The sequence below is a fragment of the Propionibacterium sp. genome, assembly GCF_047719395.1.
Taxonomy (GTDB): domain Bacteria; phylum Actinomycetota; class Actinomycetes; order Propionibacteriales; family Propionibacteriaceae; genus Propionibacterium.
In genome coordinates this window covers 1-57671 of the sequence record NZ_JBDNTB010000007.1, presented here as the reverse complement: position 1 = coordinate 57671, position 57671 = coordinate 1, and the positions used below count along the sequence as shown (strand labels likewise).

Below are 57671 nucleotides of genomic sequence, written 5' to 3'. Positions count from 1 at the left end.
CACACCCAGCAATGCACCCACCCTGCGGATCGGTACCCGTGGTTCTGCCCTGGCCCTGGCACAGACCCGGATGGTCGCCGCGATGATCGAACGCACCACCGGCATGAGCTGCGAGCTGGTCACCGTACGCACCGAGGGCGACGACCTGAGCATTCCGCTGTCCGCCCCGCCGCGTCCCGGGGCCTTCGCCGCCAGGCTGCGAGATGTGCTCGCCGAGGGGGCTGTCGACCTGGCCGTGCACTCCTTCAAGGATCTGCCCTTCGCACCGGCCGAGGGGCTGCGCATCGTGGCCGTCCCGCCACGCGCGGCTGCCCGGGACGCCCTGGTGAGTGCCTCAGGGCAAGGTCTGGATGCCCTTCCCCGGGGCGCGACGGTGGGAACGTCGAGCCCCAGGCGGGCTGCGGCGCTGACACGGCGCCGCCCCGATCTGCAGATCGTGCCGATCCGCGGGAATGTCGACACGAGACTGAGGAAGGTGCGCACCGGAGTGGTGGACGCCGCGGTGATCGCCGCAGCCGGCCTCGACCGGCTCGGGCTGGGCGAGCAGATCACCGAACTCATCGACCCCAATGTGCTCGTGCCCGCTCCCGCGCAGGGCGCGCTGGCGGTCGAGATGCGCGCCGACCATCCCCATGCCGATGCGGTGGCAGAGCTCGACGACCCCGGCAGCAGGCTGCGCGTCGTCGCCGAACGCCGTGTGCTCGCGGTGGTTCAGGCCACCTGCACCACCGCCATCGGCGCGTACTGCCAGTTCAGCGGCTCCTCCCTCAACCTCATCGCCGACCTCACCGACCATCTCGACGTGGAACACGCCCACGTAGAACTGTGCGGAGCACTGGGGCGCGACCACCTGTTGTCCGCCAGCATGCTCGGCGAGCAGGCGGCGAAGCGCCTGCTGGGACGCGCATGAGTTCTCCCGTTCTTCAGGGCGCTGCTGTGCCGTCGCGCCCGGTGCTGCTCATCAGGCCGGATGCCAATGAGCGTGATGCGGCCGCACTGGCAGAGTTCGGCATCGCCACCACCATCGATCCCTGGCTCGAGATCAGTACCGTGCCCGACAGCATCCCGGCGCACCGTCTCGCCGGGATGCTGTCGGCAAGCGGGCAGGGCGTGGTGCTCGCCATCACCTCGCCGCGCACCTGGCGGCACTGGGCCGGCATCGTCGGACCGGATGCGCTGAAAAATGTGGCCGAGACCGCCCTCGGCAAGGGCGTGGAGATCTGGTGCACCGGAGCCGGAACCCGCGACAGTCTGCCAGGGGCACTCGGCGAGGCGGCGAAGGCCGTTCCACACGCCAAAGCGCTGGCGCACGCCCTCATCGACAGCCGTCCCGTGGTGATGGGAGGTATCGGCGCCGCCGGTCCTCTCGCGCTGCTGCCCGGCAGCGACATCGCCCGCCCGGTGCTGCCCGATCTGCTGAAGGATGCAGGCTGGCGTGTCCAGCAGGCCGCGGTCTACCGCACCCGTCCGCGCGAAGAACGCCCGCCCAGTGCCGGGCCGCTGGCCGATGGGGCATTCTCCGCTGTGCTGCTGCGCTCACCGAGTGCCGTCGATGCCCTCTGCGGGCAGATCGCGCCCGAACAGTTCCCCCCAGGAACGGCCGTCGTCACCGCAGGGCCTACCACCACAGCCGCTGCCCGTGAACGGGGCTTCAGGGTGGTCGAATGCTCCGGCGCGATGCCGCGCCTGGTCGCCGGCACGGTGGCCGGGACGCTGGGCGTCGCCGCGTCGCCCCACTCCGCTTCGGCCTCCCGCGATGCCCGGGACGAGCCGGCCCTCGACAGGGACAGCGAAGAACTGGCGACGCTGCCTGCCGGCCATCCGCTGCGTACCGGGGTGCTGGAGCACAGCCCGTTCCTGGCCGCCTGCCACGGGGTGCGCACCGAGGTGACACCGGTCTGGTTCATGCGCCAGGCCGGCCGCTCACTGCCCGAGTACCGCGCCGCAAGGGTCGGCAAGGCCATGCTCGACTCCTGCCTCGACCCTGCGCTGGCAAGCGAACTCACCCTTCAGCCGGTGCGCCGCTATCATGTCGACGCGGCCATCTTCTACTCCGACATCATGGTGCCGTTGCGCCTGGCCGGGGTGCAGGTGGACATCGAACCCGGCGTCGGACCGGTGCTCGCGAATCGCGTGAGCACCCTCGCCGATGTCCAGGCGCTGCCGGAACTCGGCGAACAAGCCCTGGAGCCGATCCGCGAAGCTGTGCGTCTCACGGTCGCCGAACTCGCCACGATGCAGCCCCACCCGATCCCGCTCATCGGCTTCGCCGGAGCGCCCTACACGGTGGCGTCCTATCTCGTGGAGGGCCGGCCCGATCGTGCCCACCCCCGAACCCGCGCACTCATGCGAGACGATCCGGCGACCCTCGCTGCGCTGCTGAATTGGGTGGCAGACATCGACATCGCCTTCCTGCGCGCCCAGGTTACGGCCGGAGCCAGCGCAGTGCAGCTGTTCGATTCCTGGGCCGGTGAGCTCGACACGAGCGACTATCTCGTGCACGTGCAACCCGCCTCGGCCACGGTGCTCCGTGCTCTCGGAACACTCGGCGTGCCGCGCATCCACTTCGGCACCGGCACCGCACACCTGCTGCCCGCCATGCGCGATGCCGGCGCCGAGGTGATGGGAGTGGCCGCCGACACCACTCTTGACAAGGCGAATCACCAGCTCGGCGGCACGACACCGCTGCAGGGGAATGTCGACCCGAAGCTGCTGAGCGGCGATCCCCAGCGCCTGGACGAGCACGTCCGCGCGGTGCTCAAGGCAGGCAGGGAGGCGCCGGCCCACATACTCAACCTCGCGCACGGCGTCCCCCCGGACACCGATCCGCAGGTACTTGCACACATCGTCGACCTCGCGCACACCGCGGGGCCGGCTTCGCAGAAAGGACGCTGACCATGCCGCATCCGGCTGGAATCGGTTCCGTCAAGCCCGTGAACTGGGCCTATGACCGTGCCCCCATGATCATCTACTGGGAGCTCACCAATGCCTGCGGGCTGGCCTGCCAGCACTGCCGCGCCACCGCACAACCCGACCCCGACCCGCACGAGCTGAGCACCGACGAGGCCTTGGCGCTGCTCGACGACATCACCGGCTTCGGTGACCCGGCCCCGCACGTCATCATGACCGGCGGCGACCCACTGCGCCGTGCCGATCTGGACCAGCTCATCGTGGAAGCCCAGAAACGCGGCCTCGGCGTCTCGCTGGCACCGGCAGTGACGCCGCTGCTCACCGCGGAGCGGATGGCCGAGATCAAGGCCCTGGACATCCAGGCCATCTCGCTGAGCCTGGACGGCTCCTGCGCCGAGCACCACGACGGCATCCGCCAGGTGCCCGGCACCTTCGACGCCACGCTGCAGGCGCTCGCCGATGCCAACAACGTGGGTATGCCGGTGCAGATCAACACCCTCGTCACCGACACCACGGTGCACGATCTCGACGCCATGTACGAGCTGCTCACCCACTATGACGTGATGCAGTGGAGCCTGTTCTTCCTCATCTCGGTGGGACGCGGCACCCAGCTGAAGGAGATGAGCCCCGAGGAGGCCGAGCGCACGCTCACCAAGTGGAGCCAGCGCGGCCGCGAGGCCCCATTCCGGATCAAGACCACCGAGGCAATGCAGTACCGCCGGATCAACGCCGAGCGCCTGATGGCGGCCGGGAAGACCCGCGAGCAGATCGAGAACTCGCCGGCCTCGCGCGGCTTCGGGATCCGCGACGGCAATGGCATCGTCTTCATCTCATATCTGGGTGATGCGACGCCCTCGGGTTTCCTGCCCATTCCGGTCGGCAATGTCCGCGAGCGCTCGATCGTGGATCTGTACCGCAACACCGAACTGATGCGCGCGTTGCGTGAACCCGAGCATTTCAAGGGACGGTGCGGAGCCTGCGAGTACAACCGCTGGTGCGGCGGCTCACGTTCCCGTGCCGCCGCCTGGACCGGCGACCCGCTGGAAACCGATCCGCTGTGCCCCTACGTGCCGCAGTCGATGCGTGAGCCGAGCATGGCCTGATGTCGGGGGAGGCAACACAGGTCAGCACCGGGGAGAACACCGGTGCAGACGCCGAATCCGTTGCATTCGAGGTTTCCGGGAAGCCGCACCTGGTCGTGGTCGGTGGTGGCATCACCGGGCTGGCTGCCGCCTGGCAGGGTGTTCAGCGCGGCGCGCAGGTCACCCTGTACGAGGCCGACGACCACTTCGGTGGCAAGCTCGTCACCGACCACCGTGACGGCTACCTCATCGAGCGGGGTCCCGATTCCTTCGTCACCTATCGTCCGGCCGCACTGGCTCTCATCGACGAACTCGGCCTCAGCACCGAGGTCATCACCCCTGGCAGCGGCCGGCGGGTGAGCCTGCTGTCGCGCGGCAAGCTGCGCCCGATGCCCTCGGGCATGGGCATGGTGCTGCCCACGCAGATGTGGCCATTCGTCACCACCTCCGTGCTGTCCTGGCCGGACAAATTGCGCGCCGCGCTCGACCTGGTCATTCCCCGGCAGCTCGGCGACGACGATGTGGCGATCGGTGCCTTCTTGCGCGCCCGGCTGGGTGACGGCATCGTGCGGCGCTTCGCCGACCCCATGGTCGGCGGCATCTACGGCGCCGGAATCGACGAGCTGAGCCTCGACGCCGTGCTGCCCGTGCTGAGGCAGAACGAGGACCGGTACCGTTCGCTGATGGTCGCCTCGCTGGCAGGTGGCCGCGCGGCCCGCAGACGTCGTGATGCACAGCACGGCAGAGCTCCGTCGATCTTCTGCACCCTGCGCGGCGGGCTCGGTCAGTTGGTCGACGCGCTCACCGAAGGGCTGGTCCAACGCGGAGCTGGGCTGCACAGCTCAACGCAGGTGACGACCCTCGATGATCAGGGTGTGCGGCTTGCCGACGGCACCAGGGTGCCTGCCGATGCGGTGATCCTGGCCGGTGGAGCACAGTGCTCCGCGCAGTTGCTGCGGGAACCCGTGCCGGCGGCGGCCGACGCCCTCGAGGCGATTCCACTCGCGACCACCACCATCGTCTCCCTGGGCTGGCCCACCGCCGACTTCGACGAAACGCCTGACTCCCAGGGCTGGCTGGAGGCCGATCCCGGCCCCTTCAGCGGGCTCACCGCCAGCTCGGTGAAGTTCGAGGGGCGCGCCCCCGAGAGCCATGTGCTGGTGCGGGTCTTCGTGCCTGACAAACGCGGACCACTGGCCGATGCACCCGATGAGGAGCTGATCGCCGCCACATTGGATCATGTGCGTCCGCTGATGGGTGTGCACACCGGGCCCAGCCTCGTCGAGGTGTCGCGCTGGCGCACTGTGATGCCCAAATACACCGTCGGCCACCTCGGCCGCGCTGCGGCGGTGGACGACGCGCTGGCCGCCGAGTGCCCGCGCTGGGCGGTGGCCGGATCGGCACTGCACGGCGTCGGCATCCCCGACTGCATCAAGGACGCCCGGCAACGCACCGATGCCGTGCTCGACGCATGTGCCGGCGGGCGTGGCTCCAGCACCGCACAGGACCACTGATGAGCAACCCTCCGACCACCGGTGTGCTGGCCTACGACGCGCTCGTCGTGCTCGGCTTCGGCGGCCCGGAGTCGATGGCCGAGGTGCCAGGTTTCCTGCGCAGCGTCAGCGGTGGGCGCATCCCCCAGGATCGGTTGGACGAGGTCGCGCACCACTATGCCCACTTCGGCGGGGTGAGCCCGGTCAACGCCCAGCACAAGGCGCTCGCCGCCGCGCTCGCCGAACGGCTTGCAGCAAGGGGTCTCGATCTTCCGGTCGTCACCGCGAACCGGCATGCCCGGCCCCATATCGCCGACACTCTCGCCGCACTCGCCGAAGAGGGTGCCAGCCGGGTGCTCGGCCTGGTCGCCGCGCCCTTCTCGTCGTACTCCGGGTGCCGGGCCTACCGCGAGGAGGCCTTCGCAGGGATTCCCGAGGGCAGCGGCATGCGGGTGGACAAGGTGGGCAGCTATCCCGAGCTGCCCGCCCTGGCGCAGGCCCAGGTCAACCTGCTCGCCGAGGCCTTCGATCGCCAACCGGACGCATATCTGGTGTTCACCACGCATTCCATCCCCACCGCGATGGCTGAGACCTCCGGGCCCGATGGCGGCGCCTATCTGGCCCAGCACCGTCAGCTCATCGAAACCGTGATCGCCGGCCTGGCGGTGCGAGGACACACCCCCCGCTGGGAGCTGGCCTACCAGTCCCGCAGCGGCTCGCCGCGTACCCCGTGGCTGGAGCCCGATATCAACGACGTTCTCGGACGGCTGGCCTCCGAAGGCGTGAGGCAGGTGGTCTGCTCGCCCATCGGATTCCTCACCGACCACATGGAAGTGGTCTGGGATCTCGACACCGAGGCCGCTGCCATGGCAGGTAGCCTCGCCATGGAGTTCACGCGCGTCGCCACCGTCGGTTCTGAACCGGTCTTCCTCGACGGATTGACCGAACTCATCGCGAAGCTGCTCACCGGGCGGGCACATCCCCGTTCCGGGGGATGGTGCGGTCCCGGCTGTTGCCCAAATCCGCGCACCCCCCGTCCTGCTGTTGAAGGAGTCACATCATGACCATCAGTTCCACACTTTCCGGTATCGCTCAAGGGTCTGCCCCGAGCCTGCCCACGCACCGGGTTCCCGACTCGATCGGGCAGCGGCCCCGTCGGCTGCGCAGCACGGCCGCTATCCGCTCGATGGTGGCCGAGACCCGCCTCGACCCGGCTGAATTCATCCTTCCGCTGTTCGCCGTCGAAGGTCTGGACGCACCGCGCGAGATCTCGTCCATGCCCGGTGTGCATCAGCACACCAAGGCTTCTTTGCAGAAGGCTGTGCACGAGGCCGCCGACGCCGAGGTGGGCGCGGTCATGCTCTTCGCCACCCCCGCGCACCGGGACCCCTACGGCTCTGAGGCCTGGAACCCGCACGGCATCCTCGCCGAGGCGGTCCGCTGGTCGGTGGAGGCCGAGCCCGACCTGCCGGTCGTCGCCGACGTCTGCCTCGACGAGTTCACCGACCACGGGCACTGCGGAGTCCTCGCACCCGACGGCACCATCGACAACGACGCCACCCTGCCGCTGTACGCCGAGATGAGCTGCGTGCTCGCCGACGCCGGAGCCGCCATGCTCGGGCCCTCGGGCATGATGGACGGCCAGATCGGCGTCATCCGTGATGCGCTCGACCAGGCAGGTCACACCGACACCGTGCTGATGGCCTACTCGGCCAAGTACGCCTCGGGCTTCTTCGGCCCCTTCCGCGAGGCCGTCGACTGCCAGCTGGTCGGCGACCGCCGCACCTATCAGCAAGACCCCGCCAATGTCATCGAGGGTCTGCGCGAGGTGGAGCTCGACCTGGAGCAGGGTGCCGACATCGTCATGGTGAAGCCCGCGATGGCCTATCTCGACGTGCTCGCCGCCGCCCGTCAGATCTCCAATGTGCCGGTCGCGGCCTACATGGTCTCCGGCGAATACGCCATGATCGAGTTCGCCGCCAAGGCCGGCGCCATCGATCGCAAGCGCTGCATCCTCGAGGCGCTCACCGGCGTGAAGCGCGCCGGGGCGTCCATGATCGTCAACTACTGGTCCACCGAGGTGGCCCACTGGCTGCGCGGCTGAACCAAACCCGGCCGGGCGCCGAACGCCGCAGGAACCCGGTACAAGGAACCCGGTACAAGGCGCGTTCGCCCGGGCCGTCACCATCCGTCGCGCGCCAATCCGCATCACACGTCAACCAGGAGAGGCCTCAATGTCCAGCAGTGAAGAGCTGTTCGCCCGAGCACAGCAGGTGATGCCGGGAGGTGTCTCCTCGCCCGTGCGCGCCTACCGCAGGGTCGGTGGCACGCCGCGTTTCGTGCGCGAGGCGCACGGCTCCCATGTCACCGATGTGGACGGTAGGCAATACGTCGATCTGGTGTGCAGCTGGGGCCCGATGATCGCCGGCCATGCTCACCCCGCCGTCGTCGAAGCCGTGCAGAGGGCGGTGGCCGGATCCACCTCCTTCGGCGCGCCCTGCGAGATCGAGCTGCAACTGGCCGAGGCCGTCGTGGCCCGGATGGCCGGTGCCATCGACAAGGTGCGGTTCACCTGCTCGGGTACCGAGGCCGTCATGACCGCGGCCCGGCTGGCCCGCGGCGCCACCGGACGCCCGCTCATCGTGAAGTTCATCGGCTGCTATCACGGTCATGCCGATTCCTTCCTGGTCTCCGCCGGTTCCGGCGTCGCCTCCCTCGGCCTGCCCGACTCTCCCGGTGTCCCGAGGGAAATCGCCTCCGACACCATCGCGCTGCCCTATGGCCGCCTCGATCTGGTGGAGGAGCTGTTCGCCGCTCGCGGCGAGCAGGTGGCGGCCATCGTCACCGAGGGCACGCCCGCCAACATGGGCGTCATCGTGGCGCCCGAGGGTTTCAACCGCCGACTCGGCGAGATCGCGCACACTCACGGCGCCCTGCTCATCCAGGACGAGGTGCTCACCGGTTTCCGGCTCAGCCGCACCGGAGCCTGGGGTCTCACCGGCCAGCGCGAGGGCTGGGTGCCCGATCTGTTCACCTTCGGCAAGGTCATCGGCGGCGGAATGCCGCTCGCCGCGGTCGGAGGCAAGACCGACCTGATGGACCAGCTCGCCCCCGTCGGGCCGGTGTACCAGGCGGGCACGCTGTCGGGGAATCCCGCAGCCTGCGCCGCGGGGCTTGCCACCCTGGGTCTGATGGATGACCAGGCCTACAACAAGCTGGACGCCACTGCCGACAAGGTGGCCGCCATCGTGCACAGCGCCCTGGACGCGGCAGGAGTGGCCCACCAGCTCAACAAGGTGTCCAACCTCTTCTCGGTCTTCCTCACCGACCAGCCCGTGGTCGACTTCGCGTCCGCCTCCACCCAGGACCACGAGGCCTTCGCCCGGTTCTTCCACGCGGCGCTCGATGCCGGTGCCTGGATCGCTCCCAGCGGCTTCGAGGCCTGGTTCTGCTCCACCGCCATCGACGACGACGATCTGCAGACAATCGAGACCGCCATGACGGAGGCAGCACAGGCTGCTGCCCGCGCCCAGTAGCCCATCCCATCCCACGGGGTCTGCCCTGAGACGCGGGGTGCGGAGACACCCTTGGGATCACGACGCTGCTTCCTCCGGGCACCTCCACACCCTGCTGCGGGGACACCTGCGTCCACCTCGCACCATGGTGGACTGCACCTTTTCGCGCATACGCACCAACTTGCAGTCCGTCATGGTGCGACGAGTCATCCAGGTGCGTGAGGAGGAGCTGTGACAGGCACAGCTGAGAAACTCGCAGGACAGAACACCGTTCAATTCCAGGGGTCTTTTGAGGCGGGCACCCAGAGCGGGTGCGCAGCAGCAGGCGTGGGAGAATGACCTCATGAGTCCGCGAAAAATAGAGGTGTCCGAGCCACGAGAGATCGGTATCACTGAACTCGTGCTCCGTGATGCCCATCAGAGCCTGTTCGCCACACGAATGGCCATGGAAGACATGGTCGATGCCTGCGCCGACATCGATGCCGCCGGCTACTGGTCCGTCGAGTGTTGGGGCGGGGCAACCTACGACGCTTGTATCCGATTCCTCAACGAAGATCCCTGGGAGCGGCTGCGAACCTTCCGCAAGCTGATGCCCAACAGCCGCCTGCAGATGCTGCTGCGCGGCCAGAACCTCCTGGGCTACCGCCACTACAACGATGAAGTGGTTGATCGCTTCGTCGACAAGTCCGCCGAGAACGGCATGGACGTCTTCCGTGTCTTCGACGCCATGAACGATCCCCGCAACATGGAACACGCGATGGCTGCCGTCAAGAAGGCCGGCAAGCACGCGCAGGGCACCATTTGCTACACGATCTCCCCGGCTCACACCACCGAGGGCTATGTGAAGCTGGCCGGTCAGCTGCTCGACATGGGCGCCGACTCGATCGCCTTCAAGGACATGGCCGCTCTGCTGAAGCCGCAGCCCGCCTATGACATCGTCAAGGGCATCAAGGACACCTACGGCAAGGACGTCCAGATCAACGTCCACTGCCACTCCACCACGGGTGTCACCGAGGTCTCGCTGATGAAGGCCATCGAGGCCGGTGCCGATGTCGTCGACACCGCAATCTCCTCGATGTCGCTCGGGCCGGGCCACAACCCCACCGAGTCGGTCGTCGAGATGCTCGAGGGCACCGGCTACACGACCAAGCTCGACCCCGAGCGCCTCATCAAGATCCGCGACCACTTCAAGGCAATTCGCCCGAAGTACAAGCAGTTCGAGTCGAAGACCCTGGTCAACACGAACATCTTCAAGTCCCAGATCCCCGGCGGCATGCTCTCCAACATGGAGTCCCAGCTGCGCGCCCAGGGCGCCGAGGGCCGCACGGACGAGGTCATGGCCGAGGTCCCGATCGTCAAGAAGGACGCCGGCTACCCGCCACTGGTCACTCCCTCCAGCCAGATCGTCGGCACCCAGGCCGTGTTCAACGTGCTGATGGGCCGCTACAAGAGGATGACCGGCGAGTTCGCCGATCTCATGCTCGGCTACTACGGCGCAAGCCCCGCCGAGCGCAACCCCGAGATCATCGCCCTGGCCGAGAAGCAGACCGGCAAGAAGCCGATCACCTGCCGTCCGGCCGACCTGCTGGAGCCCGAGTGGGACAAGCAGGTCTCCGAGGCCTCCAAGCTCACCGGCTTCAACGGCTCCGACGAGGACGTCCTCACCTACGCGCTGTTCCCGGGGGTCGCACCGACCTTCTTCGAGCACCGCGCCGAGGGCCCCAAGAATGTCGGCCTCACCGATGCCCAGCTCAAGGCCGAGGCCGAGGGCGCCAAGTCCTCCGCTCTGGCCGGTCCGATCAGCTACTCCGTGACCGTCGGTGGCACCAGCCACGACGTCACCGTCCAGCCGGCGTGAGGGTGATTGCCAATCATGGCTGACAAGAATGCAATCAAGCTGGCCAACACCATGGAAGACCGGGTGACGCAGCTCGAAGAGCAGCATCACAAGGTCGAACTCGGTGGTGGCGAGGCCCGCCTGGCCAAGCAGCACGACAAGGGCAAGGAAACCGCCCGCGAGCGCATCGACAACCTGCTCGATGACCACTCCTTCGACGAGGTCGGCGCCTTCCGCAAGCACCGCACCACCCTGTTCGGCATGAACAAGGCGGTCGTTCCCGCTGACGGCGTGGTGACCGGCTCGGGCACCATCTTCGGCCGCCCGGTGCATGTCGCCTCCCAGGACTTCTCCGTGATGGGCGGGTCCGCAGGCGAGACGCAGTCCACCAAGGTCGTCGAGACCATGGAGCAGTCGCTGCTCACCGGCACGCCCTTCCTGTTCTTCTACGATTCGGGCGGCGCCCGAATTCAGGAGGGCATCGATTCACTGTCCGGCTACGGCAAGATGTTCTTCGCCAATGTGAAGCTGTCCGGCGTGGTGCCGCAGATCGCCATCATCGCCGGGCCGTGCGCAGGTGGCGCGTCCTACTCGCCCGCCCTGACCGACTTCATCATCATGACCAAGCAGGCCCACATGTTCATCACGGGCCCGCAGGTCATCAAGTCGGTTACCGGTGAGCAGGTGACCGCCGACGAGCTCGGTGGCGCCGACGCCCACATGACCACCTCGGGCAACATCCACTTCGTGGCCGAGGACGACGATGCGGCGATCCTCATCGCGAAGAAGTTGCTCAGCTTCCTCCCGCAGAACAACACCGAGGACGCCCAGTTCATCAATCCGAACAACGATGTCTCGCCCGACTACGACCTGCGCGAGATCGTCCCCCTGGACGGCAAGAAGGGCTACGACATCCGCGATGTCATCGCCAAGATCGTCGACTGGGGTGACTACCTGGAGGTGAAGGCGGGTTACGCGACCAATATCGTCACCGCCTTCGCGAGGGTGAACGGGCGCACGATCGGAATCGTCGCGAACCAGCCGAAGGTGATGTCGGGCTGCCTCGACATCAATGCCTCCGACAAGGCTGCCGAGTTCATCGGCTTCTGCGATGCCTTCAACATCCCGCTGGTGCAGCTGGTCGACGTGCCCGGCTTCCTGCCGGGAGTGCAGCAGGAGTACGGCGGCATCATCCGCCACGGCGCCAAGATGCTCTACGCCTACTCCGAGGCCACCGTGCCGAAGATCACCGTGGTGCTCCGCAAGGCATACGGCGGCTCCTACCTGGCCATGTGCAACAAGGACCTCGGGGCCGACGCGGCATTCGCCTGGCCGAGCGCCGAGATCGCCGTGATGGGTGCCGAGGGCGCGGCCAATGTGATCTTCCGCAGGGAGATCAAGGCCGCCGAGGACCCCGCCGCCATGCGGGCCGAGAAGATCGAGGAATACTCGACCGCCTTCAACACGCCGTACGTGGCCGCCTCCCGCGGCCAGGTCGACGATGTCATCGATCCGGCCGACACCCGTCGCAAGATCGCCGCCGCACTGGAGATGTACGCCACCAAGCGTCAGCCCCGTCCGGCCAAGAAGCATGGGACGATGCCGTGCTGATCGGAGGGAACAAGTAAATGTCTCACAGTGACAAGGACAAGGACGAGCTGATCGCCACCCTTGGCAAGCGTCTGGCGAAGCTGGAGTCCGAGGTGAACTCCCTCAAGTCGTCCAACCCCGGCATCCCGGAGGACGTCCTGGTGGCCATCTCGGCCGCGGTGTCCGCCTACCTCGGCAACGACGGATCGGTCCAGGCCATTCGTTTCGCCGCGAGCCCCAACTGGATCCGTCAGGGTCGCAGGGCTCTCCAGAACCATTCGATCCGTTGAGCCGAGAGAGGCTGACATGAAACTGAAGGTAACCGTCAACGACGTCGAATACGACGTCGACGTCGACGTCGACAAGACCCAGAGCAACCCGCTCGGCACCATCCTGTTCGGTGGTGGCTCCGGTGGCGCTGCGCCGAAGGCTTCTGCCGGTGGCTCCGGTGGCGCCTCCGCAGGGGAGGGCGAGATTCCCGCGCCGCTGGCCGGCACCGTCTCGAAGATCCTGGTGGCCGAGGGCGATGCGGTGAAGGCCGGTCAGGTGGTCCTCACGCTCGAGGCCATGAAGATGGAGACCGAGATCACGGCTCCCTCTGACGGCACCGTCGAGAAGATTCTCGTCGAGCTGCGCCAGCCCGTCCAGGGCGGTCAGGGCCTGGTCAAGATCGCATGATCTGATCCGGAACGGCATACGGAATCCGGGCGGTCATCCCAGTGGGTGGCCGCCCGGATTCTGCATTTCTGGTTCTGTTCGACCGCTCAGCCGCGATACACCTTGTCGTTGCTCACCTGGGCGCGTGGACGCACGATCATCCGATCGATGTTCACATGCGTGGGGCGGGTCACAGCCCATGAGATGCAGTCCGCGATGTCTTCTGCGACCAGCGGCTCGGCAACGCCCTCATAGACGGCATCGGCCGCCTGTTGGTCACCACCGAAGCGCACCGTGCTGAACTCGTCGGTCTTCACCATGCCGGGGCAGATCTCCAGCACCCGGATCGGCCGTCCGCCCAGCTCCAGGCGCAGCGCACCGGCGATATTGCGTTCGGCCGACTTGGCGCCGCAATAGCCTGCACCCCCGACATAGGGATACTCGGCGGCGGTCGAGGTGACGAACATGATGGTGCCCTGGGCAGCCTCCAGCGCGGGGATGAGGGCCTTGGTCACCCGCACCGTGCCGAGCACATTGATCTCGTACATGGCGCGCCATTTGTCCAGATCGGTGTCCTCCACATGATCCTGGCCGAAGGCGCCGCCGGCATCGTTGACGAGAACATCCAGGTGGCCGTCCACAGCGTCGGCGAGCCTGGCCACGTCGTCGTCGGAGGTGACATCGCAGACCAGCGCGATGCCGTTGATCTCCTCGGCGAGTTCGGTGAGCCGATCCAGGCGTCTGGCGGCGCAGATGACCCGGAATCCATCCTTTGCCAGTTGCCGGGCCGTGGCCTGCCCGATCCCACTCGATGCACCTGTCACAACAGCAGTCTTGACATTGTCAGTCATGTGTGCAGTATTCCCGCGGCCCGGCAGCTGGGCAAGATCTGATCGATCTGCGCCACCCAGCCGAGCACTCCACCACCGAGATCCGGATCAGGTCCCACGGTCGACCCGCGACCTCTCAGCCGTTCTGCGATGGCTCCCGTGTCCGCTGGTGGGTGGCACCGCACAGACTTCGCTGGACCGGCCGGTCCGCGCTGCGCAGGATGCCATTCACGCGGTGAGCAAGGGTGCACAGAGCCGGCAGTGTGGGCACCGATAAACTCCCACCATGACCTACAGGCTGATCCTGCTCCGCCACGGCGAGAGCGAGTGGAACTCCAAGAATCTGTTCACCGGCTGGGTTGATGTCGATCTCAACGAGAAGGGCGTGGGCGAAGCCACCCGCGGCGGCGAGCTGCTGGCCGAGCAGAATCTGCTGCCCGACGTCGTGCACACCTCCCTGCTGCGCCGCGCCATACACACCGCCTACCTCGCGCTCGACAAGTGCGATCGGCACTGGATTCCCGTGAAGCGCAACTGGCGCCTCAACGAGCGTCACTACGGCTCGCTGCAGGGTCTCAACAAGGCTGAGATCCGCGAGAAGTACGGCGAGGAGCAGTTCATGGCATGGCGCCGCAGCTATGACGTGCCGCCGCCCGCCATCGACAAGGACGGCAAGTGGAGCCAGTTCAATGACCCGCGCTATGCCGACATCCCCGCTGACGAGCGCCCCCTGCACGAGTGCCTCAAGGATGTCGTGGCCCGCATGCTGCCGTACTGGGAGTCCGACATCATTCCCGACCTCAAGGCGGGCAAGACGGTGCTGGTGGCAGCGCATGGCAACTCGCTGCGCGCGCTGGTGAAGCACCTGGACGAGATCGACGACGAGTCCATCTCCGGGCTGAACATCCCCACTGGCATCCCGCTGCTGTACGAGCTGGACGACAACCTCAAGCCCATCACCAAGGGTGGCCGCTATCTCGATCCCGAGGCTGCCGAGGCCGGCAAGAAGGCCGTCGCCAACCAGGGCAACAAGAAGTAGGACGCAACTCCTGTCGGCGGCTCATGTCGCTGACTGCGATCGCATACCACAGCGCCGCCGGCCCCCAGAAGGGCTGGCGGCGCTGTTGCATGCTCGGCATGCGGGGAGCCTTCTTTTCCCGGACAGGTGATTGCCCCGCTCAGCGGCATTGTCCCGGTGGGGCGCAGCCCTGTCCGGTCTGCAAGCTCACAAGGGCGCCTCACCCACGATGCTCCGCTGTGGACGACTCCGTGCCCGCGGCGCACTGGAACAGGGCGGCAAGGAGCGGCTGACCCGGTGGATCAGCCGCTCTGCAGAGCGCATTCAACCCAGTGGTTCAGGTGGTGGGCCAGTTCTCACCCTCGGGAGCATCACCGGTGATGATGTAAATGATCCGACGTCCCATCGCCACCGCATGGTCGGCGATCCGCTCGTAGTAGCGGCCGAGCAGCGCGGTGTCGACGGCCTTCTCGACGCCATAGGTCCACTCCGGGGAGACCAGGGCGCGGAACTGATCGCTGCGAAGCCGGTCGATCTCGTCGTCGTCATCCACCAGTGAGCGGGCCTCTTCCAGATTGCGATCCGCGAGTGTGCGGCCGGCCTTGCCGATCATCGCCTCGCCCACCTCAGACATCCGGTGGAAGCTGTCTTCCAGAATCTCCGGAACCGCCTTGTCCGGATAGCGCCGACGGGCAGTCTCGGCAACGTGAGCTGCCAGATCACCGATGCGGCCGAGATCTGCGATCACCTGAGTGGCTGCCACGATGATGCGCAGCTCTCCGGCCACCGGAGCCTGGCGGGCCAGCAGATTGAAGCACTGAGTCTCCAGCTGGTCGTGCATGGCATCCACCCGTACATCACCGCTGATCACATGTTCCGCATCCACCAGACTCGCGCTGAGCAGGGAGTTTGTCGCACCTCGCACCGCTACCTGGACGCTGTCCGACATCGTGACGAGCTGGTTGACTACTTCGTCGAGTTCGGAGTGGTAGTACTCGCGCATGACTCGTCTTCCTCCAAGGGCGCCCTTGCGCCTCGAACAATGAACCGGTGTGCTCGGCTGGACCTGAATCCTGGCCCAGGTTCCCGCAGGAGCCTATTGTTTGCCCAAGCCTATGAGCCCACCGTGCATGACGCTAGCCGTCAAGGTGAACTGCTCACCCCCCTCTGGGCAACGAGCAGATGAACGGGACATGAACTGTCCCGATGCGCGCCCCGAAAGGGCTTCCCGCCTGTCGCGTGCCGTGCCCGCGGTCGTACGCTTTCTGCTGTGAGTCTGCTCGGCACGGTGCTGCTCAGCTTCGGGCTGGGTGCTCTCGTCGGGGCCTTCTTGGCCAGCGTCATCGCCTGGGGACGAATGGCCCGGGCCAGGATGTCCCAGGTGTTTCCCCCGGTCGACCCGGAGGTGCCGGTCGTTATCGACTCCTTGCGTCAGCCGGCCATGGTGGTGGGCCCTCATGACGAGGTTCTGCACTCCAGCGTGCAGGCGCGCACCATCGGCCTTGCCAGAGGCACCAGGATCGGGATGACAGAGGTGCTCGATGAGGTGCGCGAAGCGCGCCGGAGCCAGACTGCGATGGTGCGCGAGGTGCGCGTCAGGGGCGTCGATGGCGGCCCGGCCCGCCAACTCCTGGTACGCGTGCAACCTCTGGAGCGTGACGCGGTGCTGGTGGTCTCGGAGGACCAGAGCGCGATGGTGCGGGCGGACGAGTCGAAGCGCGATCTGGTGGCCAATATCTCCCATGAACTCAAGACCCCGGTCGGGGCTCTGCAGGTGCTGTCCGAGACGGTCCAGGAGGCCGCCGATGATCCGGAGCAGGTGCGCAAGTTCGCCACCCGGATGACCGTCGAGAGCAAGCGCCTGGGTGAACTGGTGCGTCAGATCATCGAGCTGTCGCGCCTGCAGTCCGATGACCCGCTGCTCGAGGCCGATGTGGTCGACATCGACGATGTGGTCTCCGAGGCCGCTGCGCAGAACCGCAACTCTGCCAAGAATCACAAGGTGCAGTTCAGCGTGGCCGGCACCACCGGCCAGCAGGTGGTCGGCGATGAGGGCCAGCTCATCAATGCTGTGAGCAATCTCATCGAGAACGCGCTGGCCTACTCCGATCCCGGTGCCCGGGTCTCGGTCACCACCTCGCGCGTGGACGAGGCCGATGATCACTGGGTGGAGATCGCCGTGACCGACAACGGTATCGGAATCCGTCCGGAGGACCAGGAGCGCATCTTCGAGCGTTTCTACCGCGTGGACTATGCGCGTAGCAGGGACAATGGCGGCACCGGGCTGGGCCTGTCCATCGTCAAGCACATCATCGCCGGGCACGGCGGCACCATCAGTGTGTGGAGCAGGCTCGGGCAGGGCTCCACCTTCACCATCCGTCTGCCCGAGAACACCATCGAGGCCGGTGTGGACACGCCGTGGGGCGACACCGGAGAGCGCCTGGGCGGGCAGGAAGGAACGCCATGACCCGCATTCTCATCATCGAGGACGAGGAGTCCTATCGCGAGGCCACCTCGTACATGCTCAGCCACGAGGGTTTCGATGTGTCGTCGGTTCCCGACGGGGAGAGCGGGCTGGCCGAGTACGAGCGCGAGGGCGCCGATCTCGTGCTGCTGGACCTGATGCTGCCCGGTCTGCCCGGCACTGAGGTGTGCAAGTCCCTGCGGCAGCACAGCGATGTGCCGATCATCATGGTCACCGCCCGCGATTCCGAGATCGACAAGGTGGTGGGACTGGAATTGGGTGCGGACGACTATGTCACCAAGCCATTCAGCCACCGTGAACTCGTGGCGAGAATCCGGGCGGTGCTGCGCAGAGGCCGTGAAGAGGAACTCTACCCCGGAGTCGTGGAAAGCGGTGATGTCCGAATGGACGTGGAACGCCATGAAGTCACCGTTTCCGGAACACCGGTGAAATTGGCACTCAAGGAATTCGAATTACTCGAACTATTGATGAGAAATGCCGGCCGGGTGATGACGAGAGGCCAGCTCATCGACCGGGTCTGGGGTGCCGACTACGTCGGTGACACGAAAACTCTCGACGTTCACGTCAAGCGTCTGAGAGCAAAGATCGAGCGAGACCCCTCCCATCCCGTGGAGCTCGTCACCGTCCGGGGGCTGGGCTATAAATTCCAGGGATGAAGCCAGGGGGAGGAGATTCGGCACGCGTGCAGCGCCTTGTGAATTACCTGAAAATCCGTAGTCGGATTAGATTTGCGAGGCAATTCCGGGTGTATTCGAGATGGTCCGGATATTCATTTCAGAGCTTGTTCCAGCGGAACCCGATGCGGTTGTGGTAGAATCGATTAAGGAAGGGGTTGCACATATGACTTTTGCAGTCGGTGAGACTGTCGTATACCCGAACCATGGGGCGGCTGTCATCGAGGACATCGAAACCCGCAAGATCAAGGGTGAGGACAAGCCCTACTTCGTTCTGCGGATCATCGGCCAGAGCGACTTGGTGGTGAGGGTTCCGGCCTGCAACCTCGATCTCGTAGGCGTGCGTGACGTCGTCGACGAGAAGGGTCTTGAAGAGGTCTTCACCGTGCTGCGGGCTCCGCACACTGAAGAGCCCACCAACTGGTCGCGCCGGTACAAGGCCAATATTGAGAAGCTCCACTCGGGCAATGTTCTCAAGGTCGCCGAAGTCGTCCGCGACCTGTGGCGCCGCGAGAAGGACCGCGGGCTGTCCGCCGGTGAGAAGCGGATGCTCGCCAAGGCTCGCCAGATCCTGGTGAGCGAGCTCGCATTGGCCGAGAAGGTCGAGGAAGATCGCGCCGAAGTCATGCTCGACGAGGTACTGGCTTCCTGACACACAGTCTGACCCATACAGTTCTATTCTCCTGACACCTTCATGAGCAGGGACAGTTCCACGCCAGAGCCGGTTGTCGCCATTGTGGCGGCGGCCGGCTCTGGCGTGCGTCTGGGTGACTCCTCGGCCGGCGGTTTCGGCCCGAAGGCGTTGCGCACCCTGGCTGGTGTCTCACTGTTGAGGCACAGCGTCGATCATCTGGTGGTCGGGGGAGTGGGCCGCTGCATCATCGTCTGCCGTCCGGAGCATCAAGACCTGGTCCGTAAGGCCCTGCGAGGCGTCCCGGCCCAGATCGCACTCGCCGACGGCGGCCCGAGCCGGCAGGAGTCGGTCGGCGAGGGTCTGAAGCTGCTGCCCCGAGGCACTGAGGTCGTCCTGGTACACGATGCCGCACGTCCCCTGGTCCCCACCCAGGTCGTGGCCCGCGTGATCGACGCCGTGAGGGCAGGGGCACAGGCCGTCGTCCCCGTCGTCGCGGTCGGTGACTCCATTCGCCAGGTTGATGGCGGGGACTCCTGGCCTGTCGACAGGGCCACCCTGCGGGCAGTGCAGACCCCCCAGGGTTTTGCCGCAGATGTGCTGGTCAGGGCGCATCGTGAGGCAGCGCACCTGGGATACACCGATGACGCCGCAATCTGCGAGGCGATCGGGGCTCATGTGGAACTCGTGGAAGGGTCGCCATTGTCGATGAAGATCACCCGGCCCACAGATTTCGCGATGGCCGAACAGCTCGCCGGACTGGCACGGTTGTGATCCGTACCGGGATTGGCACCGACGTGCACGCGCTGGCCGAAGGCGTGCCGATGTACTGCGCCGGGCTGTTCTTCCCCGACGAGCCGCGCGGGCTGGCCGGGCACTCCGACGGGGACGTCGCCGCGCACGCCATCTGCGATGCGCTGCTGTCGGCCACCGGGCTCGGAGACATCGGCTCCAACTTCGGCACCAGCGACCCGGCCTGGGCCGGGGTGGCCGGCACCGTCTTCGTCGCCGAAACCCTGCGACGGGTCAGAGAAGCTGGCTGGACGCCCATCAATGTCGCGGTCCAGGTGATCGGCCAGCGCCCACGGATGGCTGGCCGCCGGGCCGAGGCCGAGCAGGTGCTCAGCGAGGCCGTGGGAGCGCCGGTGAGCGTCTCGGCGACCACCACCGATGGCCTGGGCCTCACAGGGCGCGGCGAAGGTGTGGCCGCAATAGCCAGTTGCCTCATCGAGAGTGCGGACGAGTCTCCCGTCAGGAGCTGAGCTCAGTTTCCTGCCCGTGGCGCGGGTGTGGGCAAGTGGCCTGCAGGTGTGACCTGGCCACGGCATTCATGTCCTGCCAGGTGGCTGGGAGGTGCGACACCAGCGCAGAGTGGCCTGGTGATTCACCGGGCCACAGGGGGCTGCGCGATGCGTGGTCCCGGGGAATGCGTCCTAGGCTTGGCGATGTCAATGAGGACCGATTCCAGGGAGGGCCGCGATGCCTGATCTCGTCACTCTCGCCGGATGGCATCCTGACGATCTCAGCGCCTTGTTCGACCGCGCCGATCAGTATCGCGAGGCGCGGGGGCCCGTCGGCCGGGGTGCCGTGGGACTTCTTTTTTCCGCCGCCCCGCCGGTGACGGCAGCAGCTCTGGAATGTGCGGCCGGATTGTTGGGCCTGCAGCCGATCAGCCTCAGTCCGGAGTTGCCGGGGTGTTCGGGGGAGGACCTCATCGAGGTGCTCGCCGAGCTGAGCCAGTGGATCGATGCACTGGTCATCAGTGATCCAGGTCTGGAAAGCCTGCTTCACGGTACGACGCTGGGCGCTCCGGTGGTGAACGCGGGAAGCGCATCGGGGCGTCCCTGCGAGGTACTGGCCGAGCTGTACGCGGTGCACTGCACCGGGCGGGATCCCCTTGCCCAGCGCATCGTCGTCGTCGCGCCACGGGGTCCGCTGGTGAGCAGCTGGGCGCAGGCACGAACCTCGTTCGGACTGGACATCTGGCAGGCCTGCCCCGACGAAGTGTCGGACCCCGGCCTGCCCCACAACTCGAATCTCTTCGCCGCGCTGAGCGGTGCCGGGCTGGTCGTCACTGTCGATCCGGGCAGCCTCGCAGAGGAGATGGCGCACTATCGCATCGAATCGGAGTATCTGGTCGTGACCGCGCCGGACTGCCTGGTCAGCCCCCAGCTGCCCTTCCGATGGGGACGCGAGCTTGCTGTCCAGCTGCGCGACGACCCGCAGGGCTGGGTGGGGCCGCACTTCCGCAGGCACGGCGTCGCGCTGTACCAGGCGCTGCTGGCGCGCTGTGCGGGCTGGAGCTGACCGATCGGGCCGACGAGGTGGCGAGCCCGGTTCGGCCCCGGGCGCAGCCAGTTGGGGCACTGCAGCGGAGCAGGTGGGGATGAGGACGTTCTGGTCGCACCGTCGAGGCATTTCCCGCGCTGCGCACGAGCCGGTGGACGGACTGCCCGAAGATGGGGGCAGTCGCGGTCGATCAGAGTTCCAGGCCGGGGTACAGCGGATTGGCGTCGAGCAGTTCGGCGGCCTCATCGTGCACCTTGGCAGCCAACCCGCTGGCCATCTCGTACTTCGCCTTGCCGGGCTTGCCGGTGGAGGCCGTGACCGGGCTGGTCGACTCCAGGGTCTCGCAGATCAGGCCCGCGACCCTGTCGAAGTCGTCCGGCCCGAAACCGCGAGAGGTCAGTGCCGGGGTGCCCAGCCGGATGCCCGAGGTGTACCAGGCACCATTCGGATCGCGCGGGATCGAGTTCCGGTTCGTGACGATGCCGGCATCCAGCAGCGCCGACTCGGCCTGCCGCCCGGTGATCCCGAAGCTGGTGGTCACGTCGACCAGCACGATGTGGTTGTCGGTGCCACCGGTGACCAGCGTCGCGCCACGCCGCAGGAAGCCCTCGGCGAGCGCCTTGGCATTGGACGCGATATTGCGTGCATAGGTCTGGAACTCCTCGGTCCTGGCCTGGGCGAGAGCAACCGCCTTCGCGCTCATCATGTTCGCGAGCGGGCCGCCGAGCACCATCGGGCAGCCGCGATCGACATCGTCAGCGAACTCGTCGTCGACCAGCACCATGCCGCCACGCGGGCCGCGCAGCGACTTGTGGGTGGTGGTGGTCACCACCTGGGCATTGCCCACCGGATTCTCATCGCCGGTGAAGACCTTGCCTGCCACCAGCCCGGCGAAGTGCGCCATGTCCACCATCAGGGTTGCGCCGACCTCGTCGGCGATCTCCCGCATGGTCGCGAAGTTCACCCGGCGGGGATATGCCGAGTAGCCGGCCACCAGGATGAGCGGCTTGAACTCCTTCACCTGGGCGCGCACCACGTCGTAGTCGATGAATCCGGTCTCGGGATCAGTGCCGTAGGAGCGCTGGTGGAACATCTTGCCGGAGATGTTCGGGCGGAAGCCGTGCGTGAGGTGGCCGCCGGCGTCAAGACCCATCCCCATCAGCCGCTGGTCGCCGAGGCGGTGGCGCAGCGTCTCCCAGTCGCCCTCGGACAGGTCGTTGACGGTCTTGGCGCCGAACTCTTCGAGCCCGGGCGTCTCGATGCGGTGCGAGAGGATCGTCCAGTAGGCCACCAGATTGGCGTCGATGCCCGAGTGCGGCTGCACATAGGCATGTGCGGCGCCGAACAGCTCCTCAGCATGCCTGGCAGCGGCCGCCTCGATGGTGTCCACGTTGGCGCAGCCTGCGTAGAAGCGATGGCCGATGGTGCCCTCGGCGTACTTGTCGCTGAACCAGGTGCCCATCGCAAGCAGCGTCGGCAGGGTCGCGTAGTTCTCCGAGGCGATCAGTTTGAGCGAGGCCCGCTGGTCGATGAGCTCCTGACGGATGGCTTGGGCGACGGTCGGTTCGGCGGTGGCGATGACATCGAGCATGGCCTCGTAGGCGATGTTGGCCTTCGCAGTGACGTCGGTGGTGGGCAAGGGGACTCCTCGTGGAACAAGTTCGGACAACCCCAATTTACCGTGGCCACTCGACAACTGCCGAGCCAACCGCGTCGCCCGTCGGGTGCACCGCCGCCGGCTACGTTTTCGGGGCCTTCGAGTCCTCTGGTCACACAGACGACGCTCACAGGCTGGGCAGCCGAGGCAGAAGCGCGCCCGGGCTGTGAGCGCCGGTTCTGCGGGCTGCCCGTGGCGCCGGTCCGTCATCGTGTCGTGTTTGCCAGCTCGGCGCGGTATGCGATCACCTGCTGGGGGATCTCGAAGACCTCGCGACCGGTTGTGTGCGGGTCGTGATCGAGACGCTGATTCACCAGGGCGGTCCATCGGGCCCGGGTCGGCTCGTCGGCGAGTATCCAGGAGGAATGAGTGGCCTGCTCCGCGTGGAATTCCTCTCGGGTCATCTCACGGGAATAGGTGAACTTGCGCTGCTGGAGGGGCCCGAAGCCGTGGCTCGGATGGCCGGGACGATGGGTGCGGGAAATGATCTGCAGCCCGCCCGGCCGGCCGTCAGGGTTGGAGTACAGCGCGCGCACCCAGCCCAGCGAGCGGTCCGGGCCGTTCCAGCAGAGCCCCAGCATCCCACCGGGGCGTAGCACCCGAGCCAGTTCCGCGCCGGTGCGCTCGGCGTCCATCCAGTGCCAGGCCGACCCGACCACGACGGCGTCGATGCTGTGGTCAAGCAGCGGGATGTCCTCACCGGTGCCTGCGAGGCAGGGCACCTGCGGATGCTTGGCAGCGAGCTCGGCCATCATCGAGGCGGACGGGTCGACGGCCGTCACCGTGCGTCCGAGGCGGATCAGCGAGTCGGTGATTTTGCCTGTTCCGGCGCCCAGATCGAGCACCCCATGGGCCTGACCGATCATCCATGCGGTCACCTCGTCGGGCTGGTCCGGTCGGTATTTCTCGTAGTCGGAGCCGATCTTCTGGAAGGAGGCCGCCCTTTCCTGCCAGTGTTCAGGCTGTCCGGAGCCGTGCAGCCCATCGACCGGGTGCGACCTGCTGCCGGATGGGTCCTGATGGTAGTTCGGCTGGCCGGACGGGGTGCTGGAGCTCATGGCGGCAAGTCTGGCAAGCGCCGCTGTGATCCTGGGATCGGGACAGTGCCCCGGTGCCCAGTACGAGCGCCGGCTCAGCCAGGGGTGAGTTCACCCGCGATGTTCACGCTCATCCAGTGCGCCAGTTCGTCGCCGCCGAGGCCCTGGCAGAGAAGGAAGACAAGTTTGGCATACAGGGCTTCCAGCGTCATGTCACGAGCGCTGATGGCGCCGGTGCGGGCCAGTGCATCACTGGCCTCGTAGTGGCCCATCAGCACCTGCGCCTGATGGCACTGCGATGCGACCACCACCGGCACTCCGGAGTCGACCAGCCCGGCCAGCAGATCGGTGAAACCGGGCTCTTCGCCGGGCACATTGCCCACACCGAAGGCGCGCAGGATCACGGCCTCGGGTGCCGGTTCAGCAGCAGCCGCGATTCTCGACGTGCTGATGCCGGGAACCAGGTCGAGCACCAGCACATCCCGGCGCCGGTAAGGAGCGGGGTCGGCCCAGCCATGCCCAGGCGCTGGGGCGGGAGTCCACCGCCACGGAGCCCCCTGCGTGGCAAGGGCCGCAGCATCGGGCGAGCCGAAACCCTCGAAAGCCCACGAGGAGACCTTCGTCGTCCTCGTGGCGGCAAACAGGTGGTGTCCGAAGAACACACCGACGCCCCGGAGCCGTCCGCCCGCCGCGGCCTGCACGGCACCGGTGACATTCGCTGCCGCGTCCGATCCCATCACCCCGATCGGATACTGCGCACCTGTGAGCACCACAGGTGCGCCGAAACCGGTGAGCGCGTAGCCCAGAGCAGCGGCGGTGTACGCCATCGTGTCGGTGCCGTGCAGCACGACGAAAGCATCGGCATCCTCACGGCGGGCCCGCAGCTCGTCGATGATCTGCTGCCAGTTCTCGGGGGTGGCATTGGAGGAGTCGATGAGACGGCCGGTGCGGCTCATGGTGAGCAGCACGCCACCCGGCGGTGGAATTGCTGGTGGATCACCGCTACCGAGACGACCATTGCCGGGCTGAGCAGGTGCTGAAGGAGGAGCCGACGGCAGTGGAGTGGTGACCGCCGGGCCGCTTGATGCGCTCCCGGGTGCCAGGAGACCAGCCCCCAGCTCGGCCAGCCAGCTCTCCACATCCGCACCCGGGGCGAGCCCGTGCGGCGTGTCCACCATGCCGAGCGTGCCCCCGGTGTACACCACGTGGACGTGCATCATCGCTGGTCAGATCCGCTTGCGACGATGCCCGAGGGATGCCTTCGTCATCACCCGGAGCGGCTCTTGAGTGGTGGGACAATCCGCGCGCGGTTGTCCTGCTGCTCCGCCCACGAGTGACACTGCCGCGTGGGCAGTAGGGGACTCAGCCACGTGAGCGTGCCACCTCGTGCAGCACGATGGCTGCAGCGACCGAGGCATTCAGGCTTTCCACGGAGTTGGTGATCCCGATCCGAACCAGCGCATCGCAGTGCTCGCGCACCATCCGGCTCAGGCCCTCGCCCTCGGAGCCCACCACGAGCACCAGGGGGCCATTCACCCCGGGGATCGCCTCGTCGCCCTCCGCCGCAAGGCCTGCGATGGTGAAACCACCAGAAGACAGCTTTTCCAGTGCCCGGTTGAGGTTGATGACCTTCGCCACCGCGATACGGGCCGCCGCACCGGCGGAGGCCTTCCATGCGCTGGCAGTCAGAGAGGCGGAGCGGCGTTCGGGAATGACCACCGCATCGGCGCCGAACGCGGCCGCCGAACGGATGATTGCACCCAGATTGTGCGGGTCGGTGATCTGGTCGCAGGCCACGATCAGCCCGTGGTCGTCGTCGCGGGTGAGCGCCTTTGCCATCACATCGTCGAGCGTCGCGTACTGGTAGGGCGGCATTTGGAGAGCGATGCCCTGGTGCACCGCCCCGGAGGTGAGGGTGTCCAGTTCCTGGCGCGGCACCTGGAGCAGGGTGAGGGAGTGGTCGGCCGCGTACTTGAAGATCTCGCGCAACCTGTCGTCCCGATCGGAGCCCTCCGCGACGAAAGCACGGCGCACGGGGAGCCCCGCCTTCATCGCCTCCAGCACGGCATTGCGGCCCACCACCCAGTCGGAGTTGGCGCCCTTGCCCATGCTGGAAGGCTTGGACGCGCGCCCTGCGGAACGCCCGGACGCGGGCCTGGAACCGCCGGAGGCAGCACCCCTGGGCACATAGGCCTTGTGGTAGGGCCTGTCCTGGGCCTTGGGCGTCGGCCCGTGGCCGGACAGCCTGCGGCGGCCGTGACCGCCAGTGCCCTTCTTCGGTCCGGGCATCAGCGGCTCACGCTCCAGCGAGCACCATCGGGGGTGTCCTCGATGCGCACGCCGAGGGCGGTGAGGGTGTCGCGAATCTTGTCGGCCGTCGCGAAGTCCTTGCGCGCCCGGGCCTGCTGACGGGATTCCAGGATGAGCTCCACGAGCCCGTCGAGCACCTTGGAATCCATCCTGGCACCGGCGTCCTGCTCGGCCCATTCAGGATCGTGCGGATCCAGCCCCAGCACGTGCAACATGGCTCGCACCTGCCGCAGCGCCACCTCGGTCTGCGCGATCTGTCCGGCGTCGAAGGCCTTGTTGCCGGCCTTGATGGTGTCGAACAGCACGGCCACCGCGGTGGGCGTGCCCAGATCGTTGTCCATCGCCGTGACGAATGCCTCGGGCAAATCCTCGAAATGGAAATCCACCGGACCTGAGACCTCGCCGCGCTCCAGGAAGGCGTCGATGCGGGCCAGCTGTGCACTGGCTTCCACCAGGGAGGTGGGGGAGTATTCGATCGTGGACCTGTAGTGCGGCTGGGCGAGATACAGCCGCACCGCCCGCGGCGGATACTGCTTGGTGATGTCGGTGACGACCGTGCCATTGCCCAGGGACTTGCTCATCTTCTCCCCGGCCATCGTGACGAAGGCGTTGTGCATCCAGTAGTGCGCGAAACCGTAGCCCGCGGCGCGGCTCTGCGCCTGCTCGTTCTCATGGTGCGGAAATCGGAGATCCATCCCGCCACCATGAATGTCGAACTGCTCGCCCAAGTACTTCAGACTCATTGCCGAGCATTCCAGATGCCAGCCGGGGCGCCCGCGTCCCCATGGGCTGGGCCAGCTCGCCGTGGCCGGTTCGTCGGGCTTACTGCCCTTCCACAAGGCGAAATCGCGCGGGTCGTGCTTGCCGCGCGGATCGGCATCCTCCGCGGCGACCATCTCCTCGATGTGCTGGTTGGACAGCTGGCCATATTCCGGCCAGCTGCGCACATCGAAGTAGACATCGCCGGAGTCATCGGCCGCCGCATAGGCATGACCCCGTTCGATGAGCTTCTCGACCAGCTCGATCATCTCGGTGATGTGGCCGGTGGCGCGGGGCTCGTAGCTGGGCGCCAGGCAGCCCAGCGCCGCGTAGGCACGATGCAGTTCAAGCTCCACCTGGTAGGCCAGCTCATACCACTCCAGGCCGGCCTCCTCGGCCTTCTGCCAGATCTTCTCGTTGATGTCGGTGATGTTGGCCACAACCTTCACCTGGTAGCCGCTGGCGGTGAACCAGCGCCGCAGCACGTCGAAGACGACCTCCTTGCGGATGTGCCCCAGGTGGGGGGAGCTCTGGACGGTGAGCCCGCAGTGATATATCGACACCTTCCCCGGCACGAGCGGGACGAAGGGGACGACTGACAGGCAGGATTCGTCGTAGAGCTGGAAAGCCACGGCGTCAGTGTAGTGGCGCAGCACCCGGCAGCGCGCCCTTCGGAGACCTCAACCCATGACCGCCCCCACGAGGTGGCATGCGATTCTGACGCTTCCAGGACGCGCGGACCCTGTCGGCAATCACCTCACCAGGGGAGTGCCTCAGACATGGGTGGCATGGGCCGGTGCGTCGGTGCGCACCCCGATCAGTGGTAGCAGGGTGGCATAGGCACCCCGGATGTGCTCCTCGACAAGCCCTCCAGCCCGCGGCGCATCACCGGCCTCCACCGCCGAGAGGATCTCGTGGTGCTCACGCACCAGGCGCTCCCGGAAACCCGGCCAGTCGTCCAGCTGGAGTTCGGCGGTGCGGATCGGCTCGGCGAGGGTCTGGCGGATCGCGGTGCAGATCATCGACAGCATGTGATTGCCGCTCGCCTCGACCAGGGCCACGTGGAAAGAGGTGTCCAAGTCGTTGAAGTCGCTGGTCTCATCGTGGGAATCCATCCGCTGAACCAGTATTCGTGCCCTGGTGAGAGCCGAACAGGGTCCGCGTCGTGCCGCCGTCTCGCAGGCCGAGCGCTCCATCAGCACCCGCGTCTCGGTGAGGTCGGGAACCGAGGTGGAGTCCAGCGCGAGGTGCATGCGCAGCATCCTGGCCAGCGCATCGCCGGGTGTCACGCGGATTCTCGTCCCATTGCCAGGGCCGGTGCCCGAGACGAGCACGCCCTGCGCCTGCATCACTCGAATGGCCTCACGCACGGCCCCACGTCCCACCGACAGCTGCGCGGCGAGCTCACGTTCGGGGGGCAGCTGCATGCCCGCGACGTACTCGCCGGACTCGATCGCGCATTCGATGTGGTGAAGGGCGATGTCGAATCCGGAATAGCCCTTGGATCGCACGATGGCGCAGTCATGACATGCCGCCTCGGTGTCTGGCTGGGCTGCCTTGTGCGCGGACTCCATGGGCCAATTCTGGCCGATCGGCCAAGCAAAGGCATGCCCGCCTGCCGACTTCTTCGCGAGATTCCTGCAAGTGCCCGGTGAAATTCCTGTGAGGGTTCCGGCACGGCAGGAACGCCGCGCAGGGGCATTGACCGCCATGTCATCTCGTGTTGGAAGGCATGGCAACCGCAATCCTGCCGATCACAAGGGGACAAACACGGATGGGGTCCTTGACCTGGTGAATTGGTCAGACCTATTGTTCTGACCGGCGATGTCTCACTGGCGAGACGCCGCAAGCATTGCTTTCAACGTCGAGCAAAGGGGTCTCCGTGGTCCTACTCCAGTCGTTCATACCGAATCCGAATGCCTTGGGACAACAGTGGCTCTCCGGCCTGGTGGCACTCCTCCCGGTGGCCTGCATGCTCATCACGCTGGGCGCGCTGCGCTGGAAGGCCCACTGGGCGGGCTTCACCTCGTGGGCACTCGCGGTGGTCATTTCCATCATCGCCTTCGGGATGCCGATCCAGATGGCACTCTCCACGAGCGTCCAGGGCTTCCTCTATGGCCTGCTGCCCATCGGCTGGATTCTGCTGGCAGCAATCTGGATGTATCAGGTGACGGTCATCTCCGGGCGCTTCGATGATCTGCGGCGCACCTTCTTCCTCATCAGTGACGACCCGCGCATCCTCGGCATTCTCATCGCCTTCTGCTTCGGCGGTCTGCTGGAGGCGCTGGCAGGATTCGGCGCACCTGTCGCCATCGCCGCGTCCATGCTCATCGGTATCGGCTTCGGCAAGCTGCGAGCCGCAGTCACCGCGCTGATCGCCAACACCGTCCCGGTGGCCTTCGGCGCCGTGGGCCTGCCTGTTCTGGTCGCCGCCAAGACCGCCAATCTGGAAGTCTCCCAGGTCGCCCCGGTGACCGCCCGCATCTGCGCCATCCTGTGCCTGGTGGTCCCCTTCCTGATGCTCGGCGTGATGGACGGCAAGAAGGGCATCAAGCAGTGCTGGCCCTTCGGTCTGTTCGTCGGCTTCGTCTTCGGTGCTGTGAAGTGGGTCGTCGCCGGCACCTCGCTGTTCTCCCTCACCGAGGTCTTCGCCGCAGTGATCAGCGTGGGCTTGGGCATTCTCTTCCTGCGCTTCTGGAAGCCGACCGGTGGTCGCGAGGCAGCGGAACGGATCGGCGTCCCGATGGATGCCAAGGTCGAGACCGAACCGGTCGTGCGCGAGGAGGTGCAGGTCGGCGACCTCACCGGCCGCCGCATCCTGATGGCTCTGCTGCCCTACATGCTCGTCATCGTGGTCTTCGCGCTCGCTGCGCTGCCGGCCATCAAGTCCTTCCTGAAGGTCGGTGACATCGGGATGCGCTGGCCGCTGCTGGAAGAGCTGCACACCGCGTCCAAGACAGCGAGTGGCGAATTCGCGCTGTCAACCCACCTGATCTACACCTGGCCGCTGCTCTCCACCCCCGGATTCCTGCTGGCCATCGTGGCCATCATCGTGGGCATCTGCTACAGGGTGCCGGCCGGCAAGCTGTTCGGTGAGCTCGGCGTGACGCTGAAGAAGATGAAGTTCTCGCTCATCACCATCGGCTTCGTGGTGGCCCTGGCCTATGTCATGGGCGACTCCGGTCAGACGCTGGCGCTGGGCCTGTGGATCGCCGGTGCAGGTGCGGCCTATCCATTCCTCGCTCCGATCCTCGGCTGGATCGGCACCTACGTGACCGGTTCGGACACCTCGGCCAACATCCTGTTCTCCGGCCTGCAGGCAGGTGTCGCCGACCAGATCCACGTCACGACCTCGCTCGGCAACGAGGGCATGAAGGGTCTGCTGGTGGGCGCCGGGGCTGCCGGTGGTGTGGTCGGCAAGATGATCTCGCCCCAGTCGCTCACCGTCGCCGCGACAGCAATTGGACTAATCGGGAGCGAGTCGGTGATCCTGCGTAAGGTCTTCAAGTACTCGATCCTGCTCCTGGTGATCATGTGCATCATCGCGGGCCTGATGTCCACCCCGGTGCTGAGCTGGCTACTGCCATGAACAAGACTCTGTTGTCAGAACCACTCTCTTTGGAGGTTTGAATGACCACCACGACCAATGCGCCGGGTGAGGCCAGTCGCGCTGCGGCGCCGGGACTTCCCGGCACCGGGCTCGACGTGGCTGTGTTCATCACATGTATCAACGATGTGATGTTCCCCCAGACCGGCATTGCAGTGACGAAGCTGCTCGAACGCCTGGGTTGCCACGTCCACTTCCCGAAGGAACAGACCTGCTGCGGGCAGATCACCACGAACACCGGCTACTTCAAAGAGTCGATGGGCATGGTCAAGTCCTATGTGAAGGCGTTCAGCGACTACGACTACGTCGTTGCGCCGTCAGGCTCCTGCATCGCCGCAGTGCGTGACCAGCACCCCATGCTCGCCCAGCGTCTCGGTGACGCCGGCCTGCAGCGCGATGTTGCGCACACCAGCAAGATCTCCCTCGATCTCACCGAGTTCCTGGTGGACGTGCTGGGCGTCACCGATGTGGGTGCCTATTTCCCGCACACCATCACCTACCACCCCTCCTGTCACGGCAAGCGCCTCATCAAGCTCGGGGATCGTCCCTACGAGCTGCTGAAGAATGTCCGCGGCATGACGATGGTCGACCTGCCGAATGCCGAGCAGTGCTGCGGCTTCGGCGGCACCTTCTGCATCAAGAACTACGACATGAGCGCAACGATGGCTGCCGACAAGGCACGCCACGTCCGGGAGACCGGAGCCGAATACGTCGTGGCCGGCGACAACTCCTGCCTGCTCAACATCGGTGGTGTGCTGGCCCGCCAGAACTCCGGCGTCAAGGCGATCCACATCGCCGAGATCCTGGCCAACACGGAGGAGGACTGACCATGGGTACCGAACTGCGTCGAATCACCGAGGGCAACTACGGAGTGGCACGCCTCACCCCGGCCCCCGAGGAGGCTGGCACCTTCCTGGGCATGCCCAAGTTCTCGCACGCTGTCAAGGGCGAGCTGAAGATCGCGGTGCAGCGCAAGAACATGCGCAATGCGATGACCACGATCCGCAACAAGCGGGCCCTGCGGGTGTCCGAGTCTCCCGACTGGGAGGACCTCCGCCAGGCCGCCTACGAGATCAAGAACCGGGTGGGGCGTCACCTCGACGTCTACCTCGAGCAGGCCGAGAAGTCTCTGACCGAGCACGGTGTACAGGTGCACTGGGCTCGTGATGGGGCCGAGGCCAACAAGATCGTCGCGGAGATCGCGAAGTCCAAGGGCGTCGACGAGGTCGTGAAGATCAAGTCGATCACCACCCAGGAGACCGATCTCAACGAGGCGCTCGAGGAAGAGGGCATCGCGGCCTGGGAGACCGACCTCGCCGAACTCATCGTCCAGCTCGGCCACGACCGTCCCTCCCACATCGTGGTTCCCGCCATCCACCGCAACCGTTCCCAGGTGCGTGAGATCTTCCTCCGCGAGATGAAGAACTACGGCCGGCCCTGCCCCGAGGACGTCTCGGAGAATCCTCCGGAACTGGCCGATGCCGCCCGTCTTCACCTGCGCGAGAAGTTCCTGCGCGCCAAGGTGGCTGTCTCCGGCGCGAACTTCGTGCTGGCCGACACCGGATCACTGGTCATCGTCGAGTCCGAGGGCAACGGCCGGATGTGCCTCACGCTGCCCGACACGCTCATCTCCATGATCGGCGTCGAGAAGATCCTGCCGACCTATGACGACCTGGAGATCTTCCTCAAGCTGCTGCCCCGTTCTGCGACCGGAGAGCGGATGAACCCCTACAACTCCGTGTGGAGCGGCGTCACCCCGGGTGACGGCCCACAGGAGCAGCACGTCATCTTCATGGACAACGGGCGCACCAATGTGCTGGCCGATCCGGTCGGTCGCGAGGTGCTGCGCTGCATCCGTTGCGCCGCGTGCATCAACACCTGCCCGGTCTACGAGCGCGCCGGTGGCCATGCCTACGGTTCGGTCTACCCCGGCCCGATCGGTATCACCCTCACTCCGCAGCTGCGCGGCGTGGAAGATCCGGTGGATCGTGGCATGCCCTATGCATGCTCGCTGTGCGGGGCCTGCAATGAGGTCTGCCCGGTCAAGATCCCCTTCACCGACATCATCATCCACGTCCGCAACAAGGTCGTGACCTCGGAGAAGAAGGATCGCCCGCCCAAGGATGTCGAGGTGGTTGGCGAGCAGGGTCTGATGAAGATGGCTTCCTGGGTGCTTGGCGACTACAAGCACTTCGAGAAGATCATGTACGGCAGCCGTGGCGCCGGGCGCATCCTGCGCGGTCACGCCCTCGGCCCGATGCCCGTCCCGATCGCGGAACGCTGGTTGAAGTACCGCGACGTCCAGGCGCCGCCGACCCAGACCTTCCGGTCCTGGTGGAAGAAGAACCACAGCGAGGGTGAAAGGTAAGCACATGGACGCCAAGCAGGAGATCCTCGCCCGTATCCGCCGGGCAACAGCCGACATCGTGGAGAAGGACCCCGAGAAGGACACCCCGATCCACTGGACCTATGGCGGCGGTATCGCCATGGACGATGTGGTCGGTACCTTTCAGCAGAAGGTCGAGGACTACTCGGCCACGGTCGTGCGGGTGAGTTCCGCCGAGGTGCCGCAGGCCGTCGTCGATGGGCTCAAGGCCACCGGTGCAGAGTCCACCGTCGTCGTGCCCGTCGGGCTTGACAAGAGCTGGGTCACGGCCATCGAAGGCGCAGGGCTCACGGCGCGCGCCGACGAGCCGCAGCTCACCAAGACCGAGCTGGACAACACCGATGCCGTGGTCACCGCTGCGGCCGTCGGGGTGGCCGACACCGGCACCATTGTGCTCGACCATGAGCCGGACCAGGGCCGTCGCGCCCTGTCGCTGGTCCCTGACCGTCACGTCTGCGTGATCCGCGCCGACCAGGTCGTCTCCGATGTCCCCGAGGCGGTCCAAATCGTCAAGTCCGCAGTGCACGAGGGCAGGCCGCTCACCTGGATCAGCGGTGGTTCTGCCACCAGCGACATCGAGCTGTCCCGGGTGGACGGGGTCCACGGCCCGCGCAAGCTGTACGTGATCCTGGTTCAGGACTGACCTACACATCACTCCATTGGTCCCACGGCCGCGGCGCTCAGGTGCCGCGGCCGTGTGCCGTGCCGGTGTGTTGCCGATCCCGGTTCGGTACTGTTCGGGGAACGCCATGGCATCGGCACCCATCCATCGGTCTTGTCGGTGACGGCATCCGGACGCCGTCACCGCCCTCTCAGGCCGAGTGACTACCGTATTGGCGAGCCCGGCAGAGGAGACGACGATGGCAGAGATTCGCAAGCACGCACCGCGCAGCAGCGCGATCGGGGATCAGGTGCGTGCTGCCATCGGCGGCGTGCAGCACGCCAATCCTCCGGTCCAGAACCAGTCCGACCAGAACCGCAACGCGTCCGAGGACCCCTTCTTCGCCGAAGGCCATCCGGGTTCAGCCGGCGCTGCGCCGCTGACCTCGGGAATCGCCGCGGCCGGAGCGCTCGGCGGTTTCACACTGCATGCCAGCGATCGCCAGGGGCTGCTCAGCTTGGACGCCGATCAGATCCGGCAGGTGTCCGCCGTGGTGCGCGAACAACCCGACGGCGATGACACCGAGGACGAACTCGGCGAGTGAGGCCTCGCCCGTTCAACGTCCTGGAAACAGCTGCGGACCTCACCGCTGTGGTTGTGATGGGTGAGCGCGGGGGCGTGCCTGCGCCCTGCGACTGGAATACCCTTGGCGCCGCTGCCGCGCTGCACACTCCACGCCATCAATGACTCGGTGGCCCGCACTGGCAGAAACCGGCGGAACCTCAGCCCTTGGCGCGTAGCGCGTCGATGTCGAGGGTGGTGGCCGATTGGACGTCGACGTCCTTGGCGGTGTCCTCCCAGGGATCATGCACCGGAGCGTCGTCCTCTCCGTCGGCGAAGCCCATCGACGGGTCATAGGGGTTGGCGAGCTGGCGGGTGTCGCCCTGCTGCACCTGGACCAGCGCCGCCTTGCTCATCACCTCGTCGGGGAGATTGCGCAGCACATCCTTGATGTATCCCTGCATGGCTTCGGTGAGGGGAACTTCGCGATTCTCGCGCTGGGACATGTACCAGCGGTAGTCCAGCACCTCGTGATAGATCTGTGCGGGATCGCGCTTCTCGGACAGTTCGGCGGGCACCATGTTGACGACAGGCTCGAAGCATTCGGTGAGCCACTCATGAGCCACCACGGACTCATCGACATTCTGCTGGACGGTCCTTGCCCGGAAGGTGTCGAGATCGTTCAGCAGCCGGCGCGCCTGATTCTCCTCGGTGTCCAGGCCGGTGAGGCGCATCAGACGCCGCGAGTGATGCCCGGCGTCCACCACCTTCGGCTGGATGGTGATGCGCTGGCCATCAGGGCTGGTCTGGATGTCGAGCTCGGCCACATCGAAGCCCAGCGCATTGAGCCGGCGCACCCGGCTCTCGATCCGGTGCAGTTCCGAGCCGGAGAACTCCTCGATGCCGGTCAGCTCGTTCCACAGTTCGTGGTAACGGGCGTCGATGGTCTCCACGAGATTCAACGGATCCAAGGACTCGTCGAGCAGTCCGCCGGCCTCAAGGTCGCAGAAGTCACCGAAGACGTTCACCCGTGCAATGTCCAGGTCGTGAGCACGCTGCCCGTCGGAGAGCTGGTCGTGGAGCTCGCCTGTCTCGGCGTCCACCAGATAGGCGGCGAAGGAACCGGCATCCCTTCGGAACAGGATGTTGGAGAGGGACACATCACCCCACATGAAGCCGAGCAGGTGCAGTCGTGCCAGCAGCACCACCATGGCATCGAGCAAGCGCATCACAGTGTCGTGACGCACACCGGGGCTGAACAGCGCCCGGTAGGGCAGTGAAAAATCCAGGTGCTTGGTGATGAGTACCGAGTCGAGCGGTTCGCCGTTCTGGTCGACGCGGCCGCTGACCACCGCGACGGCCTCGACCGCCGGGGTCCGCAGACGCACCAGGTCGTGCAGCAGTCGGTACTCGTGCAGGGCGAACTCCTGGTTCACCTCCTTGGCGGCGTAGACCTCATCGCCCACCTTGATGAAACGCACGACGTGGCGCGAGATGCCTCGCGGCAGGGCGACGAGGTTCTTCGTCGGCCACTGCGCCAAGGGCTGGTCCCAGGGAAGTGGGATGAGCCTGGCATCAGGTTTTGCTGAGAGGAAGCGCGGCACGCCACCAGTCTGCCATCACTGGTTGGGAAGGGAGCGGTCCAGGGCGGCTTGCAGGTCGGCGAGCAGATCGTTCAGCGGCTCGATGCCCACGGACAGGCGCAACAGGTCGTCGCTGAGACCGGCCTCGGCGCGTGCCTCGGGGGTCATGCCGGCATGGGTCATGGTCGTGGGGTGGCACAGCAGCGATTCGGTGCCGCCCAGGGATTCGGCCAGGTCGATGCAGCGCAGCCCGTCCACGAAGCGGCGTACCGCCGGTACACCTCCGGTCAGTTCGAAGCTGAGCAGCGAACCGAAGCCGGACTGCTGGCGTGCGGCGAGCTCGTGCTGGGGGTGAGAGGACAAGCCCGGATAGTTCACCGTGCGCACCGCAGGATGCGAACAGAGCAGATCAACCACTGCCGTCGCATTCGCCTGGTGGACGCGGATTCTGGCGTCGATGGTGCGCAGCCCGCGCATGATCAACCAGGACTCCCAGGCCCCCCCGGTGAGGCCGAGTGCATTGGCCCAGTGGTTGATCAGTTCGGCCTGCTCGGCGGTCCTGGTGATCACCGCGCCGCCCACCGTGTCGGAATGGCCGTTGATGAACTTCGTCGTGGAGTGCACCACCACGTCTGCGCCGAGGTCGAGAGGATTCTGCAGCAGCGGGGAACAGAAGGTGTTGTCGACCACCACGACGGCACCGGCCGCATGAGCCTGCTGCGAGACGGTGGCGATGTCGGTGATGCGCATCAGCGGGTTCGAGGGAGTTTCGATGAGCACGACATCGGCCGGCGTCGACAGTGCCGCGGTGGCAGCGTCGGGATCTGCCAGGGCCTCGAAATCGGCGACGAGACGATCCCTGGAGGCCAGATGGTCCAGCAGCCGCCAGGTGCCGCCGTAGCAGTCCACCGGGGCGACGACGCGGGCGTGCGGGCCGCACAGCGCCTCGAAGGTGGCAGTGAGCGCACCCATCCCGGAGCCGGTCACCACTCCGCCTGCACCATGCTCCAGACGGGTCAGCGCATTGGCCAGCAGGGTGCGTGTCGGGTTGTTCGAACGTGAGTAGTCGAAGTCGGGATGCTCGTCCAAGGAGGGGAAGCGGTAGTTGGTGCTGGGGTACAGCGGCGGCACCACGGAGCTGTACTGGGTGTCCGAGTCCAGCCCGGCTCGTATCGCGCTGGTCAGGGCATCGAGCTCAGCGGGTTGATCGTTCATTCTTCCTCCTGGCGCTGCACCGCGGGCCGATCCGTCCGTGCCAGCACCTATGTCGTCCAAAAGGGCATCGCAGTACTCCGGCGGTGAGCCCTCGGGAGGAGTGTAGTGACAATGGCCGGGCGCAGAAACGCCATTGGGCTCCACGCGCAAGCGGAGCCCAATGGCGAATGATGCTGCCGGGTGAGCGGATCAGGAGATGCGCAGGGTGCTGATCTTGTCGAAGACGTGCATCTTCGCCGGGTCGACGCGCAGCCGGATGGTCTCACCGCGCTGCGGGGGCGTGCGGGTGGTGACTCGCGCCACGACCTGCAAGCTCTCATCGGTGATGGCCGCCGTATCGGCGGTACCCAGGGTGCCGTAGAGGTAGGAATCGGCGCCGGTCTCCTCGACCGCTCCGATCTTCAGCGCGATGCCCTCATCGGAGTCGGAGACCTCGAAGGTTTCAGGCCGGATGCCCACCACGACGTCCTTGGACTGCGCCTTGTCGAGAATCTCGCGAGCCACCGGGATGACGTGATCGGTGACCTCGATGCCGTTCTCGACGATCGTGCCGGGCATCAAGTTCATGGCGGGAGAGCCGATGAATCCGGCGACGAAGATGTTCTTCGGGGTGTCGTAGAGGGCCAGCGGGCGGTCCACCTGCTGCAGGATGCCGTCCTTCATGACAGCGACACGGTCGCCCATCGTCATGGCCTCGACCTGGTCGTGGGTGACATAGACGGTGGTGACTCCCAGCCGGGTCTGCAGCGCGGCGATCTGGGTGCGGGTCTGGACGCGCAGCTTGGCGTCCAGATTGGACAGCGGCTCGTCCATCAGGAAGACCTGGGGATCACGGACGATCGCGCGGCCCATGGCCACGCGCTGGCGCTGGCCGCCGGACAGGTTCTTGGGCTTGCGGGTGAGCAATTCTTCAAGGCCGAGCAGTTTTGCCGCTTCGAGAACGCGCTTTTCGCGCTCGTCCCGGGCAACACCCTTCATTTTCAATGCGAAGCCCATATTGTCCGCCACGGTCATATGCGGATAAAGGGCGTAATTCTGGAAGACCATCGCGATATCGCGATCCTTGGGGGGCAGATCGGTGACATCGCGATCCCCGATCCACACCGATCCGTCGTTGATCTCTTCCAGGCCTGCGAGCATTCTCAGCGAGGTGGACTTGCCACATCCGGAGGGTCCGACCAGGACCATGAATTCGCCGTCACCGATTTCGAGATTGAGCTTGTCGACGGCTGGATGATCCGCACCTGGATAGATCCGGGTTGCGTCCTTGAATGAGACTTTAGCCATGGCTGTCGCCAATCCTTTCCACGGGCAGGAACGTGCCCGACGATCCGTAGTAGAAACAGGACGAAGGACGACTTCGTCTTGGATAAGCATGGCACATGTGCGGAAAATCATGTGCGGGTATACCTGAAATTGGCGTCTGACAAGGCCTTGGGCGATGTGCCTTCGGCGTGCCGCAGGGGCGCCGTCCAGTCGCATGGGCGACTCCCACTGCCGTCCGGGGTCGCGGGGAATGGCCTTGATGCCCACAGGTCCGTGCAGTGCTGACAGGTAGTCTGCAGAAGTGAGCGAAGACCAGGACGGCACCGCCCGGCAGGTTCCCGTCGATACCGCCCGGGTGTCCGATGAAGGGTCCACCCCGGGTGCCAGGCGTGCCGAGGCCCCAGATTCTCACGAGATGGATTCGAGCACTCGTCCAGCGTCCACCGGGAGCCCCGATGGCTCAGGTGCGCCTAGAGAACACGATGAACTCAGGCAGTGGTGGGACGATCCGTCGATGCCCTGGCGGCACAAGCCCGGTCGTTCCGACATCGCCTGCCTGGTCTGGATGGGTGTGCTGGGCGTGGTGAGCATGGTCATGCTGCCCTTGCGCGCCTGGTTGCTCGGCGCACCCGACAGGGTGCCGCTGCTGGTGGCGCTCACCGGCAGCCGATCGGGCACAGTGTCTCTCGGCGCGCTGGTGCACACCGGCCAGCTCATCCACATCGCATGGATTCTGCCCGTCATCGCCGGCACGATCATGAGCTGCAAACTCGACTGGGTCTACTGGTGGGCGGGCAAACTGTGGGGCCGCGGGATGATCGAGGTCTGGGCCGGAAAGTCCGACCGGGCCCGTCGCCGCTACGAGCGGATGGAGCGCTGGGCCAGAAAACTCGGCTGGTTGGGCATGGTCATCGCCTACCTGCCCGTGCCACTGCCTCTCATGCCGGTGGTCTTCGTGCTGTCCGGTGCCAGTGGCATGACAGTCAAGAAATTCATGGCCCTCGACCTGGTGGTCTGCTTCGCCTGGCTACTGGGCTTCTTCACGCTCGGCAGCGCCGTGGGGGTGCCGGTGGAACGCATCCTGGCCGTCTACGCGAAGATCGCGAACTATGTGACCATCGCTCTCGTCGTGCTCGTGATCGGCTGGTCGCTCAAGCGATCATCCAGGTCAGCGCGTCACTGAAGCGATCCCCGAAGCCGATGCCTCGGCAGTCCCAGGCCTGACACACTTCCCCCGAGATGCGCTGCCGGGCACGGTCTCAGCGTCCCAGCGCAGCCAGGTAGCAGGCTTCGGCCTCGTCACCGAAGGCCACCAGCAGCACTTTCCCCACCGGAGAATCGTCACCGCGAAGGGTGTCGACGGCGATCTGCGCCGCCGAGGCCATCGGCCAGCCGTAGACGCCTGTCGAGATCGCCGGGAAAGCCACCGACGCAGCACCGAGTTCAGCGGCCACCCGCAGACACTCCCGGTAGCAGCTGGCCAATATCGCCGAGCGATCCTCTGTTCTTGAGTACACCGGGCCCACGGTGTGGATCACCCAGCGCGCCGGGAGCTTCCCAGCAGTGGTGGCCACAGCCTGGCCGCGCGGCAGGCCATCGGGAAGGGTGGTCGCGCGCAGCTCCCGGCATGCCTTGAGGATGGCAGGGCCCCCGGCGCGATGGATGGCGCCGTCCACGCCGCCGCCCCCGAGAAGTGATGAGTTGGCGGCATTGACCACCGCGTCCACCTGCAATGTGGTGATGTCAGCGTGCACGATCCCGATTCTCATGGCCCCAGTGTGATGCACTCGCGACGCCAACCCGGCATGCTGGGGGAAGATCAACATGGAAGTACAACTCAGCTGGATTCCACGAGCGCACGCGGAGGAAGCATGAATCTGGAGAAGGTCGTCTTCGGCTTTTTCGTCACTCTGGCGGCATCGCTCAATTTCGGCTTCTTCTACGGCCGTCTGGACGATCCCAGTGTGCACAACGGTTACGAGCTCGTCGCGGCTCTCGTGGTGAGCCTGGTGACGACCGTGCTCAAGTTCGGGGATCGCACCCAGCTGGGCGCCGTGCATCTCGCCACCAGCCTTGTCGCCGATCTGCAACTGCTCGTGGCGGCCTCCATCTGGGTGTGGGCCATCCAGATCGGTTCGGGTGTCATCACCCCAGCCCACATGTCGATCATCGTGTCGATGTCGGGAGGGGCGCTGCTTGCCAATGTGGTCTCAGTCATCCTGATGGTCAGCGAGATCGTCCAGATCCGGCGCTGACCCGGCCATGCCTGCATCCAGCACGAGCTCCCGGCACCCGGGAATGCTCACCGATGTCTTCTACCTCATCCTGCGCAGGATGAGGTTTCCGATCATCCTGCTCATCGCCATCTACGTGTTCTGCACACTGGGGTTGGCTCTGGTGCCCGGCGTGGATGCCCTGGGGAATACCACCGGCCCGATGGGCATGTTCTCCGCCTTCTATGTGGTGAGTTTCACCGGGACGACCATCGGGCTGGGCGAGATCCCACAGGCCTACTCCACCGAGCAGCGCATGTGGATGCTGCTCACCATCTATCTCACGGTCATCGGGTGGTCCTATTCGCTGGTGAACATCCTGACCCTGCTGCAGGAGAAGGCCTTCCAGAACGCCTTGCGCCAGGCGCGCTTCAGCCGACGCATCTACGGGATGCGCGAACCCTTCTACCTGGTCGCCGGTGCCGGCGAGACCGGCACCCTGGTCTGCCACGGGCTCGACAGGCTGGGTTTTCGTTTTGCCGTGGTCGAGCGCGACGAGGACCAGCTCGCCAGGCTGCGGCTGGAGGAGTTCCACACCGATCCGCCTCTCATCGTCGCCGATGCCTCCCAGCCCGTCGTGATGCGCGGCGCGGGGCTGCTGTCACCGCACTGCCGCGGTGTGGTGGCCGTCACCGAGGACGATGAGACCAACCAGGCGATCGCCGTCACCACACGCCTGCTGGCCCCTCGTGTGCCGGTGCTGGCGCGGATCCGCAATGCCGACACCGAAACCCATGTCGGGGTTTTCGGCGGCGATCTGGTGATCAATCCCTTCGAGCGTTTCGCACGCCAGCTGGCCTCGGCGATCATCGCTCCGGAGCGCTATCGGCTGCACGGCACCCTCACCGGACTTCCCGGTGAGCCCATTCCCGTGCACCACCAGCCTCCCGGCGGCCGCTGGATCATGTGCGGTTTCGGCCGGTTCGGTCATGCCGTCGTCGACGAGCTGCGCAGTACCGGCATCGAGGTGACGGTGATCGACATGCTGCACTACCCCGAGGGCGGGGTCGACGTGCGCGGTACCGGCACCGATTCGGAGAGCCTTCTGGAGGCCGGCGTCCGGGATGCCCGGGGGATCGTGGCGGGAAATGCATCTGACACCAAGAATCTTGCGATCGCCGTGGCCGCCAGGGACCTCCATCCCGACATCTTCATCGTCACCCGGCAGAACAAGTCGACCAACACTGCCTTGTTCGAGGCTTTCTCCGATGACCTGTGCATGGTCCCGAGCCACATCGTCGCCCAGGAATTCCTGGCCCGGATCACCACGCCGCTGCTGGGTCAGTATCTGCGCCGCATCGACCAGTACAGCGAGCGGGACTGTGCGGCACTGGTCGAGCAACTGGCGCGCTACGGCCGTGGCCGCATCCCCGAGCTGTGGGATGTCGTCATCCGGCCAGCACGCGCCGAGGCCGTGTCCGAGGCATTGGACAGCGGCTCCGAGGTGAAGCTGGGGCATCTGCTCACCGATCCCGACGACCGGGGACGCCGTTCCGAAGCCGTTGTGCTCATGGTGCGCCGGGGCAATGCGATCATCGATCGGCCGGGTGTCGAGGAGCCGGTGCGAGCCGGCGACCGGATGCTTCTTGCCAGTTCCTCACGAGGACGCCACTGCGTCGAACTCGTGCTGCGCAATCCCAACACCCTCCGCTATGTGCTGACCGGCGAGGAAGGCAATGGCGGGCTCGTATGGCAGTGGCTCAGCAGGCGGGTTGGGGGCCGGGAAGACAGTTGACAAGGGTCTTCACCGTGCCCTCGGAATCGCGCCAGGCCGAGAACATCATGGCGGAATTGTGCGCCACGACGATGCCTCCGTTCGCGTCGGCGACGATCATTCCACCATCGGACGCCCGGGTGCCGATCACCTCGTCGAGAACCCACTGCGCGGTCGCGGCGGGGGACTGGCCGAGATAGGCCACCCGGGCGTGCACCTCGTGCGCGGCCCCGCCCTCCAGGAAGGCCTCGCCCATGCCGGTGCAGCTCACTGCGACGGTGCCCGCATGGGCATAGGTGCCGGCGCCGATGACAGGGCTGTCCCCGATGCGGCCCACCGCCTTGTTGGCCATGCCCCCCGTCGAGGTGGCTGCAGCCAGCTGTCCACAGACGTCGAGGGCGACTGCGCCGACAGTGCCGTGACTGGGAGCAGAACTCTCTGCCTCCTGGATCTCGGCCAGTTGGAGGCGGCGCTCGCAGGTGACGAACCATTCGGGTGGTTCGGTCTCCAGCCCCCAGGCGTGCGCCAGCTCGGCGGTGGGTGCGGCGATGAACACATGCGGCGTCTGTTCCATGACGGCCCGTGCGGCCAGCACCGGATGCCTGATCAGACGGCTCGCGGCAATGGCTCCCGCCGATCCCTGGCCGGTCATCACCGACGAATCGTGTTCAGCCTGTCCGGCGGCGTCCAGGGTGGCGCCTCGCCCGGCGTTGAACAGCGGATCGTCTTCCAGCTGGCACACTGAGGCGCAGACCGCGTCGAGGCCGGATCCACCCGCGGACAGCACTTCCTCGCCGGCCAGGTAGGCATTCCGCAGGCCGAGGCGGTAGTCCTCCTCGAACTCCGGGAGCAGTGCGCGAGGGTGGTTTCCAGCTCCGGCATGAATGGCCAGTGCCCAGTGCTGACCATTCGGCGGCACGGTCATCACCCTGGCAGGCCAGGCGGGATGGCCGCTCGGGAGGCCGCTGTGGACCGCGGCAGGCGCTGACGCCGGAGAGCGACAGACGCTTCTGCGGGGATCAGTCATGGAGACCGAATTTCTTGTGCACGGCGCGAAGGGGTTTGGGCGCCCACCAGTTCCATTTGCCGAGCACTGTCATGGTGCTCGGCACCAGGAGCATACGGATCAGGGTGGCGTCCGTGGCCACCGTAATCGCCAGCGCGACACCGATCTGCTTGATGGCGATCAGTTCTCCTGCGACGAAACCCAGGAAGACAGCGATGATGATGGCGGCTGCCGAGGTGATGATCCGGCCAGAGCGCTGCAGTCCGCGAGCCACCGCCTCGTCATTGTTGTAACCAATGTCCCAGTACTCCTTGACCCTGGCGAGCAGGAAGACCTCGTAGTCCATGGCCAGCCCGAAACCGAAGGCCAGCATGCACGCGACGATGAAGGATTCCAGGCCGGCCTGGCGGGGCAGGCCGAGCCGGCCGCTCTCGAAGAGCCACCAGGTGGCACCCAGCGAGGCCACCAGGGAGAAGGTGTTGATGAGCAGCGTCTTGATCGGGACGATGATCGAGCCGGTCATCAGGAAGAGCAGCACGAAGACCGCCCCCACGACGATCGCAATGGCCGCGGGGGCGCCCTGGAACAGCGAGTGGTTGAAGTCCAGCTGGGTGGCAGCAGGTCCGCCCACCCAGAACTGGTAGCCGGCTGGGTATCCGCGCAGCTCTTTCACGGCAGCGGTGACCTGCGGGCCGACCGGATCGGAGGAGTCGGAGGAGATGCTGATCTGTGACATCTGCTGGTGCCCCGCGACGGGCTGGACACTGACGGTATCGACATGGTCGATGCCCTTGATGTGGGCCACGAACTGGCCGGTGTCAGCCGGTGCGGTGTCAGCGACGACGGTGATGTCCGGGGCGGCCAGCGCCGGATAGTCGCGCTGCAGAGTGTCGTAACCGATCCCTGCGGAGGACTGCGCCGGAATGTACTCGGCGAAGGCCGTGCGGAGCTTGAGGGTGGCGATGGGGGAGGCCATCAGCCCCAGCATCGCCACGACCACCACGATGATGACCCAGGGCCGCGCGACCACCTTGTGCGCCAGCTTGGAGAAGAATCCACTGTCACTGGACGAGTCACCGACCACACGCAGCACCCTTCCCAGGACCGGTACCCGCGTAATGGAACTCGGACGCACCAGATGCACACCGAGCAGGGTGATGATCGCCGGCACCAGGGTGACGGCGCTCATCACGGCCAGCACCGTGACCACGACACCGCCGATCGCAATGGTCTTGAGGATGCTCGACGTCATGACCAGCAACCCGGCGATGGAGCAGGCGATGGTGAGTGCCGAGAAGGTCACCGTCCGCCCCGATGTGGCGACGGTGCGCACCACGGCCTGGTGCACCAGCTCCCGCATCCGCTCCGCATCGAGGATGCCCCTGGGGTGCTCAGACTTCTCCCGGGCGAGAGCACCCGTGATCTCCTCCCGGTACCTGCTCACCACCAGCAGTCCGTAGTCGATGGACAGTGCCAGGCCGATGATCGAGATCACGTTGAGGATGAATGAGTCGATGTCGATGACGAAGGTGAGGACCCACAGCACTCCCAGGCCTATCCCGATGGAGATCAGGGCGCTGACCAATGGCAACCCGGCGGCGAGCAGCCCTCCGAACACCAGGACGAGCAGGACCAGCGCCACCGGAAGTCCGATGATCTCGCCGCGCACCAGGTCCTGGCGCGTCTGATTGCTGATCGCATCGGCGATGGTCTCCGTCGATACCTGGTGTCCTGCGATCTGCGGGAAGGTGGGTCGTAGGTCGTCGAGGAAGCGATTCAGCGCAGTGCCCAGGGAATCATTGGCCGAAGTGATCTGGTCGTCGTCCAAGCCCTTGTCGAGTGTGGCAACCATCACGAAGCCGTCCCCGGCCGAGCTGAGCAGAGCTTTTGCCTGCGGTGAGTTCAGATCGGGTTGGGAGAAGGCATCACTCACGGTGGCGACATCTTCGACCTTGAAATCGGCACGGTGCGCGGCGACCAGGCCGGCCAGCGGCTCGGCGTCCTGCGCGAGGTCAACCCCGGTGAACACCAGCGTGACCGTCTTGGCGGCGTCCGGATTTCCTGTGGTGAGGTCTGAGACCTGCTGCGACTGGGTGCCGGGGATGGACGACTCGGAGCTGCTCAACCGGTCGAACAGGTCACCATGACCCCAGCCATTGAATGCGAAACTGCCGAACAAACACAGCACCACTGCCCAGGCCAGCACGAACCAGAGTGGTTGCCGCGTGATGGCTCGGCCGATCCGGGTGAACACATCTGCCCCTCGCCTGAAGTGACCGTCGTGAACAATCAGTCACGAGATGTCAGCCCGCTGTCCGGGCGTCGTCATTGTTTTCGGCAATCGACAATTGCCGTGGAGCCCCCGGAGGGAGTCGAACCCTCGGCCCTTCGCTTACAAGGCGAATGCTCTGGCCGCTGAGCTACGGGGGCGCGGAGACCATTCTGCCGTCCACGGCACCACAGGGAAACTTGGTACCCAGTTTTGGGTGGTACTGCGCGTCATGGACGACCGGGCTGGGGGTCTGCTGCGTTCGAATCGGCGGTCAGCGGACGGTTCCGGGTCCGGCCAGGAAGGCAAGGCAGTCTCCCCGCAGGCTCAACTGTTCTTCCGCCGCGATGAAGGCAGCCTGGCCGTGGGCCAGCTGACCCTCCACAGTCCCGTCCGTGCGGATCAACTCTGCTGTGCCGTTGATGACCAGCAGGATCCTTCCGGTGCCGGATCCGGGAAGCAGGTTCGTTGCCTGCTGGCCCGGTTCGATCCGCCACAGTGCGAACTGGTCGTCGTTTGTGTCGTATCGGGCAAGCCGAGTGCCGACCGGGTGCGGTGCCATGATTTCGGGCGGTCGCGGCGCGAAGTCGACTATCTCGAGCAGGGCCTGGATGTCGATGTGCTTGGGAGTGAGACCACCCCGCACCACATTGTCCGAACTGGCCATGATCTCGATACCAGCCCCATTGAGATAGGCATGCAGAACACCAGCCGGCACGTGCAATGCCTGGCCCGGGTCCAGCGTCACCGGATTGAGAAGCAGTGCCGCCAGAATACTTGGGTTGCCCTGTATCGCCTCGTCAAGCTGAACGATCAACCGTGCGAAGGCACCTACCTCGCCCCCGTCCCCGCTCCGACGGACCGCTGCGGCGAGCACTCCATTGAGCATGGAGACGTTGTCGTCGTCAGGGCGGAGGCAGTCAAGAAAGACCTCCGCCAGTGCAGGCATGGGCTGGCGGTGGCGCAGCGGTCCCAGCAATCTCTCCAGCGGCACCTCGGAACCGAGAGAGTCAAAGAGCCGAACGGTCTGTTGAGGGTTGCGGAAGCCTGCCAGCACCCTGAAGGGTTTCAAGGCCACCAACAGCTCGGGTTTGGGCCAGTCGTCCTTGAAGACACGCTTCGGATCGTCCAGGGCAATCCCGCGCGACTGTTCGGCGGCGAATCCCTTTCTGGCCTGTTCGGCAGAAGGATGCGCCTGCAGGCTTAGCGGTGAATCGGCGGCCAGGATCTTCAGAAGATAGGGAAGTTTCCCCCGGTAACGTGTTGCAATCGATTCTCCGAGTAAATCGGGATTCGCGGTCAACCAACGATCCAAAGTGCTGTTGCCCATATGAGCAGGACCAGCTGGATGGGTGCCAAGCCAGTATTCCGCTACTGGATTGCCATCCGGTGCGGAGCCCAAAATCTCCGGTATTTCGGTGGGCGATCCCCAGGCATAGTTCTTGACAACACCTTCAAGTGGTCGCATCGCAGCTCTCGTTTCCTCTCTGCCGCGTGGTGCCTGAAAAGCCATCAACCTTTGAATAGCTGTCACCTGCCAGTTCCGGTATTTCCGCAGAACTCAGGTTGCCAGGCAACCTTACAGCCGGTGCTCATGCGATGAATGAGGGCATTCACAGATTCCCTGTGGTACCAGGCCGATCACATGGACGACTTGGCCGATCTGGATGGAACCAACCATGGTGCAATGGCGACAGGTGCACCAGCCATTGCTATGACCGTTCCACGGAAACAAGGAGGTCTCGGGGAACCTGCGCCACGACACGGACCCGACGAATCTGCGATCGACCGTTCTGAAGCATTGAGTCCTCATACTGCAGGCCGACTGACGGGTCGGCCGCCCCAGACTCGTCGGGTGCGGCGCCCGTCACTCCACCGTGACCGATTTCGCCAGATTGCGCGGCTTGTCGACATCGAGCCCCTTCATCGTGGCGAGCTCCAGCGCGAACACCTGGAGCGGCACGATGGTGACCAGCGGTGCCAACAGGGTCGGGGTCTGGGGCACTCGAATAACCTCGTCGGCGTAGGGCAGCACTGCGTCATCCCCCTCTTCGGCGATGACGAGCGTATGGGCTCCGCGGGCGCGAATCTCCTGGATGTTGGACACCACCTTGTCGTGCACGGAGTGTCGGCCGCGTGGTGAGGGCACCACGATGAAGACCGGCTGTCCAGGTTCAATCAATGCGATCGGACCATGCTTGAGTTCGCCAGCTGGAAAGCCTTCCGCATGGATGTAGGCAATCTCCTTGAGCTTCAGGGCGCCCTCAAGCGCCACTGGATAGCCGACATGACGACCCAGATACAGCACGGACTTGGTGTCCGCCATCCAGCGAGCAAGCTCGCGGACATGGTCCATGTTCGCCAGTACCTCACGAATTTTGTCCGGCACGGCCTCCAGCTCGTTCAGGATGTGATGGATCTCGTCAGCGAACATATTGCCCCGCACCTGAGCCAGGTAGAGGCCCAGCAGATAGCAGGCGGTGACTTGGCCGACGAAGGCCTTGGTGGAGGCCACGGCAATCTCAGGGCCTGCGTGCGTGTAGATGACCGCGTCCGACTCCCGAGGGATCGTCGATCCGTTGACATTCGCTATTGCGATCACTTTCGCACCCTGCTCCTGGCCGTGCCGCAGCGCCATGAGCGTGTCCATGGTCTCGCCCGACTGGGTCACGGCGACGATCAGTGTCTTCTCATTGACGACAGGGTCGCGGTAGCGGAACTCATGGGCGTACTCGACCTCGACTGGGATTCGGCACCAGTGCTCGATGGCGTATTTCGCCACTTGGCCGGAGTAATAGGCCGTGCCACAGGCGACAACCACGATCTTGTCAATCATCTTGAGTGTCGCATCGGAAACTCGCTTGTCGTCGAGAGTGAGTCGACCTTGTGCATCCACCCGTCCCAAGAGGGTATTGGCCACGGCTTCGGGATCTTCGTGGATCTCCTTGTCCATGAATGACCGCCAGCCGCCCTTCTCGGCCGCTGATGAATCCCAGTCGACGACATAGGGCTGCCTCTGCACAGAGTTGCCGTCAGCGTCGATGATGTCGACCGAGGTGGCGGTGACTGTCACGATCTCGTCCTGGCCCAGGGCGATGGCTTTCTTGGTGTACTGGACGAAAGCCGTCACGTCTGAGCCGAGGAAGTTGGCGCCGTCGCCGACTCCCACGACCAGTGGCGAGTTGCGGCGCGCGCCGACAATCAGATCGGGCACGTCGGCATGAACGGCAAGCAGCGTGAACGAACCCTTGAGCCGCTGGATGAGTAGCCGCATGGCCTCGGTGAGGTCATTGGTCTGGTGGTAGATCTTCGCCAGCAGATGCGCGGCAACTTCGCTGTCTGTGTCTGAGGAGAAGGTGACGCCTTCGTCGAGCAATTCCTGCTTGAGAGGCATGTAGTTCTCGATGATGCCGTTGTGAATCAGCGCGAGACGACCGCCGTCGGACACATGCGGATGCGCATTGGTGTCAGTCGGGGTGCCATGGGTTGCCCACCGGGTGTGGCCGATACCCGTGTCGGCGCGTGGAAGTGGATCAGCGGCCAGAGAACTCTCCAGGACGTCCAGGCGTCCAGCTTTCTTCCGTACGAAGAGCCCGTCTGCTGTGACGAGAGCGACACCTGCGGAGTCATAGCCTCGGTACTCGAGCCGCTTGAGGCCGCTGAGAACGGCATCCAACGCTGGATTCACAGCGCTTTCGCTCAACGTCTCAGTACCAGTTGCAAGCCTCTTCGCGCTGGAGACGCATCCCACGATTCCACACATAGGCGCAGTTTAACCACAGCAATGGCTGTCTCAGTGCGTGCCGTGCCGCCTCTGTGCGTGCGGTGCCGCGCGAGGGGACACGCTGGCCCATCCAGCAGGGACAGGCCTGACACCACCGAGTGCACTCAGGGTACGAGCGTCCTCCTTGTGCAGATTCCGGACAGTTCAGCCAGGGAGGTGGAAAGGTGGATGTTCCCTGCGCCGACCTAGGAGTCGAGTATCGCCGTGAGCTCATCGACGAAGACTCGGAATGACTTCGCACGCTCAACTATCCGTTTCAGGTTCGCGCCGTCCGAAAACACGGCGATGAATTGGTCAAAGAAATTCTGAAATTCTGCTCGGGACTGTGAGCTGAATGCAACGAAGGCGACCATGTTCACCCTGCTCTCTCCCCATGGCATGCTTGATCTACTGATGGCAACCGAGATCACCGTACGGTGCGCCGACATCTCCAGAGCGTGCGGTACGGCGAGTCCATCTGCGAACACAGTCGACGAGAGGTGCTCGCGTTCGATTGCCCCCACGACATAGCTCGGATCGATCGCACCGGCGGCGACCATGCGGTCCCCAAGAAGATGAATTGCGTCTTCTGCTCCCGAAATAGGAGCGTCGCGCACGAACAGGGATTCATCAAAATATGTCAGCAGATTCTTCTTGATCGCCTGGCGCCGCTGTGTCGTTCGGATCCGGGACACGGCGGCGCGGACCCGGTTGGCATCATCGGGTGTGAAGAATGGCTTGATCATCAGGATGGAGGCAGATGGTACTGGCGGCTCGATGGTGGTGAGCACGAGTTCGGTATTGAGGTGGTCCCAGTCAACATCCGTCCTGGTAACGAGCACCTTGACGTCAAGGATGTCACCGAGCATGACCTGCACGCGATTACGCAGTGTCGTTTGCAGGTCGTAATAGGTGGGGAAGACTACCGTGCAGGAGATCAATTTATCAGCCTGTGCGCGCTGGGAGAGATAGGCGCCGATGTGGAGCGCGATATAAGAAATCTCTTCATCATTGAACGTGACATTGAATCGCTGTTGCAGTCCTCTCACGATGTATACGCTCAGTTCATAGGTCATCGGATATGACTTCTTGATCGATCCAGCGAGCGGGTTTCTGGACAGTGACTGCTGCCGGGCGCGATTCAACATGTTCTTGACATGCAGGGCAAACCGGTCCAAGAACTCTTCGCCTGACAGGTCGACGAGGTATTCCTTTCCCACCTCTGAAATCACCGATCGCACCGCTGTCATGACCGAGTTGTCGGGGCAGGCGTGACCCTGCGCAGTTTCATCGTTCAGCAGAGGCGTGATGGCATGAATCGCGAGCAGCGAGGACAGATAACTGAGATCTCCGCTGGAGAGCTCGACATCGAAGTGTTTTGCGGTGAGCCTTGCAAGGATCCCGGCTACGGCATCAGTCGGCCGTGGATCCTCCACTTTCGAGTCGGGAGCCTTGATGGTGCGGTCAACAGCGATGGCAATGTGCAACAAGGAACTGTCAACGCCGAAGTCATTCACGTAGTATCCGGCGGCGCGCAGTTCCGAGACCAGATCCGTCTTGAACTCGGGGAGGTGCTCGGGCGCGAACTCGCGCTGAATCGCCTCGAGGCCGGCGGTGCCGTGCCCTGTTTCATCACGAAACATGCGGCTCAACAGCCGACGCTTGGCCCGCTCACCACCAGCCAACGCAATGGTGCTCCCAGAACGGGACAGCTGGAGACCCTCAGGGAGAAGGCTGCGGACTCGGCTCAGATCAGACTCGATGGTTGAGTCGCTGACGATCAGCTCATCTGCGAGGTCATACAGATCGACACCAGCGACGCTTTCTGTGAGCTTGCGGACGATCTCGTAGAGCCGCTGTCGAGGAGAGACCTCGACCTTGGTGGTGGGTGTGGAGTTGTGGAAAGCGGCGTAGGCGGTCGTGTTGAGTCGATAGCCCTCCGGCCCCGACTTGATGAGTTCCTGCGACGGGGACCTGCGATTGATGGCCGCAACATAGTTTCTGACGGATCGGGGTGTCACACCCAGCGCATCCGCAAGTGATGAGCCTGTGACCCATGCGTCGGCGCGGCCAAGGCGGGCAAGCACCTGCTGCTCTCGCTCGTTGCTCACGACTTCTTCCTCCCGAATCCAACTCCGGATGGAACCAGACCATCTTCGATAGCCGTGTCGCCGGGAATCTCGTGTCCTGTCCGTTCCTCACGTACCGATTTTCCTGCCGGGCGGAAAGAACTTTGTTGGCTCCAACCTGTTGCCAAGCTACATGATTCTAGATGGAAGGGGTGGTGGTGGTGGAGCGGATCGTCGTCGTGTGCGGACTCGGGGCTTCGAGCTCTTTTGCCGCACAGCGAGTGCGTAGCGCCGTCAAAGATGCCGGACATGAGGCAGTCGTGACTCCATGCGCGCTGTCTGACCTTGAAAGCGCGTTGGTCGACGCGCACTTCGTGCTGGTGGCACCGCACTTGGTGGGTGAGATGGACCACATACGCCGGGCCGCATCCCGCTACGGAACCACGGTGGCCGTGCTCCCGAATTCAGTGCTGCGAGGCAGGAATGATCACGACATCCTTCCGCTAATTGGCATCGAGCTCCCGGAGTCATCGCAGGATGACAGTTCCCCGGAGGGGCCCTTTCTTGCGCGACCGGGCTGAGCCGATGACTCGCCTGAGCGAGCCAGCGTCTCGGCAAGCAGGGATGCCGATTTCCTCTCACGTCAGTCGGATGACGACTGCCATTAAGAAATGAGTCCAGATGACAACAATAACCAAAGAACCGACCAGATCCGGTCTGAAAACGGCCCAGGTTCGTGCCCAAAAGTTCGGTACCTTCCTCTCTGGGATGGTTATGCCCAACCTTCCGGCATTCGTCGCCTGGGGCCTCATCACGGCCCTTTTCATCTCCACCGGTTGGGCGCCCAACGGTATTCTTGGTGGATTCGGCAACGCCGATCTCATCGGTTGGCACGGTGCAGCTACCACTCTCGCCAAGGGTCCCGACGGTGCGACCTTTTTGCAGTACGTCGGTCTAGTCGGCCCGATCATCACCTACCTTCTCCCGCTGCTGATCGCCAATACCGGCGGACGCATGGTTTATGGGGAACGCGGAGGTGTCGTCGGCAGTATCGCGACGATAGGTGTCATCGTCGGTAGTACCATCCCCATGTTCATGGGCGCCATGATTGTCGGTCCGTTGGCCGCATGGATCATGAAGAAGATCGACAGCATCTGGGACGGCAAGATAAAACCCGGCTTCGAGATGCTTGTCAACATGTTCTCGGCTGGCATTGTCGCCGCTGCACTGTCCGTGGGTGCCTTCTTCGGTGTGGCGCCCGTTGTCAGCCAATTCAGCACGTGGCTTGGCAGCGGGGCCCAGTGGCTTGCCGGTCACCAGATGCTGCCCGCACTCGCCATTATCGTGGAACCTGCGAAGGTCCTGTTTCTGAACAATGCGATAGGAAATGGCGTTCTCGTTCCACTGGCGACTCAGCAGACAATGGTGGCTGGAAAGTCGCTGCTCTTCCTCGTGGAGTCGAACCCCGGACCTGGCCTGGGTGTCCTGTTGGCCTATTCGCTGTTCGGTATTGGTGCAGCCCGCGCCTCTGCGCCCGGCGCTGCCGTCATCGAGTTCATCGGCGGCATCCACGAGGTGTACTTCCCCTATGTACTGATGAAGCCCGTGCTCATCGTGGCCAGTATTCTCGGCGGTGCCACCGGTATCGCAACCAATGTGGTTTTCGGGACTGGTCTGCGGGCTCCTGCCGCGCCGGGCAGCATCATCGCAGTCCTCGCCCAGACGCCTCGCGGAAACTATCTCGGCGTCATTCTCTCGGTCGTGTTCGCCGCAGTCGTGTCCTTCCTGGTGGCTTCCGTCATTCTCCGCGCCTCGCGCAGGCGTGACCTTGCCGCTGGCGAGACTGGCGACTTGAGTGCTGCCATCGCCAAGACGGAGGCCAACAAGGGAAAGAGCAGCAGCGTGCTGAGCAACCTCGGTGGCCAGGATGGCGGACCTGCTGCGACCGCCGCACCCGGCGCTGGCGCTACGACCCTGTCCACGCGTCCGGTGCACAAGGTTATTTTTGCCTGCGACGCCGGTATGGGTTCGAGCGCTATGGGTGCCAGCGTATTGCGGAACAAGTTGAAGAAGGCGGGTGTTGAGGAAGTGAATGTCACCAATCTGGCCGTCGCGAATCTTTCGGACGACGTCGATTTGGTCATTACTCAACGTGAACTCACTGATCGGGCTCGGCAGAAGGCGCCGAGTGCCCAGCATGTGTCAGTGGATAATTTTATGAACAGTCCGGTGTACGACTCCGTCGTTGCCGAGATCAAAGAAGGTCAGGAAAACGAATCTCATGAGTGAAATTCTCACACGCGATCTCATCATTGCTTCTGGCAGCGCGACGACGAAGGAGGAGGCGATTCGAGAGGCCGGTGGACTTCTCGTGAAGGCCGGCGCTGTGTCCGCTGCCTACGTCGACGCCATGGAGGAGCGCGAAAGCAAGGTATCCACCTACATGGGGAACTACCTTGCGATTCCCCATGGCACTAATGAAGCCAAAGAGGCCATCAAGCGCTCGGCGATCTCGTTGGTGCGCTATGCGCAGCCGATCAACTGGGGGGAGGGCATGCCGGTGCGGATTGTCGCTGGTATTGCCGGTGTCAACAACGAGCACCTCGGCATTCTGTCAAAGATCGCGGTCATTTTTTCTGACGAGGACGAGGCGCAGAAGCTGCTCAACGCCCCCGACGTCGATGCGATCTACGACACACTCGAGAAGGTGAATGCGGAATGAAGAAAGCAGTTCACTTCGGCGCCGGGAACATCGGACGCGGATTCATCGGTCTCTTGGAGCACGAGGCTGGCTATGAAGTCGTGTTCTCCGATGTCAACGCCGAACTCATCGACACGCTCAACTCGCAATCGAGCTATGTGGTGCACGAAGTGGGATCCACGGGCCATGACCACAGGGTGACCAACTACCGGGCCATCAACAGCGCTGCACATCCCGATGACTTGGTTCATGAAATTGCTACAGCCGACATCGTGACCACAGCGGTCGGCCCGACGGTCCTTCGTTTTGTGGCCCCGTCGATCGTTCATGGACTGGAGGCTCGCGATCCGAGTGCCGCACCATTGGCCGTGATGGCCTGCGAAAACGCCATCAACGCCACCGACGTGCTGGTTTCCGAGATGAAGAAGGCGGCCAGCGACTGGACGGTCGTTGCGGGGCGTGCATCGTTCTCCAACACTGCAGTGGACCGCATCGTGCCAGCGCAAGATCCGGACGCCGGACTGGACGTGTCGGTCGAGCCATTCTTCGAATGGGCAGTCGAACGGCCGCCCTTCGGCCACAATGTCCCCGAGCTGCCAGGCGCAACATTCGTGCCCGAGCTGGCTCCCTACATTGAGCGCAAGCTCTTCACGGTCAACACCGGTCATGCCACGGCGGCATATGCCGGGTTTGTCGCCGGTCACCATCGCATCGCCGAAGCACTGGCCGATTCGGAGGTGGCGGACCTGGTCAGCCGTGTTCTGGCAGAGACCTCGACGCTGCTCATTCGTCGTTACGGATTCGCCGCAGATGACTTGGCTGCCTACCGGTCGAAGATCCTCCACCGCTTCGCCGAGCCGGCACTGCCTGACACCGTCGAGCGGGTCGGACGCCAGCCCCTGCGCAAGCTGTCGGGTCCCGAGCGCTTCATCGGGCCTGCTGCAGCCCTCGCTGAGGCGGGTCTGCCGACCGATGCACTTGTCCAGGCCGTGGGTCTCGCCCTGCAGTTTGACGTGCCTGATGATTCGCAGAGCGTCGAAATGCAGAAGTTGCTCCGAGAGCTTCCCTGTGCAGAATTTGTGACGAAAGTCACCGGTGTTGCTGCCGATCACCCGCTGTTCGATGCCTTGTCGGGAGTTGTTGCGCAGCGGCAAACCGTCTTGGGGGTTGGTTCCCTGGGGGTCGGTTCTGCAGGCCCGAAACTGGGCTGAGCGGCGTGAAAGGCGTTGCCTGCGATGGTCACACCGCGGCAGGCAACGCCTTTTCGCGTTTGTGCCCACGATGGACGTTGACAGTTCGTGACCGGGATCCCTCGCGCATGCCATCGGGGTCCTCATGGTGGAGTACTGGGCATGCCGACCATTGCATCGAATGTCTGTGACCATCCTTCGTCCTGAGCCGTCAGGCGGTGTCGGTGAGCCGATGCAGGAGAATTACGTGGATGTGATTCGTTCGGTACAATTGCATCATGTCCCAGGCCGTGAACGCGAGCGTCGTGAACGAGTCGCTGTCCGAACGTGATGTCGCCATCCTCGACTTCGAGAAGTCGTGGTGGATGTCGCGTTCTTCGAAGGAGCAGGAGATCCGCGAGCGATTCGATATGTCGGCGGCAAGGTACTACCAGCTTCTCAACACCCTCATTGATCAGCCTTCTGCCCTGGCGCGCGATCCGCTGCTGGTCAAGCGGCTTCGTCGGCTGCGCGAGCAGCGGCACAAGGAACGCTCCGCGCACCGGTTGCGCGGTCACTGACTGCAGTCGCCGATCACAGGCGTGAATTCGTAGGTCTGGTTTCTTTGCACTCTCGCATGCCGAGTGCTAAGAATGGATTGGCACTCGGCATGCGAGAGTGCCACCACGGGAGTCGAGGGTGAGGCCGTTCTCCGGTCGTCCGTCGCGGGCACCATCGTTCCCACCCGACAGCATCGGGGACTGCGTCCCCGTACAAGACGAAGCGCCGGGGCGACCCGGTGCGGGAGGATTCCCACCAACAATGGCTAAGCTCATTCAATTCGACAGTGAGGCCCGCCGCGGTCTTGAAACGGGCATGAACACGCTCGCTGACGCGGTGAAGGTCACGCTGGGGCCCAAGGGCCGCAATGTCGTCCTGGAGAAGTCGTGGGGCGCCCCCACCATCACCAATGACGGTGTCTCCATCGCCAAGGAGATCGAACTCGCGGATCCCTATGAGAAGATCGGCGCCGAACTCGTCAAGGAGGTCGCCAAGAAGACTGACGACGTCGCTGGCGACGGCACCACCACCGCCACCGTGATCGCCCAGGCCATGGTTCATGAAGGTCTGCGCAATGTCACTGCCGGCGCCAACCCCATCGAGCTCAAGCGCGGCATCGAGAAGGCCACCGAGGCCATCAGTGCGCAGTTGTCCAAGGCTGCCATCGATGTCGAGACCCGGGAGCAGATCGCGCAGACCGCGTCGATCTCCGCCGGTGACGCGACCGTTGGCGACCAGATCGCCGAGGCGATGGACAAGGTCGGCAAGGAAGGCGTCATCACCGTCGAGGATTCCAACACCTTCGGCCTGGAACTCGAGCTCACCGAGGGCATGAACTTCGACAAGGGCTACATCAGCCCTTACTTCGTCACCGACACCGAGCGCATGGAGGCCGTCCTCGAGGATCCCTACGTGCTCATCGTCGACGGCAAGGTCAGCTCCCTGAAGGACCTGCTGCCCATCCTTGAGAAGGTGCAGCAGACCGGCAAGGCGCTGGTCATCATCGCTGAGGACGTCGACGGCGAGGCCCTTGCGGGCCTGGTCGTGAACAAGATCCGCGGCACCTTCAAGAGCGTCGCCGTGAAGGCCCCCGCCTTCGGTGACCGCCGCAAGGCCATGCTCGGCGACATCGCCATCCTCACCGGTGGTCAGGTCGTGTCCGACACCGTGGGCCTGTCCCTGGACACCCTGCCGATCGAGATGCTCGGCAAGGCTCGTTCGGTTTCCGTCTCCAAGGACTCCACGACAATCGTCGACGGGGCCGGCGAGAAGGAGCAGATCCAGGGCCGGATCAAGCAGATCCGCACCGAGATCGAGAACTCCAGCTCCGATTACGACCGCGAGAAGCTGCAGGAGCGCCTGGCGAAGCTCGCCGGTGGCGTGGCGGTCATCAAGGTGGGCGCCGCGACCGAGGTCGAGGCCTCTGAGCTGAAGCACCGCATCGAGGACGCCGTACGCAATGCCAAGGCTGCTGTCGAGGAGGGCATCCTCCCCGGAGGTGGCGTGGCCCTCATCCAGGCTGCCAAGGCTGCCGAGCTCAGCGGCCTGACCGTCGACGAGCAGATCGGTGCCGACATCGTCTTCACCGCTGCCGAAGCTCCGCTCAAGCAGATCGCCACCAATGCCGGCCTCGAAGGCGGCGTCGTGGCCGAGAAGGTCAAGAACCTTCCTGCTGGCCAGGGCCTCAACGCTGCCGACGGCGAGTACGTCGACATGGTCAAGGCGGGCATCATCGACCCCGCCAAGGTCACCCGTTCCGCGCTGCAGAATGCCGCGTCGATCGCCGGCCTTTTCCTCACCACCGAGGCCGTCATCGCCATCAAGCCCGAGCCGAAGCCCGCAGTTCCTGCCGGCGCCGGTGACGACATGGGCGGCATGGGCGGTATGTACTGATCAACTCAGAACCGTTCATCCAGAACTCGTTCTGAACGGATACTCATCCGATGACGAAATGGGGGGGGGCGGACGGGCCCCCCCCCGTTGTTGGGGCGGGGCCCGACGCCCCCCGGGTGCCCGCCTCACGCCCGCCGGCGGGGGCGCGGAGGCCGAGGGCGTAGTGCTGGTGCTACGCCCCGCCGCCGCCGGCCGGGGCGACCTGCCCGGGGTTGCCGACGCCATTGCCGGGCTCCGGGGCGAACACCGGGGCGCCCGCC

49 protein-coding genes, 1 tRNA gene and 1 pseudogene (1 of these 51 running past the window's edge) are annotated in these 57671 nt (G+C 65.1%); 33 read left to right on the top strand and 18 right to left on the bottom strand.

The window, feature by feature from the left end; genetic code table 11:
- The 12 genes and pseudogenes from hemC to ABF648_RS02195 all read left to right on the top strand — a co-directional run.
- On the top strand, positions 1-910 hold the 3' portion of the coding sequence (gene hemC / locus ABF648_RS02250; protein WP_415630667.1) for a hydroxymethylbilane synthase. Its footprint begins 20 nt before the window's first position; 910 of the gene's 930 nt are visible here — the last part of the coding sequence; its start codon lies off the left edge, out of view; its stop codon occupies positions 908-910.
- Positions 907-1650, top strand: a pseudogene (locus ABF648_RS02245) (uroporphyrinogen-III synthase); the annotation flags it as partial. The gene hemC and the pseudogene ABF648_RS02245, both read left to right, overlap by 4 nt.
- Before the next feature lie 27 nt (positions 1651-1677).
- Positions 1678-2895, top strand: a complete 1218-nt coding sequence (gene hemE / locus ABF648_RS02240) for a uroporphyrinogen decarboxylase (protein ID WP_415630673.1) — start codon at positions 1678-1680, stop codon at positions 2893-2895.
- A 2-nt stretch (positions 2896-2897) separates the two neighbouring features.
- Complete coding sequence (locus ABF648_RS02235) at positions 2898-4013, top strand: TIGR04053 family radical SAM/SPASM domain-containing protein (RefSeq protein WP_415630666.1); 1116 nt, start codon at positions 2898-2900, stop codon at positions 4011-4013.
- Positions 4013-5506 carry a protoporphyrinogen oxidase gene (gene hemG, locus ABF648_RS02230; RefSeq protein ID WP_415630665.1) on the top strand — a complete coding sequence of 498 codons (1494 nt, stop codon included), beginning with the start codon at positions 4013-4015 and terminating at the stop codon, positions 5504-5506. Before ABF648_RS02235 ends, hemG begins: the two co-directional genes overlap by 1 nt.
- Positions 5506-6549, top strand: coding sequence for a ferrochelatase (gene hemH, locus ABF648_RS02225; protein ID WP_415630664.1), 1044 nt, complete (start codon positions 5506-5508; stop codon positions 6547-6549). The genes hemG and hemH overlap by 1 nt, the downstream gene beginning before the upstream one ends.
- A complete protein-coding gene (gene hemB / locus ABF648_RS02220) occupies positions 6546-7589 on the top strand; it encodes a porphobilinogen synthase (RefSeq protein ID WP_415630663.1) in 1044 nt (347 codons plus the stop codon). The genes hemH and hemB overlap by 4 nt, the downstream gene beginning before the upstream one ends.
- Before the next feature lie 130 nt (positions 7590-7719).
- On the top strand, positions 7720-9021 hold the full coding sequence (gene hemL, locus ABF648_RS02215) for a glutamate-1-semialdehyde 2,1-aminomutase (protein ID WP_415630662.1): 1302 nt from the start codon (positions 7720-7722) through the stop codon (positions 9019-9021).
- 322 nt (positions 9022-9343) lie between these two features.
- Entirely contained in the window at positions 9344-10858 is a 1515-nt protein-coding gene (locus ABF648_RS02210) for a methylmalonyl-CoA carboxytransferase subunit 5S (protein ID WP_415630661.1), read from the top strand.
- 15 nt (positions 10859-10873) lie between these two features.
- Positions 10874-12448, top strand: coding sequence for an acyl-CoA carboxylase subunit beta (locus ABF648_RS02205; protein ID WP_415630660.1), 1575 nt, complete (start codon positions 10874-10876; stop codon positions 12446-12448).
- Positions 12449-12465: 17 nt separating this feature from the next.
- Positions 12466-12717, top strand: a complete 252-nt coding sequence (locus ABF648_RS02200) for a hypothetical protein (RefSeq protein WP_415630659.1) — start codon at positions 12466-12468, stop codon at positions 12715-12717.
- 16 nt (positions 12718-12733) lie between these two features.
- Positions 12734-13105 carry a biotin/lipoyl-containing protein gene (locus tag ABF648_RS02195; protein ID WP_415630658.1) on the top strand — a complete coding sequence of 124 codons (372 nt, stop codon included), beginning with the start codon at positions 12734-12736 and terminating at the stop codon, positions 13103-13105.
- Positions 13106-13191: 86 nt separating this feature from the next.
- Here ABF648_RS02195 and ABF648_RS02190 read toward each other — a convergent pair whose 3' ends face one another.
- On the bottom strand, positions 13192-13935 hold the full coding sequence (locus tag ABF648_RS02190; RefSeq protein WP_415630657.1) for an SDR family oxidoreductase: 744 nt from the start codon (positions 13933-13935) through the stop codon (positions 13192-13194).
- Between the two features lie 265 nt (positions 13936-14200).
- Here ABF648_RS02190 and ABF648_RS02185 point away from each other — a divergent pair, with 265 nt between their 5' ends.
- Positions 14201-14953 carry a phosphoglyceromutase gene (locus ABF648_RS02185; protein ID WP_415630656.1) on the top strand — a complete coding sequence of 251 codons (753 nt, stop codon included), beginning with the start codon at positions 14201-14203 and terminating at the stop codon, positions 14951-14953.
- A gap of 316 nt (positions 14954-15269) precedes the next feature.
- Here the strand turns inward: ABF648_RS02185 and phoU are convergent, their stop codons facing one another.
- Complete coding sequence (gene phoU / locus ABF648_RS02180) at positions 15270-15935, bottom strand: phosphate signaling complex protein PhoU (protein ID WP_415630655.1); 666 nt, start codon at positions 15933-15935, stop codon at positions 15270-15272.
- 267 nt (positions 15936-16202) lie between these two features.
- On the opposite strand from phoU, the gene ABF648_RS02175 reads away from it, so the two are divergent.
- The 6 genes from ABF648_RS02175 (at position 16203) to ABF648_RS02150 (ending at position 21029) form a co-directional block, all read left to right on the top strand.
- Entirely contained in the window at positions 16203-17399 is a 1197-nt protein-coding gene (locus ABF648_RS02175) for a sensor histidine kinase (RefSeq protein WP_415630654.1), read from the top strand.
- Positions 17396-18073: a response regulator gene (locus ABF648_RS02170; RefSeq protein WP_415630653.1), complete on the top strand. Its 678-nt coding sequence runs from the start codon at positions 17396-17398 to the stop codon at positions 18071-18073. Before ABF648_RS02175 ends, ABF648_RS02170 begins: the two co-directional genes overlap by 4 nt.
- Positions 18074-18257: 184 nt before the next feature.
- A complete protein-coding gene (locus tag ABF648_RS02165) occupies positions 18258-18743 on the top strand; it encodes a CarD family transcriptional regulator (protein WP_415630652.1) in 486 nt (161 codons plus the stop codon).
- A 42-nt stretch (positions 18744-18785) separates the two neighbouring features.
- Positions 18786-19496 (top strand): 2-C-methyl-D-erythritol 4-phosphate cytidylyltransferase, encoded by a 711-nt coding sequence (ispD, locus tag ABF648_RS02160; protein ID WP_415630651.1) that lies wholly within the window; start codon positions 18786-18788, stop codon positions 19494-19496.
- Positions 19493-19984, top strand: coding sequence for a 2-C-methyl-D-erythritol 2,4-cyclodiphosphate synthase (ispF, locus tag ABF648_RS02155; RefSeq protein WP_415630650.1), 492 nt, complete (start codon positions 19493-19495; stop codon positions 19982-19984). The genes ispD and ispF overlap by 4 nt, the downstream gene beginning before the upstream one ends.
- 217 nt (positions 19985-20201) lie before the next feature.
- Positions 20202-21029, top strand: coding sequence for a hypothetical protein (locus tag ABF648_RS02150; RefSeq protein ID WP_415630649.1), 828 nt, complete (start codon positions 20202-20204; stop codon positions 21027-21029).
- Positions 21030-21201: 172 nt separating this feature from the next.
- Here the strand turns inward: ABF648_RS02150 and ABF648_RS02145 are convergent, their stop codons facing one another.
- From ABF648_RS02145 to ABF648_RS02120, 6 genes are all read right to left on the bottom strand, one after another.
- The gene (locus ABF648_RS02145; protein WP_415630648.1) at positions 21202-22650 is read right to left on the bottom strand and encodes a glycine hydroxymethyltransferase; all 1449 of its coding nucleotides are present in this window, start codon (positions 22648-22650) and stop codon (positions 21202-21204) included.
- 224 nt (positions 22651-22874) lie between these two features.
- Entirely contained in the window at positions 22875-23726 is an 852-nt protein-coding gene (locus tag ABF648_RS02140; protein WP_415630647.1) for a class I SAM-dependent methyltransferase, read from the bottom strand.
- A 74-nt stretch (positions 23727-23800) separates the two neighbouring features.
- On the bottom strand, positions 23801-24925 hold the full coding sequence (locus ABF648_RS02135; RefSeq protein ID WP_415630646.1) for an asparaginase: 1125 nt from the start codon (positions 24923-24925) through the stop codon (positions 23801-23803).
- 142 nt (positions 24926-25067) lie between these two features.
- Positions 25068-25994 (bottom strand): 23S rRNA (guanosine(2251)-2'-O)-methyltransferase RlmB, encoded by a 927-nt coding sequence (gene rlmB / locus ABF648_RS02130; RefSeq protein ID WP_415630645.1) that lies wholly within the window; start codon positions 25992-25994, stop codon positions 25068-25070.
- A complete protein-coding gene (gene cysS, locus ABF648_RS02125; RefSeq protein ID WP_415630644.1) occupies positions 25994-27406 on the bottom strand; it encodes a cysteine--tRNA ligase in 1413 nt (470 codons plus the stop codon). Before cysS ends, rlmB begins: the two co-directional genes overlap by 1 nt.
- Before the next feature lie 141 nt (positions 27407-27547).
- A complete protein-coding gene (locus ABF648_RS02120; protein WP_415630643.1) occupies positions 27548-28348 on the bottom strand; it encodes a FadR/GntR family transcriptional regulator in 801 nt (266 codons plus the stop codon).
- A gap of 308 nt (positions 28349-28656) precedes the next feature.
- Between ABF648_RS02120 and ABF648_RS02115 the strand changes: the two genes are divergently transcribed.
- The 5 genes from ABF648_RS02115 to ABF648_RS02095 all read left to right on the top strand — a co-directional run bounded on the left by ABF648_RS02115 (position 28657) and on the right by ABF648_RS02095 (position 33972).
- Positions 28657-30363 carry an L-lactate permease gene (locus ABF648_RS02115; protein ID WP_415630642.1) on the top strand — a complete coding sequence of 569 codons (1707 nt, stop codon included), beginning with the start codon at positions 28657-28659 and terminating at the stop codon, positions 30361-30363.
- Positions 30364-30404: 41 nt separating this feature from the next.
- Entirely contained in the window at positions 30405-31208 is an 804-nt protein-coding gene (locus ABF648_RS02110) for a (Fe-S)-binding protein (protein WP_415630641.1), read from the top strand.
- A 2-nt stretch (positions 31209-31210) separates the two neighbouring features.
- Positions 31211-32749: a LutB/LldF family L-lactate oxidation iron-sulfur protein gene (locus ABF648_RS02105; RefSeq protein ID WP_415630640.1), complete on the top strand. Its 1539-nt coding sequence runs from the start codon at positions 31211-31213 to the stop codon at positions 32747-32749.
- A 4-nt stretch (positions 32750-32753) separates the two neighbouring features.
- Positions 32754-33410 carry a LutC/YkgG family protein gene (locus ABF648_RS02100; RefSeq protein WP_415630639.1) on the top strand — a complete coding sequence of 219 codons (657 nt, stop codon included), beginning with the start codon at positions 32754-32756 and terminating at the stop codon, positions 33408-33410.
- Between the two features lie 217 nt (positions 33411-33627).
- Positions 33628-33972: a hypothetical protein gene (locus ABF648_RS02095; protein ID WP_415630638.1), complete on the top strand. Its 345-nt coding sequence runs from the start codon at positions 33628-33630 to the stop codon at positions 33970-33972.
- 178 nt (positions 33973-34150) lie between these two features.
- Here ABF648_RS02095 and ABF648_RS02090 read toward each other — a convergent pair whose 3' ends face one another.
- The 3 genes from ABF648_RS02090 to ABF648_RS02080 form a co-directional block, all read right to left on the bottom strand.
- Positions 34151-35533: a DUF4032 domain-containing protein gene (locus ABF648_RS02090; protein ID WP_415630637.1), complete on the bottom strand. Its 1383-nt coding sequence runs from the start codon at positions 35531-35533 to the stop codon at positions 34151-34153.
- Positions 35534-35548: 15 nt separating this feature from the next.
- Positions 35549-36727, bottom strand: a complete 1179-nt coding sequence (metB, locus tag ABF648_RS02085; RefSeq protein ID WP_415630636.1) for a cystathionine gamma-synthase — start codon at positions 36725-36727, stop codon at positions 35549-35551.
- Between the two features lie 189 nt (positions 36728-36916).
- On the bottom strand, positions 36917-38014 hold the full coding sequence (locus ABF648_RS02080) for an ABC transporter ATP-binding protein (RefSeq protein ID WP_415630635.1): 1098 nt from the start codon (positions 38012-38014) through the stop codon (positions 36917-36919).
- 394 nt (positions 38015-38408) lie between these two features.
- Between ABF648_RS02080 and ABF648_RS02075 the strand changes: the two genes are divergently transcribed.
- Positions 38409-39176 carry a DedA family protein gene (locus ABF648_RS02075; protein ID WP_415630672.1) on the top strand — a complete coding sequence of 256 codons (768 nt, stop codon included), beginning with the start codon at positions 38409-38411 and terminating at the stop codon, positions 39174-39176.
- Positions 39177-39252: 76 nt separating this feature from the next.
- Here ABF648_RS02075 and ABF648_RS02070 read toward each other — a convergent pair whose 3' ends face one another.
- Positions 39253-39762: an O-acetyl-ADP-ribose deacetylase gene (locus ABF648_RS02070; RefSeq protein ID WP_415630634.1), complete on the bottom strand. Its 510-nt coding sequence runs from the start codon at positions 39760-39762 to the stop codon at positions 39253-39255.
- A gap of 102 nt (positions 39763-39864) precedes the next feature.
- Here ABF648_RS02070 and ABF648_RS02065 point away from each other — a divergent pair, with 102 nt between their 5' ends.
- Together ABF648_RS02065 and ABF648_RS02060 are read left to right on the top strand one after the other, a co-directional pair.
- Entirely contained in the window at positions 39865-40248 is a 384-nt protein-coding gene (locus tag ABF648_RS02065; RefSeq protein WP_415630633.1) for a DUF6394 family protein, read from the top strand.
- A 7-nt stretch (positions 40249-40255) separates the two neighbouring features.
- A complete protein-coding gene (locus ABF648_RS02060; protein ID WP_415630632.1) occupies positions 40256-42001 on the top strand; it encodes a potassium channel family protein in 1746 nt (581 codons plus the stop codon).
- On the opposite strand, the gene ABF648_RS02055 is transcribed toward ABF648_RS02060, so the two are convergent.
- The 6 genes from ABF648_RS02055 to ABF648_RS02030 form a co-directional block, all read right to left on the bottom strand.
- Entirely contained in the window at positions 41967-42905 is a 939-nt protein-coding gene (locus ABF648_RS02055; RefSeq protein WP_415630631.1) for an isoaspartyl peptidase/L-asparaginase family protein, read from the bottom strand. The genes ABF648_RS02060 and ABF648_RS02055 overlap by 35 nt on opposite strands.
- Before the next feature lie 94 nt (positions 42906-42999).
- Complete coding sequence (locus tag ABF648_RS02050) at positions 43000-45192, bottom strand: MMPL family transporter (protein ID WP_415630630.1); 2193 nt, start codon at positions 45190-45192, stop codon at positions 43000-43002.
- A gap of 148 nt (positions 45193-45340) precedes the next feature.
- A tRNA-Thr gene (locus ABF648_RS02045) sits at positions 45341-45416 on the bottom strand.
- A gap of 113 nt (positions 45417-45529) precedes the next feature.
- Complete coding sequence (gene manA / locus ABF648_RS02040) at positions 45530-46723, bottom strand: mannose-6-phosphate isomerase, class I (protein WP_415630629.1); 1194 nt, start codon at positions 46721-46723, stop codon at positions 45530-45532.
- A 399-nt stretch (positions 46724-47122) separates the two neighbouring features.
- Positions 47123-49018: a glutamine--fructose-6-phosphate transaminase (isomerizing) gene (gene glmS / locus ABF648_RS02035; protein WP_415630628.1), complete on the bottom strand. Its 1896-nt coding sequence runs from the start codon at positions 49016-49018 to the stop codon at positions 47123-47125.
- 206 nt (positions 49019-49224) lie between these two features.
- The gene (locus tag ABF648_RS02030) at positions 49225-51129 is read right to left on the bottom strand and encodes a BglG family transcription antiterminator (protein ID WP_415630627.1); all 1905 of its coding nucleotides are present in this window, start codon (positions 51127-51129) and stop codon (positions 49225-49227) included.
- Between the two features lie 161 nt (positions 51130-51290).
- On the opposite strand from ABF648_RS02030, the gene ABF648_RS02025 reads away from it, so the two are divergent.
- The 6 genes from ABF648_RS02025 to groL all read left to right on the top strand — a co-directional run bounded on the left by ABF648_RS02025 (position 51291) and on the right by groL (position 57411).
- The gene (locus ABF648_RS02025) at positions 51291-51668 is read left to right on the top strand and encodes a hypothetical protein (RefSeq protein WP_415630626.1); all 378 of its coding nucleotides are present in this window, start codon (positions 51291-51293) and stop codon (positions 51666-51668) included.
- A gap of 187 nt (positions 51669-51855) precedes the next feature.
- Positions 51856-53376, top strand: a complete 1521-nt coding sequence (locus ABF648_RS02020; RefSeq protein ID WP_415630625.1) for a PTS mannitol transporter subunit IICB — start codon at positions 51856-51858, stop codon at positions 53374-53376.
- Complete coding sequence (locus tag ABF648_RS02015; RefSeq protein WP_415630624.1) at positions 53369-53809, top strand: PTS sugar transporter subunit IIA; 441 nt, start codon at positions 53369-53371, stop codon at positions 53807-53809. Before ABF648_RS02020 ends, ABF648_RS02015 begins: the two co-directional genes overlap by 8 nt.
- On the top strand, positions 53806-54999 hold the full coding sequence (locus tag ABF648_RS02010) for a mannitol-1-phosphate 5-dehydrogenase (RefSeq protein ID WP_415630623.1): 1194 nt from the start codon (positions 53806-53808) through the stop codon (positions 54997-54999). The genes ABF648_RS02015 and ABF648_RS02010 overlap by 4 nt, the downstream gene beginning before the upstream one ends.
- Positions 55000-55256: 257 nt before the next feature.
- Positions 55257-55538, top strand: a complete 282-nt coding sequence (locus tag ABF648_RS02005; protein WP_415630622.1) for a DUF3263 domain-containing protein — start codon at positions 55257-55259, stop codon at positions 55536-55538.
- A gap of 241 nt (positions 55539-55779) precedes the next feature.
- Positions 55780-57411, top strand: a complete 1632-nt coding sequence (groL, locus tag ABF648_RS02000; RefSeq protein ID WP_415630621.1) for a chaperonin GroEL — start codon at positions 55780-55782, stop codon at positions 57409-57411.
- Positions 57412-57671: the final 260 nt, after the last annotated feature.

Coding starts and splice junctions, on each gene's coding strand:
- ABF648_RS02200 (WP_415630659.1), top strand. CDS start 12,466: ATGTCTCACAGTGACAAGGACAAGGACGAGCTGATCGCCACCCTTGGC.
- groL (WP_415630621.1), top strand. CDS start 55,780: ATGGCTAAGCTCATTCAATTCGACAGTGAGGCCCGCCGCGGTCTTGAA.
- ABF648_RS02060 (WP_415630632.1), top strand. CDS start 40,256: ATGCCTGCATCCAGCACGAGCTCCCGGCACCCGGGAATGCTCACCGAT.
- ABF648_RS02070 (WP_415630634.1), bottom strand. CDS start 39,762: ATGAGAATCGGGATCGTGCACGCTGACATCACCACATTGCAGGTGGAC.
- ABF648_RS02235 (WP_415630666.1), top strand. CDS start 2,898: ATGCCGCATCCGGCTGGAATCGGTTCCGTCAAGCCCGTGAACTGGGCC.
- ABF648_RS02190 (WP_415630657.1), bottom strand. CDS start 13,935: ATGACTGACAATGTCAAGACTGCTGTTGTGACAGGTGCATCGAGTGGG.
- hemB (WP_415630663.1), top strand. CDS start 6,546: ATGACCATCAGTTCCACACTTTCCGGTATCGCTCAAGGGTCTGCCCCG.
- manA (WP_415630629.1), bottom strand. CDS start 46,723: ATGCGACCACTTGAAGGTGTTGTCAAGAACTATGCCTGGGGATCGCCC.
- ispD (WP_415630651.1), top strand. CDS start 18,786: ATGAGCAGGGACAGTTCCACGCCAGAGCCGGTTGTCGCCATTGTGGCG.
- ABF648_RS02080 (WP_415630635.1), bottom strand. CDS start 38,014: ATGGCTAAAGTCTCATTCAAGGACGCAACCCGGATCTATCCAGGTGCG.
- hemH (WP_415630664.1), top strand. CDS start 5,506: ATGAGCAACCCTCCGACCACCGGTGTGCTGGCCTACGACGCGCTCGTC.
- ABF648_RS02025 (WP_415630626.1), top strand. CDS start 51,291: ATGGAAGGGGTGGTGGTGGTGGAGCGGATCGTCGTCGTGTGCGGACTC.
- glmS (WP_415630628.1), bottom strand. CDS start 49,018: ATGTGTGGAATCGTGGGATGCGTCTCCAGCGCGAAGAGGCTTGCAACT.
- ABF648_RS02205 (WP_415630660.1), top strand. CDS start 10,874: ATGGCTGACAAGAATGCAATCAAGCTGGCCAACACCATGGAAGACCGG.
- ABF648_RS02185 (WP_415630656.1), top strand. CDS start 14,201: ATGACCTACAGGCTGATCCTGCTCCGCCACGGCGAGAGCGAGTGGAAC.
- ABF648_RS02165 (WP_415630652.1), top strand. CDS start 18,258: ATGACTTTTGCAGTCGGTGAGACTGTCGTATACCCGAACCATGGGGCG.
- metB (WP_415630636.1), bottom strand. CDS start 36,727: ATGAACGATCAACCCGCTGAGCTCGATGCCCTGACCAGCGCGATACGA.
- ABF648_RS02195 (WP_415630658.1), top strand. CDS start 12,734: ATGAAACTGAAGGTAACCGTCAACGACGTCGAATACGACGTCGACGTC.
- ABF648_RS02135 (WP_415630646.1), bottom strand. CDS start 24,925: ATGATGCACGTCCACGTGGTGTACACCGGGGGCACGCTCGGCATGGTG.
- hemE (WP_415630673.1), top strand. CDS start 1,678: ATGCCGCGCCTGGTCGCCGGCACGGTGGCCGGGACGCTGGGCGTCGCC.
- hemL (WP_415630662.1), top strand. CDS start 7,720: ATGTCCAGCAGTGAAGAGCTGTTCGCCCGAGCACAGCAGGTGATGCCG.
- rlmB (WP_415630645.1), bottom strand. CDS start 25,994: ATGCCCGGACCGAAGAAGGGCACTGGCGGTCACGGCCGCCGCAGGCTG.
- ABF648_RS02075 (WP_415630672.1), top strand. CDS start 38,409: ATGGATTCGAGCACTCGTCCAGCGTCCACCGGGAGCCCCGATGGCTCA.
- phoU (WP_415630655.1), bottom strand. CDS start 15,935: ATGCGCGAGTACTACCACTCCGAACTCGACGAAGTAGTCAACCAGCTC.
- ABF648_RS02020 (WP_415630625.1), top strand. CDS start 51,856: ATGGTTATGCCCAACCTTCCGGCATTCGTCGCCTGGGGCCTCATCACG.
- ABF648_RS02210 (WP_415630661.1), top strand. CDS start 9,344: ATGAGTCCGCGAAAAATAGAGGTGTCCGAGCCACGAGAGATCGGTATC.
- ABF648_RS02120 (WP_415630643.1), bottom strand. CDS start 28,348: ATGGAGTCCGCGCACAAGGCAGCCCAGCCAGACACCGAGGCGGCATGT.
- ABF648_RS02170 (WP_415630653.1), top strand. CDS start 17,396: ATGACCCGCATTCTCATCATCGAGGACGAGGAGTCCTATCGCGAGGCC.
- ABF648_RS02015 (WP_415630624.1), top strand. CDS start 53,369: ATGAGTGAAATTCTCACACGCGATCTCATCATTGCTTCTGGCAGCGCG.
- ABF648_RS02140 (WP_415630647.1), bottom strand. CDS start 23,726: ATGAGCTCCAGCACCCCGTCCGGCCAGCCGAACTACCATCAGGACCCA.
- ABF648_RS02150 (WP_415630649.1), top strand. CDS start 20,202: ATGCCTGATCTCGTCACTCTCGCCGGATGGCATCCTGACGATCTCAGC.
- ABF648_RS02100 (WP_415630639.1), top strand. CDS start 32,754: ATGGACGCCAAGCAGGAGATCCTCGCCCGTATCCGCCGGGCAACAGCC.
- ABF648_RS02065 (WP_415630633.1), top strand. CDS start 39,865: ATGAATCTGGAGAAGGTCGTCTTCGGCTTTTTCGTCACTCTGGCGGCA.
- hemG (WP_415630665.1), top strand. CDS start 4,013: ATGTCGGGGGAGGCAACACAGGTCAGCACCGGGGAGAACACCGGTGCA.
- ABF648_RS02095 (WP_415630638.1), top strand. CDS start 33,628: ATGGCAGAGATTCGCAAGCACGCACCGCGCAGCAGCGCGATCGGGGAT.
- ABF648_RS02010 (WP_415630623.1), top strand. CDS start 53,806: ATGAAGAAAGCAGTTCACTTCGGCGCCGGGAACATCGGACGCGGATTC.
- ABF648_RS02110 (WP_415630641.1), top strand. CDS start 30,405: ATGACCACCACGACCAATGCGCCGGGTGAGGCCAGTCGCGCTGCGGCG.
- ABF648_RS02005 (WP_415630622.1), top strand. CDS start 55,257: ATGTCCCAGGCCGTGAACGCGAGCGTCGTGAACGAGTCGCTGTCCGAA.
- ABF648_RS02105 (WP_415630640.1), top strand. CDS start 31,211: ATGGGTACCGAACTGCGTCGAATCACCGAGGGCAACTACGGAGTGGCA.
- ABF648_RS02055 (WP_415630631.1), bottom strand. CDS start 42,905: ATGACCGTGCCGCCGAATGGTCAGCACTGGGCACTGGCCATTCATGCC.